General features: G+C 68.6%; 53 protein-coding genes (1 of these 53 only partly in view). 22 read left to right on the top strand and 31 right to left on the bottom strand.

Annotation, left to right across the window (positions count from 1 at the left end; all coding sequences use genetic code 11):
* Together AB6807_RS19595 and AB6807_RS19590 are read right to left on the bottom strand one after the other, a co-directional pair.
* On the bottom strand, window positions 1–36 hold the 5' portion of the coding sequence (locus AB6807_RS19595; RefSeq protein ID WP_116910092.1) for a tRNA-uridine aminocarboxypropyltransferase. It extends 717 nt beyond the left edge of the window; only the first 36 of its 753 coding nucleotides appear in the window; it begins with the start codon at window positions 34–36; its stop codon lies off the left edge, out of view.
* A 64-nt stretch (window positions 37–100) separates the two neighbouring features.
* On the bottom strand, window positions 101–1,102 hold the full coding sequence (locus tag AB6807_RS19590; RefSeq protein ID WP_371085848.1) for a hypothetical protein: 1,002 nt from the start codon (window positions 1,100–1,102) through the stop codon (window positions 101–103).
* A gap of 349 nt (window positions 1,103–1,451) precedes the next feature.
* Between AB6807_RS19590 and AB6807_RS19585 the strand changes: the two genes are divergently transcribed.
* A complete protein-coding gene (locus AB6807_RS19585; RefSeq protein WP_371085847.1) occupies window positions 1,452–2,063 on the top strand; it encodes a TetR/AcrR family transcriptional regulator in 612 nt (203 codons plus the stop codon).
* On the opposite strand, the gene AB6807_RS19580 is transcribed toward AB6807_RS19585, so the two are convergent.
* On the bottom strand, window positions 2,058–2,261 hold the full coding sequence (locus tag AB6807_RS19580) for a hypothetical protein (protein ID WP_371085846.1): 204 nt from the start codon (window positions 2,259–2,261) through the stop codon (window positions 2,058–2,060). The genes AB6807_RS19585 and AB6807_RS19580 overlap by 6 nt on opposite strands.
* 166 nt (window positions 2,262–2,427) lie before the next feature.
* The gene (locus tag AB6807_RS19575) at window positions 2,428–3,285 is read right to left on the bottom strand and encodes a LysR family transcriptional regulator (RefSeq protein WP_371085845.1); all 858 of its coding nucleotides are present in this window, start codon (window positions 3,283–3,285) and stop codon (window positions 2,428–2,430) included.
* Between the two features lie 98 nt (window positions 3,286–3,383).
* On the opposite strand from AB6807_RS19575, the gene AB6807_RS19570 reads away from it, so the two are divergent.
* From AB6807_RS19570 to AB6807_RS19550, 5 genes are all read left to right on the top strand, one after another.
* The gene (locus tag AB6807_RS19570; RefSeq protein WP_371085844.1) at window positions 3,384–4,718 is read left to right on the top strand and encodes an aspartate aminotransferase family protein; all 1,335 of its coding nucleotides are present in this window, start codon (window positions 3,384–3,386) and stop codon (window positions 4,716–4,718) included.
* A gap of 126 nt (window positions 4,719–4,844) precedes the next feature.
* Window positions 4,845–6,074 (top strand): ABC transporter substrate-binding protein, encoded by a 1,230-nt coding sequence (locus AB6807_RS19565; protein WP_116909712.1) that lies wholly within the window; start codon window positions 4,845–4,847, stop codon window positions 6,072–6,074.
* Window positions 6,075–6,171: 97 nt separating this feature from the next.
* On the top strand, window positions 6,172–7,047 hold the full coding sequence (locus AB6807_RS19560) for a branched-chain amino acid ABC transporter permease (RefSeq protein WP_116909713.1): 876 nt from the start codon (window positions 6,172–6,174) through the stop codon (window positions 7,045–7,047).
* Between the two features lie 22 nt (window positions 7,048–7,069).
* Window positions 7,070–9,010 (top strand): ATP-binding cassette domain-containing protein, encoded by a 1,941-nt coding sequence (locus AB6807_RS19555; RefSeq protein WP_371085843.1) that lies wholly within the window; start codon window positions 7,070–7,072, stop codon window positions 9,008–9,010.
* A gap of 46 nt (window positions 9,011–9,056) precedes the next feature.
* The gene (locus AB6807_RS19550) at window positions 9,057–9,785 is read left to right on the top strand and encodes an ABC transporter ATP-binding protein (RefSeq protein ID WP_286514792.1); all 729 of its coding nucleotides are present in this window, start codon (window positions 9,057–9,059) and stop codon (window positions 9,783–9,785) included.
* Between the two features lie 19 nt (window positions 9,786–9,804).
* Here the strand turns inward: AB6807_RS19550 and AB6807_RS19545 are convergent, their stop codons facing one another.
* The 3 genes from AB6807_RS19545 to AB6807_RS19535 all read right to left on the bottom strand — a co-directional run bounded on the left by AB6807_RS19545 (window position 9,805) and on the right by AB6807_RS19535 (window position 11,557).
* On the bottom strand, window positions 9,805–10,173 hold the full coding sequence (locus tag AB6807_RS19545; protein WP_371085842.1) for a DUF3140 domain-containing protein: 369 nt from the start codon (window positions 10,171–10,173) through the stop codon (window positions 9,805–9,807).
* Between the two features lie 4 nt (window positions 10,174–10,177).
* Window positions 10,178–10,402: a DUF2945 domain-containing protein gene (locus tag AB6807_RS19540; RefSeq protein ID WP_286514788.1), complete on the bottom strand. Its 225-nt coding sequence runs from the start codon at window positions 10,400–10,402 to the stop codon at window positions 10,178–10,180.
* Window positions 10,403–10,567: 165 nt separating this feature from the next.
* A complete protein-coding gene (locus tag AB6807_RS19535) occupies window positions 10,568–11,557 on the bottom strand; it encodes a LysR family transcriptional regulator (protein WP_371085841.1) in 990 nt (329 codons plus the stop codon).
* 103 nt (window positions 11,558–11,660) lie between these two features.
* Between AB6807_RS19535 and AB6807_RS19530 the strand changes: the two genes are divergently transcribed.
* A complete protein-coding gene (locus AB6807_RS19530) occupies window positions 11,661–12,509 on the top strand; it encodes an SDR family oxidoreductase (protein ID WP_371085840.1) in 849 nt (282 codons plus the stop codon).
* Window positions 12,510–12,558: 49 nt separating this feature from the next.
* Here AB6807_RS19530 and AB6807_RS19525 read toward each other — a convergent pair whose 3' ends face one another.
* Window positions 12,559–12,906 carry a hypothetical protein gene (locus AB6807_RS19525; protein WP_371085839.1) on the bottom strand — a complete coding sequence of 116 codons (348 nt, stop codon included), beginning with the start codon at window positions 12,904–12,906 and terminating at the stop codon, window positions 12,559–12,561.
* A gap of 494 nt (window positions 12,907–13,400) precedes the next feature.
* On the bottom strand, window positions 13,401–14,369 hold the full coding sequence (locus tag AB6807_RS19520) for a cupin domain-containing protein (protein WP_371085838.1): 969 nt from the start codon (window positions 14,367–14,369) through the stop codon (window positions 13,401–13,403).
* Window positions 14,370–14,465: 96 nt separating this feature from the next.
* Here AB6807_RS19520 and AB6807_RS19515 point away from each other — a divergent pair, with 96 nt between their 5' ends.
* Window positions 14,466–15,242: an SDR family oxidoreductase gene (locus AB6807_RS19515; RefSeq protein WP_371085837.1), complete on the top strand. Its 777-nt coding sequence runs from the start codon at window positions 14,466–14,468 to the stop codon at window positions 15,240–15,242.
* A 43-nt stretch (window positions 15,243–15,285) separates the two neighbouring features.
* On the opposite strand, the gene AB6807_RS19510 is transcribed toward AB6807_RS19515, so the two are convergent.
* The 11 genes from AB6807_RS19510 to AB6807_RS19460 form a co-directional block, all read right to left on the bottom strand.
* A complete protein-coding gene (locus AB6807_RS19510) occupies window positions 15,286–16,497 on the bottom strand; it encodes a DUF1501 domain-containing protein (RefSeq protein ID WP_371085836.1) in 1,212 nt (403 codons plus the stop codon).
* A 173-nt stretch (window positions 16,498–16,670) separates the two neighbouring features.
* The gene (locus AB6807_RS19505) at window positions 16,671–18,260 is read right to left on the bottom strand and encodes a DUF1800 domain-containing protein (protein ID WP_371085835.1); all 1,590 of its coding nucleotides are present in this window, start codon (window positions 18,258–18,260) and stop codon (window positions 16,671–16,673) included.
* Between the two features lie 123 nt (window positions 18,261–18,383).
* Window positions 18,384–19,058, bottom strand: coding sequence for a DsbA family oxidoreductase (locus AB6807_RS19500; RefSeq protein ID WP_371085834.1), 675 nt, complete (start codon window positions 19,056–19,058; stop codon window positions 18,384–18,386).
* 73 nt (window positions 19,059–19,131) lie between these two features.
* Window positions 19,132–20,547: an MFS transporter gene (locus AB6807_RS19495; RefSeq protein ID WP_371085833.1), complete on the bottom strand. Its 1,416-nt coding sequence runs from the start codon at window positions 20,545–20,547 to the stop codon at window positions 19,132–19,134.
* A 52-nt stretch (window positions 20,548–20,599) separates the two neighbouring features.
* The gene (locus AB6807_RS19490; RefSeq protein WP_371085832.1) at window positions 20,600–22,495 is read right to left on the bottom strand and encodes a bifunctional sugar phosphate isomerase/epimerase/4-hydroxyphenylpyruvate dioxygenase family protein; all 1,896 of its coding nucleotides are present in this window, start codon (window positions 22,493–22,495) and stop codon (window positions 20,600–20,602) included.
* Window positions 22,496–22,628: 133 nt separating this feature from the next.
* Complete coding sequence (locus AB6807_RS19485) at window positions 22,629–23,393, bottom strand: alpha/beta fold hydrolase (protein WP_371085831.1); 765 nt, start codon at window positions 23,391–23,393, stop codon at window positions 22,629–22,631.
* On the bottom strand, window positions 23,390–24,643 hold the full coding sequence (locus AB6807_RS19480; protein WP_371085830.1) for a multidrug effflux MFS transporter: 1,254 nt from the start codon (window positions 24,641–24,643) through the stop codon (window positions 23,390–23,392). Before AB6807_RS19480 ends, AB6807_RS19485 begins: the two co-directional genes overlap by 4 nt.
* Window positions 24,640–25,131: a carboxymuconolactone decarboxylase family protein gene (locus tag AB6807_RS19475; RefSeq protein ID WP_371085829.1), complete on the bottom strand. Its 492-nt coding sequence runs from the start codon at window positions 25,129–25,131 to the stop codon at window positions 24,640–24,642. Before AB6807_RS19475 ends, AB6807_RS19480 begins: the two co-directional genes overlap by 4 nt.
* Window positions 25,128–26,342 (bottom strand): 3-carboxy-cis,cis-muconate cycloisomerase, encoded by a 1,215-nt coding sequence (pcaB, locus tag AB6807_RS19470; RefSeq protein ID WP_286514762.1) that lies wholly within the window; start codon window positions 26,340–26,342, stop codon window positions 25,128–25,130. Before pcaB ends, AB6807_RS19475 begins: the two co-directional genes overlap by 4 nt.
* Before the next feature lie 16 nt (window positions 26,343–26,358).
* Window positions 26,359–27,192 carry a shikimate dehydrogenase gene (locus AB6807_RS19465; RefSeq protein ID WP_371085828.1) on the bottom strand — a complete coding sequence of 278 codons (834 nt, stop codon included), beginning with the start codon at window positions 27,190–27,192 and terminating at the stop codon, window positions 26,359–26,361.
* 49 nt (window positions 27,193–27,241) lie between these two features.
* Complete coding sequence (locus AB6807_RS19460; protein ID WP_286514758.1) at window positions 27,242–28,165, bottom strand: shikimate dehydrogenase; 924 nt, start codon at window positions 28,163–28,165, stop codon at window positions 27,242–27,244.
* 199 nt (window positions 28,166–28,364) lie between these two features.
* On the opposite strand from AB6807_RS19460, the gene AB6807_RS19455 reads away from it, so the two are divergent.
* From AB6807_RS19455 to AB6807_RS19430, 6 genes are all read left to right on the top strand, one after another.
* Window positions 28,365–29,204 carry an IclR family transcriptional regulator C-terminal domain-containing protein gene (locus tag AB6807_RS19455; protein WP_371085827.1) on the top strand — a complete coding sequence of 280 codons (840 nt, stop codon included), beginning with the start codon at window positions 28,365–28,367 and terminating at the stop codon, window positions 29,202–29,204.
* A 79-nt stretch (window positions 29,205–29,283) separates the two neighbouring features.
* Window positions 29,284–30,336, top strand: coding sequence for a Bug family tripartite tricarboxylate transporter substrate binding protein (locus AB6807_RS19450; protein ID WP_371085826.1), 1,053 nt, complete (start codon window positions 29,284–29,286; stop codon window positions 30,334–30,336).
* 26 nt (window positions 30,337–30,362) lie between these two features.
* Complete coding sequence (locus AB6807_RS19445) at window positions 30,363–31,028, top strand: response regulator (RefSeq protein WP_116909734.1); 666 nt, start codon at window positions 30,363–30,365, stop codon at window positions 31,026–31,028.
* A 4-nt stretch (window positions 31,029–31,032) separates the two neighbouring features.
* Entirely contained in the window at window positions 31,033–32,559 is a 1,527-nt protein-coding gene (locus tag AB6807_RS19440) for a sensor histidine kinase (RefSeq protein ID WP_371085825.1), read from the top strand.
* Between the two features lie 22 nt (window positions 32,560–32,581).
* A complete protein-coding gene (locus AB6807_RS19435; RefSeq protein WP_371085824.1) occupies window positions 32,582–33,595 on the top strand; it encodes a tripartite tricarboxylate transporter substrate binding protein in 1,014 nt (337 codons plus the stop codon).
* Between the two features lie 100 nt (window positions 33,596–33,695).
* Window positions 33,696–34,109, top strand: coding sequence for a DUF6194 family protein (locus tag AB6807_RS19430; protein WP_371085823.1), 414 nt, complete (start codon window positions 33,696–33,698; stop codon window positions 34,107–34,109).
* A 13-nt stretch (window positions 34,110–34,122) separates the two neighbouring features.
* On the opposite strand, the gene AB6807_RS19425 is transcribed toward AB6807_RS19430, so the two are convergent.
* Window positions 34,123–35,544, bottom strand: a complete 1,422-nt coding sequence (locus tag AB6807_RS19425) for an aldehyde dehydrogenase family protein (RefSeq protein WP_371085822.1) — start codon at window positions 35,542–35,544, stop codon at window positions 34,123–34,125.
* A gap of 138 nt (window positions 35,545–35,682) precedes the next feature.
* On the opposite strand from AB6807_RS19425, the gene AB6807_RS19420 reads away from it, so the two are divergent.
* Window positions 35,683–36,609 (top strand): LysR family transcriptional regulator, encoded by a 927-nt coding sequence (locus tag AB6807_RS19420; RefSeq protein WP_371085821.1) that lies wholly within the window; start codon window positions 35,683–35,685, stop codon window positions 36,607–36,609.
* Between the two features lie 75 nt (window positions 36,610–36,684).
* On the opposite strand, the gene AB6807_RS19415 is transcribed toward AB6807_RS19420, so the two are convergent.
* The 5 genes from AB6807_RS19415 to gcvA all read right to left on the bottom strand — a co-directional run bounded on the left by AB6807_RS19415 (window position 36,685) and on the right by gcvA (window position 41,903).
* The gene (locus AB6807_RS19415) at window positions 36,685–37,839 is read right to left on the bottom strand and encodes an ROK family protein (RefSeq protein WP_371085905.1); all 1,155 of its coding nucleotides are present in this window, start codon (window positions 37,837–37,839) and stop codon (window positions 36,685–36,687) included.
* A 133-nt stretch (window positions 37,840–37,972) separates the two neighbouring features.
* Window positions 37,973–38,770, bottom strand: a complete 798-nt coding sequence (locus AB6807_RS19410; protein ID WP_371085820.1) for an ATP-binding cassette domain-containing protein — start codon at window positions 38,768–38,770, stop codon at window positions 37,973–37,975.
* Window positions 38,770–39,729 (bottom strand): ABC transporter permease, encoded by a 960-nt coding sequence (locus AB6807_RS19405; RefSeq protein WP_116909740.1) that lies wholly within the window; start codon window positions 39,727–39,729, stop codon window positions 38,770–38,772. Before AB6807_RS19405 ends, AB6807_RS19410 begins: the two co-directional genes overlap by 1 nt.
* Window positions 39,730–39,768: 39 nt before the next feature.
* On the bottom strand, window positions 39,769–40,791 hold the full coding sequence (locus tag AB6807_RS19400; RefSeq protein WP_286514734.1) for a sugar ABC transporter substrate-binding protein: 1,023 nt from the start codon (window positions 40,789–40,791) through the stop codon (window positions 39,769–39,771).
* A 206-nt stretch (window positions 40,792–40,997) separates the two neighbouring features.
* A complete protein-coding gene (gene gcvA / locus AB6807_RS19395) occupies window positions 40,998–41,903 on the bottom strand; it encodes a transcriptional regulator GcvA (protein WP_371085819.1) in 906 nt (301 codons plus the stop codon).
* Between the two features lie 113 nt (window positions 41,904–42,016).
* Here gcvA and AB6807_RS19390 point away from each other — a divergent pair, with 113 nt between their 5' ends.
* From AB6807_RS19390 to AB6807_RS19360, 7 genes are all read left to right on the top strand, one after another.
* Window positions 42,017–42,790: an SDR family NAD(P)-dependent oxidoreductase gene (locus AB6807_RS19390; protein WP_371085818.1), complete on the top strand. Its 774-nt coding sequence runs from the start codon at window positions 42,017–42,019 to the stop codon at window positions 42,788–42,790.
* A 240-nt stretch (window positions 42,791–43,030) separates the two neighbouring features.
* Window positions 43,031–44,725: an aspartate-alanine antiporter gene (gene aspT / locus AB6807_RS19385; RefSeq protein ID WP_371085816.1), complete on the top strand. Its 1,695-nt coding sequence runs from the start codon at window positions 43,031–43,033 to the stop codon at window positions 44,723–44,725.
* 36 nt (window positions 44,726–44,761) lie between these two features.
* On the top strand, window positions 44,762–46,450 hold the full coding sequence (gene aspT / locus AB6807_RS19380; RefSeq protein WP_371085814.1) for an aspartate-alanine antiporter: 1,689 nt from the start codon (window positions 44,762–44,764) through the stop codon (window positions 46,448–46,450).
* A gap of 53 nt (window positions 46,451–46,503) precedes the next feature.
* Window positions 46,504–48,159 carry a bifunctional aspartate transaminase/aspartate 4-decarboxylase gene (locus AB6807_RS19375; protein ID WP_371085813.1) on the top strand — a complete coding sequence of 552 codons (1,656 nt, stop codon included), beginning with the start codon at window positions 46,504–46,506 and terminating at the stop codon, window positions 48,157–48,159.
* Between the two features lie 85 nt (window positions 48,160–48,244).
* Window positions 48,245–49,951, top strand: coding sequence for an Hsp70 family protein (locus AB6807_RS19370; protein WP_286514725.1), 1,707 nt, complete (start codon window positions 48,245–48,247; stop codon window positions 49,949–49,951).
* An 18-nt stretch (window positions 49,952–49,969) separates the two neighbouring features.
* Entirely contained in the window at window positions 49,970–51,781 is a 1,812-nt protein-coding gene (locus AB6807_RS19365; protein ID WP_371085812.1) for a TonB family protein, read from the top strand.
* A gap of 107 nt (window positions 51,782–51,888) precedes the next feature.
* Window positions 51,889–52,557 carry a prepilin peptidase gene (locus tag AB6807_RS19360; RefSeq protein WP_371085811.1) on the top strand — a complete coding sequence of 223 codons (669 nt, stop codon included), beginning with the start codon at window positions 51,889–51,891 and terminating at the stop codon, window positions 52,555–52,557.
* A gap of 28 nt (window positions 52,558–52,585) precedes the next feature.
* Here AB6807_RS19360 and AB6807_RS19355 read toward each other — a convergent pair whose 3' ends face one another.
* The 5 genes from AB6807_RS19355 to AB6807_RS19335 all read right to left on the bottom strand — a co-directional run bounded on the left by AB6807_RS19355 (window position 52,586) and on the right by AB6807_RS19335 (window position 55,863).
* Entirely contained in the window at window positions 52,586–53,767 is a 1,182-nt protein-coding gene (locus AB6807_RS19355; RefSeq protein WP_371085810.1) for an MFS transporter, read from the bottom strand.
* A 17-nt stretch (window positions 53,768–53,784) separates the two neighbouring features.
* A complete protein-coding gene (gene aroC, locus AB6807_RS19350; RefSeq protein WP_116909745.1) occupies window positions 53,785–54,900 on the bottom strand; it encodes a chorismate synthase in 1,116 nt (371 codons plus the stop codon).
* Window positions 54,901–54,932: 32 nt separating this feature from the next.
* Window positions 54,933–55,130, bottom strand: coding sequence for a hypothetical protein (locus tag AB6807_RS19345; protein ID WP_116909746.1), 198 nt, complete (start codon window positions 55,128–55,130; stop codon window positions 54,933–54,935).
* Window positions 55,131–55,271: 141 nt separating this feature from the next.
* Entirely contained in the window at window positions 55,272–55,544 is a 273-nt protein-coding gene (locus tag AB6807_RS19340; protein ID WP_116909747.1) for a helix-turn-helix transcriptional regulator, read from the bottom strand.
* A gap of 103 nt (window positions 55,545–55,647) precedes the next feature.
* Window positions 55,648–55,863, bottom strand: a complete 216-nt coding sequence (locus AB6807_RS19335; protein WP_286514713.1) for a molybdopterin-binding protein — start codon at window positions 55,861–55,863, stop codon at window positions 55,648–55,650.
* Window positions 55,864–55,908 lie beyond the last annotated feature (45 nt).

Raw genomic sequence — 55,908 nt, 5'->3', positions numbered from 1 at the left:
GCGCGCGGCGCGAAGAAGAGAAACGGCGTGAGGCATGCGCCGATTCTCGGCGGTGAATGGCGCGTGGCCCGCCATCGGCCACGAGAGCGCCCCGTGCCTCTCAGGCCTGCGATTGCAGGCGCACGACTTCCTGCTTGAGAAACGCGAGAAAGGGCTGTCGAAGCGCCTCCTTCGTGTACGAAGGCAAGGCGATGGGCGGGTTCGCGCCGGTCGCCAGGCTGTCGCCCTTCTCGGAAATCTGCAGGTCGCCGGCATCCACCTGCGCCAACGCGATGCGCAACGGCGACTCCATCAGGTCCTTGCCGTACAGCGCCTTCGACGTCAGCGCGAAGCCGTAGGGGCCGCCGAACAGCGGGAAATCCACCAGCGCGAACCGCAGGGTTTCGTCGGCAGGAATCTGGAACTTGCCAGCCACCTTGCCCAGCTTTTTCGACAGCTTCGGGTTCAGCGGATCGAGCAGCGTCTCGGCCGCGTCGTGGTCGGCCACCAGCCCGGCCAGCGTCCATTCGCGCGACTGCGCCTGCCGCTGGCTGCCGTGCTGCGCGTGGTAGTCCAGCACGGCGCCGATCACCGGCGCCAGCAACACCTCGCACCGCGTCGGCAACACGGATTCGGGGCACTGCGCCAAGGCGGCCCAGTCTTTCCAGGCCTTGTAGTTCGCCAGCAGCGACGACAGGAAGGGCGCGACGTCTTCCGTCCGCGTGGGCAGGGCCTGGCCTCGCGCCGGCGGCGGCGCGGCGGACAGCACTGTGAAGTCGTCCTGCACGTAGATCGCCTGGTCGGTCAGCAGCAATCCTTGCGAGGTGCGCTTGCCGCTGAACCGGTTCATCGCGTGATAGCCGAGAAACAAAAGCGGGATCTCGTCGCCCATCAAGGGCTTGGGCAGGTACATCTGCTCGACCGCCTGCGCGAAGACTTGTGCTGCGTCTGCGTGCTCGGGGTGGTCGACCTGGTCGGGCAAGAAGACAAAGGCGGACAGGTCCGCATTGGATGGCCTCTGCAGCTGCTGCTGAACTTGCGCGCGCAGCGCGGCACCGTGCAGCGCCCGCTCTGGCGGCAGCGTTGCGAGGTGGTCGGGGAAAGACGAAAAGACAAGTGACATGTTTGAACTCCCTCCTGAAAACCGACTGTAGCCTGCCGAGATGACCCGGGCCCAGCAAGAAAGCCACGCCCGAAAACTACGCGCGAAGACCACGCCTTTTGTTTGCAGGGGTGCGTCTTCTGCATGAACAGCAACAGCCTTCACGCACCGTCGCTATGCGGCGAGACGCCGTTCCGCGTTCTCCACGGACAGCGCGATCAGCACCGGAAGGCGCGTCGCCTCGCGTGAATGCATGGCAGTGGAACTCCTTGGCACGGCACGCCCGAACCGTATCGAGCGCAGCCGGCTTTACCGACCAAGCCGCTTGGAAACGGACTGCTTCGGTAGGAGACTGCGATAGACTGCCCGCATGCCCAGGCCGACCAAGAACGAAATAGACGCAGAGATCATCGACCGCGCAGCCGGCCTGTTCGCCAAGCACGGGTTCGAGAACACGTCGCTGCAACAGATCGCGGACGCGGTGCGCTACTCCAAGGCCGGGCTACTGCACCACTACCCCAGCAAGAACGCCATCTACGAGGCCGTCTTCAGCACCTGCCTCGACTCCATGCAGATGATGCTGGCCAGCGTGGAAGGCCTGCCGCCGGGCATGGCGCGCGACAAGGCCGTGGTGGAGTATTCCGTCGACTTCACCTACGACTGGCCGGGGGTGTCCGCCTTTGCCAACCGCGTCGCGGGCAACGAGGAAGACGTGGACCCGCGGCTCACCGAAATGGGCCTCGTCATCTACCGCGCGCTGGGAACCGACCTGGCCAACACCACGCTGGAGCGCATCGTGCGCATCACCAGCGCGCTCTCCGGCCTGGGCATCACGGCCATGCTGGCGGCGCGCATGAACCTGAGGCGCGAATGGCGCGAGGACATCGTCACGTCCGCCATGAACGCGCTGGGCCACACAAGCAAGCGCAAGCCAAAGCCCAGGCCAGCGCCCCAACTCGCACCCAAGCCGGCCGCTTCATGACCGGCCGGGCGAGCCCGTCAGCTTGAACGACATGACGCCGCGCTCCGCGCAGAAGGAAATGCGCAGCTCCGGCAGCAGCGGCGCGACGGCGACGCCCAGCGCGTAGAACCCCCAGCAGATTGCGCAGAGCCCCGCCAGCGCGGCAAGGGCCTTCCAGCGCCCCCTGGCGATCGAGATGGCGGCATGCAATACGTTCAATGAATGGTTCCTTGTGTCGGGCGTACGCGTTGCGTCGGCAACGCCATGCCATCGGCGCCTCTGCGGCGAGGGTGCCGATTATCTACCGATTCGGTCGGTTTGCAACCACCACGGTCTGGAGGATGGACAGCGCTCGACCCGCGCCTGCAGCCGTCAAGGCACCCGCTCAGGCGGCGGGCAGCGACTTTTTCACATGCGCCGCGAACGCCGACGTGAGCGCCGTCGGCGCCTCGCGGTCGAACGCGAGCTTCACCCCCACGCTCGGCAAATCGGGCAGCCCATGGTCCGCGCCCAGCACCTCCAGGTCGTCGGGCACGGCCGTTCGCGTCAGCACGATCACCGCCTGCCCTGAGCGCGCCATGCCCACCAGGCCCGAGAGGCTGCTGCTGGCGTACGCGAGCCTGTAGGCGCGGCCCGCGGCCTCCAGCGCCTGCCGGGGCAGCACATGGTCCAGCGCATCGGGCGAGCCCAGCGCCAGCGGCAGCGGGTCGATGGCCGCGGCGGCGGCGCCACGCTGCGCCACCCACACCAGCGGCTCGCGGCGGATCACGTCGTCGCCCACGGTGGTGCCAGGCACCGACACCAGCGCCAGGTCGACCGCATGCCGCGCCAGCAGCTCGTGCAGGCGCGGCGTGGGCGCGCACATCACCTCCACGTGCACGCCGGGGTGCAGGCTGGCGAAACCTTGCAGCAGGTACGGCAGGAACACGACCGCGTAGTCGTCGGGGCAGCTGAAGCGCAGCACGCCCGACAGCTGCTCGCCGCGCAGCTCGGCCAGCGCATCGTCGTGCTGGCGCAGCAGCTCGCCGGCATGCGCCAGCAGGCGCTCGCCGGTGGCGGTGAGCGTCACGCCGCGGCCGGTGCGGTACAGCAGCGGCTGCCCGACGATGCCTTCGAGCCGCTGCACCTGCATGCTGAGCGCCGAAGGCGTGCGCCCCACGCGGGCCGCGGCCTGGCCCAGCACGCCGGTCTCGGCAATGGCGACGAAGCTGCGCAGCAGGTCGATGTCCAGCGACTGGCTCACGGCATGAATTCCCTTGATGGCTGAGTTCAAAACTATTCGCTTCCCGGCGCGCGCGCCGCTGCGTAATGTGCGTCATTTTGAAGCGACAGGCACACCCCATGAGCAGCAACGACGACCCCCGGTTCTGGCAACACGCCCGACAGCACCTGGTGCGCTACGGCGGCACCTTCGAGCCGCTGATCATCGAGCGCGCGCAAGGCTGCTTCGTGTACGACGCCGACGGCCGCGGCATTCTCGACTTCACCTCGGGCCAGATGAGCGCCCTGCTGGGCCACTCGCACCCCGACATCGTCGAGGTGGTCTCCACGCAGGTGCGCACGCTCGACCACCTGTTCAGCGGCATGCTCTCGCGCCCGGTCGTCGAGCTGGCCACGCAAATCGCGCGCCACGCGCCCGGCGACCTGGAGCGCTGCCTGCTGCTGAGCACCGGCGCGGAGTCGAACGAGGCGGCCATCCGCATGGCCAAGCTGGTCACGGGCCGGCACGAGGTGGTGGCCTTCACGCAGTCGTGGCACGGCATGACCGGCAGCGCCGCCGCCGCCACCTACAGCGCGGGCCGCAAGGGCTACGGCCCCACCGCGGCCGGCTCGCTGGCCATTCCGGCGCCCAACGCCTACCGCCCGCGCTTCACCACGCCCGACGGCGAGCTCGACTGGCGGCGCGAGCTGGACGACGGCTTCGAGCAGGTCGACCGCCAATCGACCGGTGCGCTGGCCGCGTTCATTGCCGAGCCCATTCTCAGCAGCGGCGGCATCCTGGAGCTGCCCGCGGGCTACATGGCCGCGCTGAAGCACAAGTGCGCCGAGCGCGGCATGCTGCTCATCGTCGACGAGGCACAGACCGGCGTGGGCCGCACCGGCCTGATGTTCGCGTGCGAGCGCGACGGCGTGGCGCCCGACATCCTCACGCTGTCGAAGACGCTGGGCGCCGGCCTGCCGCTGGCCGCGATGGTCACCACCGCCGCCATCGAGGAAGAGGCGCATGCGCGCGGCTTTCTTTTCTACACCACGCACGTCTCCGACCCGCTGCCCGCCGCCGTCGGTCTGAAGGTGCTCGAGGTGGTGGAGCGCGACGGGCTGGTCGAGCGCGCGCGCACCGCCGGGGAGCGGCTGGTGCAGGGCCTGCACCGCCTGCAGTCGCGCCATGCCTGCATCGGCGACGTGCGCGGGCGCGGCCTGCTGCTGGGCCTGGAGCTGGTGTCCGACCGCCAGACCCGCGCGCCGGCCTCCGAGCTGGGCGAGGCCATCACGCGGCATTGCATGCGGCTCGGGCTGAGCATGAACATCGTGAAGCTGCCCTCGATGGGCGGTGTCTTTCGCATCGCGCCGCCGCTGACCATCAGCGACGCAGAGATCGACCTGGGCCTGGAGCTGCTCGACAAGGCCATCGAAACAGCCGTGAAGGAGGCGCCGCGCCAGGCCGCGCGCAGCTAGCACCGGCTAGGGTTGTCACTCTCTGGTGCGCCCGGAGGTTATCGACTATGTTTTGAAGGCCTCGCGCTTGCGCGTTGTCGCTTTCGGTCCGACCCAGACTTTCATAACATCGTTGGAGACCTTTTCATGCACTTCCGTTTCAAGCTGCTGGCCGTGGCCAGCGCGCTGTCCCTTTCGGCCGCCGCCTTCGCCGCCGACCCGATCAAGATCGGCGTGGACGGGCCGTACACCGGCGGTTCGTCCTCGATGGGCGTGAGCATGCGCGACGGCGTGCGCCTGGCGGCCGAAGAAATCAACAAGGCCGGCGGCGTGCTGGGCCGGCAGATCCAGCTGGTGGAGCGCGACGACGAGGCCAAGAACGAGCGCGGCGTGCAGATTGCGCAGGAGTTCGTCAACAAGGAAAAGGTGGTGGCCGCCGTCGGCTACATCAACACCGGCGTGGCGCTGGCCTCGCAGCGCTTCTTCCAGGAGGCGAAGATTCCGGTGCTCAACAACGTGGCCACCGGCTCGGTCATCACGCACCAGTTCGACAAGGACCCCGAGAACTACGTGTTTCGCAACGCCGCGCACGACAGCATCCAGGCCCCGATGATCGTGGAAGAAGCCATCGTGCGCCGCGGCTACAAGAAGGTCGCCATCCTGGCCGACTCCACCAACTACGGCCAGCTGGGCCGCGAAGACCTGGAGCGCGCACTGAAGAACAAGGGCATCACGCCCGTGGCGGTCGAGAAGTTCAACATCAAGGACGTCGACATGACGGCCCAGCTGCTGAAGTCGAAAGAAGCCGGCGCCGAGGCCGTGCTCACCTACGGCATCGGCCCCGAGCTGGCGCAGATTGCCAACGGCATGACCAAGCTGGGCTGGAAGGTGCCGATCATCGGCAGCTGGACGCTGGCCATGGCCAACTTCATCGACAACGCCGGCCCGGGCGGCGACGGCGCGCGCATGCCGCAAACCTTCATCCAGGAGCCGACCACGCCCAAGCGCAAGGCCTTCATCGACGCCTTCGTCGCCAAGTTCAAGCCCAAGAACAACCGCATGGATTCGCCCGTGTCGGCGGCGCAGGGCTACGACTCCATCTACCTGCTGGCCGCCGCGATCAAGCAGGCCGGCAGCACCGACGGCCCGAAGATCAAGGCCGCGCTCGAAGACCTGCAGGCGCCCGTCGAAGGCGTGGTGACCACCTACAACAAGCCCTTCACCAAGGCGGACCACGACGCCATCACCGCCAACATTCCGGTGTTCGGCGAGGTGAAGGGCGGGCGCGTGGTGTTCGCCAGCGCCGACGACCAGAAGAGCGCCGGCACCGTGCGCCTGAAGGACGCGGCCGCCAACGACGCGCTGCTGAAGAAGTAGGAACCAGGAACTGCCCCCCGGGCGCCGCCGCGGGAACAGGTCGTGCGGCCTGTTCCCCGGCGGCGAATTTTCAGGTCCCGCTTCCCTGCGAGCCGCCATGCAAATCCTTACCCAACTCGTCTTCAGCGGCATTGCGCTGGGCATGATCTACGCCGTCATCGCGTTCGGCTACCAGCTCACCTTCGCCACGTCGGACACGCTGAACTTCGGCCAGGGCAACGCCCTGATGCTGGGCGCCATGGTCGGCCTCACGCTGGTGAACCTGGGGCTGAACTACTGGCTGATGATTCCGCTGGTGTGCCTGTTCGGCGCCTTCCAGGGCGCGGTGGTGGAACGCATCGCGGTGCGCCCGGCCATCAAGATCAAGTCGGAGTTCGGCTGGATCATGTCGACCATTGCGCTGGGCATCATCTTCACCAACGTGGCGGAGAACGTGTGGGGGCGCGACGACCTGAAGTTTCCTTCTCCGCTGCCCGAGTCGCCGCTGCACTTCCTGGGCGCCAACGTGCTGCCGATGGAAATTCTGGTCGTCATCGGCGCGCTGCTGATGATGCTGGCGGTGGAGCTGTTCAACCGCCGCTCCATCTACGGCAAGGCCGTGGTCGCGACCTTCAACGACCGCGACGCGGCCAAGCTCATGGGCATCAACACCGGGCTGGTCATCACCTTCTCGTATGCGCTGTCGTCGATGACGGCCGCCTTTGCCGGCGTGCTGATCGCGCCGCTCACGCTCACGGGCGCGTCCATGGGCGCGGTGCTGGGGCTGAAGGCCTTCGCGGTCGCCATCATCGGCGGGCTCACCAGCGGCATGGGCATCGTGGTGGGCGGCATCATCCTGGGCATTGCAGAGACCACCACCGGCTTCTACCTGAGCACAGGCTACAAGGACGTGCCCGGCCTGGTGCTGCTGCTGATCGTGCTGGCCGTGCGGCCCTCGGGCCTGTTCGGCAAGGCCGCCATCAAGAAGGTATGAGCATGGCAACGAGCGCGGCGCAATGAACCCCGAAAAAATGAAGACCAGCCACCTCCTCCTGGCCGTCGCGGGCGTGGCCGCGCTGCTGCTGTTCCCCATCGGCATCGACAACCCGTACTACATCCACCTGCTCGAGACCATCATGATCTACGCGATCCTGCTGTTCGGGCTGGACATCGTGGTGGGCTACACCGGACAGGTGTCGCTGGGCCATGCGGGCCTGTTCGGCCTGGGCGCGTACGCGGCCGGCGTGCTGGTGTTCAAGCTGGCGGCGCCGTTCTGGATCACCGTGCCCTTCGCCATCGTGTTCACCGCCGGCTTCGGCGCGCTGCTGGCCCTGCCGGCGCTGCGCGTGTCGGGGCCGTACCTGGCGATGGTGACGCTGGCCTTCGGCACCATCATCCAGATCCTCATCAACGAGATGAGCTTCCTGACCGACGGCCCCATGGGCATCAAGCTGGAGAAGCCTTCGCTGTTCGGCCACAAGCTGGACGACCGCGAGTACTACTGGGTGGTGGCGGTGCTGATGGTGCTGGCGCTGGTGGTGGTGCACCGCATCCTGCGCTCGCACCTGGGCCGGGCCTTCGAGGCGCTGCGCGGCAGCCCGGTGGCCTCCGACTGCATGGGCGTGTCGGTGTACCGCTACAAGGTGTACGCCTTCGTCATCAGCGCGGGCTTCGCCGGGCTCGCGGGCAGCCTGTATGCGTACTCCGAGCAATACATTTCGCCCAACTCGTACAACTTCGAGCTCACGGTGCTGTTCCTGCTGGCGGTGATCATGGGCGGGCGCAAGAGCCGCATCGGCGTGATGCTGGGCGCCACCATCATCGTGCTGCTGCCCAAGCTGCTGGACGACGTGGTGCTGTTCCGCTACGTGTCGGTGGCGCTGGCCGTGCTGGTGCTGGCGGCCGCGGTGGTGGCGGTGAAGCGGCAGCGCGCCACGCCCGCGCAGATGGCCATTCCGGTGCTGGGCAGCATCGCGCTGGCAGGCCTGGCCTTCTGGCTCGACGCCATGACCGACTGGCGGCTGTCGATCTTCGGCGTGATCATGCTGTTCGTCATCTACTACCTGCAGGACGGCATCGTCGGCTTCGTGCGCAAGGCGCTGAACATGCGGCGGCCCGTTGCGGCGGTGCCTACGACGAACCTGGCGGCCGCACCCACCGACGCCGTCTCCGTCGCGGCCCATGCGGGGGGCAGCGACGAGGTGCTGGAGGCCACCGGCGTGCTCATGCAGTTCGGCGGGCTGAAGGCGCTGAACAACGTCGACCTGCGCATCAGGCGCGGCACCATCCACGGCCTGATCGGCCCCAACGGTTCCGGCAAGAGCACGATGATGAACGTGCTCACCGGCATCTACGTGCCCACGGCCGGCGCCATCTCGTTCGGCGGCCGTTCGCTGGTGGGGCGCACCTCGGCCGACATTGCGCTGTCGGGCATTGCGCGCACCTTCCAGAACGTGCAGCTCTTCGGCGAGATGACCGCGCTGCAGAACGTGCAGGTCGGCCTGCACCACAGCTTTGCCAGCAACCTGCTCGACGTGGCGGTGCACACGCCGCGCTACCGGCGCGAAAGCATCGCGGCCGTGCAGCGCGCATTGGGCCTGCTGAAGTTCGTCGGCCTCGAAAGCTTCGCCACCGAGGAGGCGCGCAACCTGCCCTACGGCAAGCAGCGCCTGCTGGAGATTGCGCGCGCGCTGGCGCTCGACCCGCAGCTGCTGCTGCTCGACGAGCCGGCCGCCGGGCTCACCGCGCCCGACATCAAGGAGCTGATCGCCATCATCCGCAAGATCCGCGAGCACGGCGTGACCGTGATCCTCATCGAGCACCACATGGACGTGGTGATGAGCATGTGCGACACCGTCTCGGTGCTCGACTTCGGCCAGAAGATCGCCGAGGGCGAGCCGGCCCGCGTGCAGGCCGACGAGAAGGTGATCGAGGCCTACCTGGGAGGCACGGCATGACCCGGGCCCAAACCGCGCGCGCAGGTGAACAGGCAGGGAGCGCCTCATGCTGACCATCCAGAATCTTTTCGCGGGCTACGGCAAGGTGCAGGTGCTGCACGGCATTTCCATCGAGGTGCCCCGGGGCAAGGTGGTGACGCTCATCGGCTCCAACGGCGCGGGCAAGACCACGACCATGCGCGCCGTGTCCGGAATGATCGCGCCCACCGCCGGCGAGATCACGCTGAACGGCAAGCGCATCGACGGCCTGGAGTCGTACCACATCGCCAAGCAGGGCCTGGCGCATTCGCCCGAGGGCCGGCGCGTGTTCGCGACCATGAGCGTGACCGACAACCTGACGCTGGGCGCCTTTCCGCGCCTGACCGGCAGCCGGCCGCGCGGCGACGTGGCGGGCGACCTGGAGCGCGCGCTGGAACTCTTTCCGCGCCTGAAGGAGCGGCGCACCCAGCTGGCCGGAACGCTCTCGGGCGGCGAGCAGCAGATGCTGGCCATGGCGCGCGCCGTGATGCTGAACCCCGAGGTGGTGCTGCTCGACGAACCGTCGATGGGGCTGGCACCCATCCTCGTGGCCGAGGTGTTCCGCATCATCGAACGGCTGAAGAGCGAGGGCGTGACGATGCTGCTGGTGGAGCAGTTCGCCGCCGCCGCGCTGGGCGTGGCCGACTACGGCTACGTCCTGGAAAACGGGCGCATCTCGCTGCACGGGCCGGCGGACAAGCTGCGCAACGACCCGGCGGTGAAGGCGGCGTACCTGGGCGGGGGCGGCGGGCACTAAGCAAGCGCCCGCGCAGCCTTTATGACTTTCGCGTCGGGTCGTGCCCCCAGTTCATCAGCGAGTAGCGCCACGGCGTTTCACTGACATCGCCTTCGGGGCGCTGCGCCAGGTGCCGGTGCACATAGCCGACCACCTTGCGCATGTGCGCGATGTCGCCGGGCGTCAGGTCGTCGCGCCGCTTGCCCAGCAGGCGAACGATGCGCCTGCCGGAGCGATGGCCGACCGACTCTCCGCCAGTTTTGCCCTTGAAGCCGACCTCGCGAGACTCCGGTTTCGCCAGCCAGTGTTCGAGCTGCGCGGGGGTCATGTTCACGGCGGCTTCAAAGTCGTGAAGCACTTCCTTCACGTGCGTCGCATCGGGGTGGGGAGCGGTGGTCTTCGTTGCCATCGCTTCAGCTCTTTCCCGGTGAATGGCGCTTCAACGCATCGGCCTTGTGGATGGCGGTCTTGCCCGTCTTGTCGCTCTTCACCTCGTACTGCGGCTCGGCCTCGGAGGCCTTTGCCACGTGGCCCTTGACGTGCGCGGTCTTGGTCACCTTGCGCACGACCTTGCCCGTGGTTTCACCTTGCGACGTTTGCCACTCGACGGCGTCGCCTGCTTTCGGCTTGGTTTGCATCGCGGCTCCAGGGTTTCAAAGGTTGAACAGGCGCTTCTGGAGCGCGACAACGTCAACCTATCCGCGTCGCGGCGGTGCGATGTAGGTGAACGCCGCTTGTGAACGGCGGCGTTTTCCATGCGCCCTGCCAAGCCCGTTCATTCAAGCCCGTTCACCCAAGCCCGTTCAACGCGCGTTGCGCCCCACGACCTCCCGCACCACCGCCAGGAACGCCCGCAGCCCCGCCGGCACATGCCTGTGCCCCGGGTAGTACACGCACTGCCCCGGAAAGGCCGGCGACCAGTCCTTCAGCACCTCGACCAACCGACCGTCCGCGATGTACGGCGCGGCCTCGTACTCGCTGGTCCAGGCGATGCCCGCGCCGTCGAGCGCGGCCGCGATCATCAGGTGGTGGTTGTCCAGCGTGAGCGGGCCTTCAGCGTCGATGGACACGCGCTTGCCGTTCTTAGCGAAGTCCCACTTGTAGAGGCCACCGCTGGCGAAGCGCGTGCGAATGCAGCTGTGCGTGGCCAGGTCCGCGGGCGTGCGCGGCTTCTTGTGCCCCGCGAAGTACGCGGGCGAGGCCACCGTGGCGAAGCGCAGCGGCGGCGTGCAGGGCACGGCGATCATGTCTTCGGGCACGCTGTCGGCGGCGCGAATGCCCGCGTCGAAGCCCTGCGCCACGATGTCGACGAAGCGCCCCTCGGTGACGATGTCGACCCGCATGTCGGGGTAGCGCCGCATGAACTCCAGCACGATGGGCCCCAGCACCATGTGCGCCGCCGCTTCCGATGCATTGAGCCGCAGCGTGCCGGTGGGCGTGTCGCGAAACTCGTTGGTCGCCTCCATGGCCGCGGATATTTCGCGCAGCGCGGGCTGCACGCGCGCCAGGAACCGCTCGCCCGCCTCCGACAGCGCCACGCTGCGCGTGGTGCGGTTGAACAGGCGCACGCCCATGCGCTGCTCCAGCGCCGCGATGGCATGGCTCAGCGCCGAGGGCGACAGGCCCAGCTCCGCCGCCGCGCGGCGAAAGCTGCGGTGCGTGGCCACGGCCACCACGGCGTTCAGTTCGAGCAGGCCGGCCTTGTCGGCGGTCCTGGCGGTCTTGGCTGTCTTGGCTGTCTTCGTGGCCTTTGTCGCTTTGACGAGCTCAACAGCCTTGGGTGTCTTGGTCATTGTTCTGTTTCCTGCATCTCTTCATGCGAGATTGGGTGGATTGTTTCATCAGTCCATGCGCCTTAACTTCGATGCTCGACCACCAGAAAGGGCTTCTTTCACCATGACCGCTTCCACCCTCCCCGCCAACCAGACCGTGCTCATCACGGGCGCCTCCACCGGCTTCGGCCAATCCGCCGCGCAGCTGTTCGCCCGCCGCGGCTGGAACGTGATCGCCACCATGCGCGAGCCGGCCGCAGGCGGGGCGCTCGCGGCGCTGCCCAACGTGCTCGTCACCCGCCTCGACGTGCAGGACCTTGCCAGCATCGACGCGGCCATTGCCGCCGGCATCGCGCGCTTCGGGCGCATCGACGCTCTGGTCAACAACGCGGGCTTCGGCCTGTTCGGTGTGTTCGAGGGCGTTTCGCGCGAGAAGGTGCAGCAGCAGTTCGACGTGAACGTGTTCGGCGTGATGGACGTCACCCGCGCCCTGTTGCCGCACCTGCGTGCGAACGGCGCGGGCACCATCGTCAACGTGAGCTCGGGCGCGGGCGTGTTCGGGCTGCCGATGATCTCGCTCTACACCGCGAGCAAGTTCGCGCTCGAAGGCTTCTCCGAATCGCTGTCGTACGAGCTGCGCTCGCAGGGCATCGCGGTGAAGATCGTGGAGCCCGGCGGCGTGCTCGAAACCGGCTTCGGCCACCGCTCGGCGTCGGAGGCTTCGCAGGCCGCGGCGCCCGCCGGCTACGACGCTTTCGTGAGCGGCGCGCTGAAGGTGTTCGACGGCATGCGCTCGGCGCGCCTGGCCACGTCGGACGACGTGGCCCAGGTGATTTTCGAGGCCGCGAGCGACGGCACCGACCGCCTGCGCTACGTGGCGACGAAGGACATCGAGCCGCTGGTGAAGGCGCGGCGCGAGACGTCTGAAGACGCGTACATCGCGCTGATGCGCTCGACTTTCACGAACGCTTGAACGCTTGAACGCTTGAACGCTTGAACGCGTTCTGCATCATCGACGCACGCTAACCGGTCAGCGCCTCGCACTGTGCTTCGATCTGCCCGTGCAGCAGGTTCAGCGATGCGGCAAGAAGCCGCCAAAGCGATTCGCGCTGGGGTGCGTCGAGCAGCGGTGCCGGGTCGGCGTTCGACACGGCGGCGTCGCGCCGGTCTTCGTCCCAGCCGAGCAGTTGCACCAGCGTCTGCGCGCCCTGCACCACGTCGCGTGCGTCGTTGAGAAAGGCAGCGCGGTGCCGCTGGGCGGCATCGACCTTGTCGACCTGCACCCATTCGAAAGGCTTGAACTGGGCGGTCGCGCGAAAAGGTGAAGAGGGGCGACCGTCATCGGTGCCCGTGTTTGAAGCAGTGGCCATAGGGCCTCCCAAGGATGTCGATTTGCAACAACCGACGCACCCAACGCCAATCGGGGGCGGCAGCTCGAACGGGTTGGCGTACCGGGACATCCTTGCGGAAACCGGCAGGGCGCGAGCCCTCCCGTCCGAGCCGCCTAAAAAGCAGCACGAACGAAAAAGCCGCATCCCTGTGCGGTAACTGCGGCTTTCGTCGCAGGATGTCTACGGGACGCCAATCCCGACCTCGCTCATTACGAGGCAGGCGCAATGTACGCGCTCTCTGGAGGGACAGTCAAGTCAGGCGTCCATCGCGCAGTCACCTTGATCGCGGGCTGCGCCTCGCACGCGACAGGCGCATCCGCCGTCGAAGGTGGCGGCAGCTCGAACGGATTAACAGACCGGGACATCCTTGCGAACACCGGCAGGGCGCGAGCCCTCCCGTTCGAGCCGCCTGAGAAGGCAGCGTAACCCACAAAGCCGCATCGCCTGCGCCGTGACTGAGGCTTTGGCCTCACTCAAGCCTCGGCCGGTGCAGCCTGCAGGCCTTCGCTCTCGCTGCGCGCATAGCGCCCGGGCGGCATGCCCACGTGCCGCGTGAACGCCACGCCGAAGGTGCTGACCGAGCTGTAGCCCGTGCGCTCGGCAATGTCGGCGATGGGCAGCTCGCGCTGCCGCAGCATGCGCTTCGCCAGCGCCATGCGCCAGGCGAGCAGGTACTCCATCGGCGCCATGCCGACGGCGCGGCTGAAGCGCTCGAAGAAGGCCGAGCGCGACATCGCGGCCTCGCGCGCCAGTTGCACGACGCTCCACGGCTGCGCCGGCCGCTCGTGCATGCGTCGCAGCGCCAGCGCGAGCCGCGGGTCGGCCAGCCCGCGCACGAGGCCCGGCGATGCGGAGGTGCTGGCCGTGGAGCGCAGCGCCTCTATCAGCAGCACCTCGAGCAGGCGGGCCATCACGATGTCGCGCGCAGGCCGCTGCGCACGCGACTCGTCGCCCACCAGTTGCACCAGCGTCGACAGCCTGCGCTCGTCGCGCACATGCACCCACTGCGGCAGCAGCGGCACCAGCAATGCGGCATCGGCCGAGCCGAACTCGCAGGTGCCGACCAGCATGCGCACGTCGACCGCGCCCTGCGGATCGCCGACGCGCGCGCCGCCGGGCATCGCGACGACCGGCGTTGGCACGGCCTCGCCCTCGCGCGGCGGTTCGCGCCCGAGGCTGCAGGTGGCAAAGCTGCGCGCGGCGGGAATGAGCACGAAGTCGCCTTCGGCGAGCGTGAGGGTGTCGCTCTGCGTGCCCGTACCGTTGGTGCTTCCGGTGGGGCTGTCGATGCGCATGTGGCATCCGCCTTCGAGCATCACGAAGTAGAACGGCCGGCTCACCTCAGCGCGGCGCACGGCCCACGGGGCCGAGGCGACGACCAGTTTCGAGAACGGCGCGCCTGGCTGCAACAGCGAGACAACTTCTGCAAGGGGGTCGGTCATGCTGGACGATCTCGACAAGAATTCGGACTTTGAAGTGTAGTTAGTCCTGAAGCCGGCACGTATCGTCCGGGCATCGTCAACGCAAAGGAGTTTCTGATGACTGCCGCTTCCCACACTGTTTCCACCGTGTTGATCACGGGTTGCTCGTCCGGCTTCGGCCTCGAGACGGCACGGCTTTTTCTCGACAAGGGCTGGCACGTGGTCGCGACCATGCGCACGCCGAACAAAGACCTGCTGCCGCGCTCGGAGCGGCTTCGCGTGCTGCCGCTGGACGTGACCGACCCCGAGAGCATCCGCCGCTGCGTGGAGGCGGCCGGGCCCATCGACGCGCTGGTCAACAACGCCGGCGTGGGCCTGCTGGCGCCACTCGAAGGCACGGCGCTGGCCGGCGCGCGCGAGGTGTTCGAGACCAACACGCTGGGCACCATCGCCATGACGCAGGCGGTGCTGCCGCAGTTTCGGCAACGGCGCGCGGGCGTGGTGGTGAACGTGACGTCGAGCGTTACGCTGAAGTCGCTGCCGCTGCTGTCGGTTTACACGGCCAGCAAGGCGGCGGTGAACGCGTTCACGGAATCGCTCGCGCTGGAGCTGGCGCCGTTCGACGTGCGCGCACGGCTGGTGCTGCCCGGCCGCGCGCCCGGCACCGCCTTCGGCGCCAACGCCGGTCGCCTGAGCAGCGGCGAGGTGCCCGACTCCTATGAAGACTTCAAGCAGCGCGTGTTCGCCGCGGTGCGGAGCATGGACACGCCGGTGACGCATGCGCAGGACGTGGCGCTGGCGGTGTGGCAGGCGGTGACCGACCCGGCGGCGCCGATGCGCATTCCCGCGGGGGCGGATGCGGTCGAGCTCGCGGGCACGTTGACGGGCGCCTGAATGCCGCTGCGCGCGCTGGGCGTGCGGCGTCTTCGGGCAGCGCTCAGACCAGTTGCAGGTCCTTGGGCGCCACGCCGTCGAACACCCGCGCCAGCTGCGCGGGCGACAGCCCGTACATGCGCTGGAACAGCCCGCCGAACACCGCGCGGTATTCGTTGAGCACCGGGTAGTCGCGGTTCTGGAACAGCGTGGCCTGCGTGAGCGCCTGCTGCTCGCCCACGACGCGTCCGCCTGCCTGCGCGGACAGGCCCCCGCCCAGCACCCAGTACACCGAGCCGTGGCCGTGGTCGGTGCCGCGGTTGCCGTTCTCGCGAAAGGTGCGGCCGAACTCGCTGATGACGACCACCACCGTCTGGCGCCACGCGTCGTCGCCCATCTCCTGCGCGAAGCCGGCCACGCCGCGGCCCAGTTCCTCGAAGCGGTTGGCCAGGTAGCCCGTGGCCGCGCCCTGGCCCACGTGCGTGTCCCAGCCGCCGACATCGACAAAGCCCAGGTCGTAGCGCTCGCGCATCAGCAGGGCCATGCGGCGCGCCACCAGCTCGAAGCCCTTGGCGGTCATGGCGTTGCGGCTGGCGGCGTCCATCTCGGCCTGCACGGCGCGCATGACTTCGTCGCGCACCTGGAAGCCTTCGGCCACCGGCTGGGCCAGCGAGGTGTTGCGGTACATGGCCGCGATGACCTGGCTCTGCCGCGCGTCGATGCCCGAGCGCGCGTTGCCCGCAAGCGCCATGTTGGCGGCCTTGGCGGTGCCGCGCAGCGAGATGGGCAGCTGGTCGGTGAAGGCGATGGGCGACACGTCGGTCACGGGGCCTGCGCCGAGCACGCCGGCCAGCCGGTTGAGAAAGCCCGAGCGGTAGTCGCGGCGCTTGTCGAGCGCCTGGCCGAGCTCGATGGAGTCTTGCGTTTCGAAGTGGCTGCGCGTGAGGTCGTCGGTGCCGGCGAAGGCGATGAACGAGGCCTGCTTCTGTTGAAAGAGCGGCATCACGCTCTGCGCGAGCGCGGGGTGCAGGCCCCAGTTGCTGTCGAGCGGCAGCGCGCCGTTCGGCTGGCCGGGGCGCGCGATGGCGATGTTGGGGCGCGAGGCGTAGTAGAAGTCGCTGCCGGTGGGCACGAGCAGGCTGCTGCAGTCGTAAGCGCCGCGAAGGAACACGACGAGCAGCTTGGCGCCTTCGGCCGAGGGCGCGGCCATGAGCTGGCCGGCCGCGCCTGCGAACGGGGCGGCGCCGATGAGTTTCAAGAGGTCTCGACGTTGCATGACGATGTGTCCTTTTTTCTTTGCCTTGTCTTGTCTTGCTCCTTCCCCCTTTGGGGGAAGGTTGGGATGGGGGCACGACGGCGCTTGCAACCGCCGCAGCGCTTCATCGAGCGCCGCCTGCCCCCACCCCTGCCCTCCCCCAAAGGGGGAGGGAGAAAAACCGAAAACCAAACTCAGCGGCGCATCAACTCCGGCGACGCCAGCAAGAACGTATTCCACTCCTGCGGATTCTTCGCCTGCGCCAGCGCCTCGCGCGTGTCCGCGCTCAGCCCGACCTGCATCGTCCGCACCGCGCGCGATTCGGCCAGTTGCGGAAACGCCGGCCTCTCCAGCGGCCCCTTGTCGTCCGCGCGAAACAGCACCGCGCCGTTCGCGCCGATGGCCCGTGCGATCTCGAAGCGCGTGTTCATCTGCCCCGCGCTCGCCCACGCCGCTTCGTTCAGCGGATACCCGTCGGGCGTCTCGTGCCCGTACAGCGGCTCGCCCATGCGGTTGATCCAGCCCAGCATCGGGTTCACGTTCAACGCCACGCGGTCGTCGTACGCCAGCCGCACCCCTGCCAGCACGTAGTGCACCGGGTCGCGAAACTTGCGCCCCAGCGAGGCCGAGAACTCGGGTGACTCGAACAGCGCCTTCAGCGTGACGGCGATGTCGCCGTCGCTGCCCGCGAAGGCCGCGGCCATGCGATCGACCAGCGCCTGCGGCGGATCGTCCGACACGAAGTACACCGCCAGCTTGCGCGAGATGAAGCGCGCGGTCGCTGGCGCGCGCGCCAGCCGGTCGAGCGCCTCGTCGGCCTCGGCCAGGCCGTGGCCTTGAATGGGCTGCCCCAGCAGCGTCTTCGCGCCGTAGTCATGCCGGTTCGGGTTGAACTCGAACAGCCCCTTGCGCACATAGTCCGCCCGCAACGCGGGCCGCACGTTCGGCGGCGGTGCATCCAGCGGCTGCAGGCTCACGCCCACGCCGGTGAGCACGCGCGCCAGCTCCTGCACGTCGGCCTGCGAGTAGCCGCTGCCCACGCCCAGCGTGTGCAGCTCCATCAGCTCGCGCGCGTAGTTCTCGTTGATGCGGTTGGCCGCGTTCTGCGCGTTGTCCAGGTAGCGCAGCATGGCTGGGTGGTGCAGCGTGGCGCCGAGCAGGTCGCGGAACCTGCCGAGCGCGTGCGGGCGAATGGCGTTCTCCTCGTAGTCGCCCACCATCGCGCGGATGTTGTCCTTGCGCAGGTTGACGTTGAAGTGGTTCATCCAGAACCACGTCATCTGCTCCTGCAGCTGGTTGGGCGAGTACAGCGCGCGCAGCACAAAGCGCGTCTGCGCCTCGCGTGCGAGGGTGTTCAGCTGCTGCTGGTAGGCCTGGCGCGCGGCCTTCTTCTGGTCTTCGTCGGGCAGCGCGTCGGCGGCCTTGCGCTGCGCCTCGAGCTCGGTCACGAGCTGGTCGAGCGGCGTGCGCGAGATGGCCATGGCGTCGATCTGCGCCTGCGCCGCGGGCGGCAGCGGCGCGGGGCGTGGGTTGAGCTGGTCGCGCATCCACAGCGGAAGGCCGCGCTGCGCGAGCTGTGCGTCGCTGCTCGCGTTGGCGCCCCAGCTCACGCGGTCGAGCCAGCGCAGGCGGGTGGCTTCGTTCACCGGGGCGGAGGGCAGCGACACCGACACCAGTGCGCGCCGGTCGCCCGGCATGCTGCCGCAGGCGGCGAGCAGGGCCAGCACGCATGCGCCGAGCGCCATCGACGCACGGCGCATGGTGGCGTGGCCTTTCTTCTTCATCTTCGCGACTCCTGAGGGTGACAGCATTTCGAGGATGCCACTTCAACCGACGAAGCCGCGTACGCGTTGACGCTCTTTACCTTCGTAACGCCGCGCAAAGACGCCGCGCCGGCGTCCGCGAAGTCAGGCTACCGACAGGCTCGCCGGCGCAGCGCCGGCAATCTGGCGCAGCGCGCGTTCGAACACTTCCACGGGCTGGCCGCCGGAGATGAGTTGCTGGTCGTTGATGATGATCGCGGGCACCGAGTGGATGCCGGCGTCGGTGTACATGCGCTCGCGCTCTCGGGTCTCCTGCGCGAACTCGTCGCTGTTCAGGATCTCGCGGGCCCGCGTGGCGTCGAGCCCCGCTTCGGTGGCCGCGCGCACCAGCACCTCGGTGTCCGAAGGGTTCTGGCTGTCGGTGAAGTAGGCCTTCAGCAGCAGCTTCTTCAGCGCGGCCTGCTTGGCCGGGCCTTCGAGCTCGGCCCAGTGCAGCAGCCGGTGCGCGTTGAAGGTGTTGTAGATGCGGGGGCGGCCTTCGGCGCTGAACTCGAAGCCGACGGCAGCGCCGCGCTGGCGGATCATTTCGCGCGACTGGGCCTGCTGCTCGCGCGTGGAGCCGTATTTTTCGTTGAGGTGCTCGAAGGTGTCCTGGCCTTCGGGCGGCATCTGCGGGTTCAGCTCGAAGGGCTGGAAGTGCAGCTCCGCGGTGACGTCGGGCGCCACCTTGCGGATGGCCGCCTCGAGGGAGCTGAGGCCTACCGCGCACCAGGGGCAGGACACGTCGGAGACGAAATCGATCTTGAGGTGGGAAGTCATGGCGCCATTCTTCACGGCGCCACAACCCTTGGTGCGGGCAAGGTTTTCAACCCCGCGCCGCACCGTTTCGAGCTCAGGCGCGCGCAGCGCTCTTGGCCAGCCGTGCGTCCGACAGCGTCTGCTCGCGCAGGCGGTCGTACTCCTGCTTGTCCACCGGCACCGCGTCGGGCTTGCCCAGGTCCTTCATGTGGATGCGGTAGGTCTCGCGGGCACTCATGGCGGCCAGCGCGGCCAGGATGGTCACCGCGAAGGTGATGGCGCCCACGGTGAGCCACACGTTGGTGGAGCCCGGAGGCGCCACGGCGGCGAACAGGGCCGGCAGCAGCGCGGTCACGGTGGTGCCCACGTTCTGCGAGATGGCCATGGCCGACACGCGGTTGCGGGTGCGGAACAGCTCCGGGTAGAAGCTCGGGAAGGTCGCGTTGTAGCCCTGGTACACGATGCCCCACATCAGCAGCGACATGCACACGGCCAGCGGCACGTTCTTGATGCTGATGGCGTACAGGTACGCGAACGACAGCAGCCCCGAGGCCAGCGCGCCGACGATGATGGGCGGGCGGCGGCCGATGCGGTCCGACAGGTTGCCCACGTAGGGAATGACGATCACGGCCAGGATGTTGCCGAGCACCGGAATCCACAGGTACACGTCTTTCTGGAAGCCGATGCCGTAGGCGGCCTGCACGGCATAGGCCGCGCCGAACACCGTGGCCACCACCGGAATGACGTTCATCAGCGCCATGCACACCACGCGCAGCATGTCGGCCCAGCTGTCGGTAAAGGCCTGGATGATGGGCGCCTTGGCCACTTCGCCCTTCTGGTCGACTTCGGCGAAGGCCGGGGTCTCGTCGACTTCGCGGCGAATGATGTAGCCCGCCACGATCACCAGGAAGCTCAGCAGGAACGGAATGCGCCAGCCCCACGAGTTGAAGGCTTCTTCAGGCATGTAGTGCGCCAGCGGCAGGAACACGGCGGCCGCCAGGATCTGGCCGGCCTGCACGCCCTGCAGCGTGAAGCTGGCGAAGAAGCCCCGCCGCCCGAAGGGGGCGTGCTCGAAAATCATCGAGCTCGCGCCCGAGATCTCGCCGGCCACGGCGAAGCCCTGGATCAGGCGCAGCAGCACCAGCAGCGCGGGTGCCAGCAGGCCGACCTGGTCGTAGGTCGGCAGCAGGCCCACGGCCACGGTCGAGAAACCCATCAGGAACATGCACAGCACCAGCACCTGCTTGCGCCCGTGCGTGTCGCCCCAGTGGCCGAGCACGAAGGCGCCGATGGGGCGTGCGACGTAGCCCACGCCGTAGGTCGCGAGCGACGCGATGATGGCGGTCTTGGGGTCGCCCTTGGGAAAGAAGATCTGCGGAAAGATCAGCGCCGCGGCGGTCGCGTAGATGAAGAAGTCGTAGTACTCCAGCGCCGAGCCGATCCAGCCGCTTGCCGCGGCCTTCTTCGACTGGTGCCTGCCTTGCGGCTCATGGGCTGTGGTGTTGGCCATGTGTGGTCTCCAGTGTTGTTGACAGGTAAGTAATCAGAAAAAACCCAACGAATCAATCCTGCGCCTGGGAAGCCATGCGCGCCGGTGCATTGAGGGCACCGTACGCGTCGTAGCTGCCCACGCGTTGTGCGACCTCGAAAAACAGTCCGCCCTCGAAACTCTCGGTATAGATGTGCAGGTAGTCCCCGGCCGCCGAGCGGTCGAACAGCACGCCCGCCTCGCGCATGCGCGCCAGCAGTTCGGGTGCGAGGTCGATGCGCGTGGCCAGGTCGTCGTAGTAGTTGTCCGAAATGGGCACGAAGCGCGTGCCGTTGGCGCGCAGCCGCGCGGCCGTGTCGAAGATGTCGGCGCAGCCCAGCGCAATGTGGTGCACCGCGCCGCCGCCGGTCACGCTGAGCGTGCGCGCGGTGCGGGTGCGCTGGCTGAGCGACACGTTCAGCACCAGGCGCAGGCTGCGCTCGGCGTTGGCCACGCCGCGGCTGCGAATGAGCCCGAAGGGGTCGGCCAGTTCCAGGCTCTCGCCGGCCTCCAGCCCGAGCACGGCGCGCGTGAACAGCACCCACGTGTCGAGCTGGTCGAGCGCCAGGCCCAGGGCCACGTGGTCGATGCGCTGCAGGCCGGCGTCGTTTCCTTCATGTCCTGCTTCGGGGCCCGCATCGTCGAGTACGAAGTCGGCCTCGTACAGCCCGTTGGCGCCCAGCGCCTCGGGCACGAAGTGAAGCAGGTTGCCGCCCGGCGCCACGATGGCCGGCACGCGCAGCTCGTTGGGGCCGACCGGGCTGTCGTGCCGCTGCGAGCGCATGGCGGTGGCCCGGCCCATGGCCGCGAGCGGGTCGTCGCAGCGCACGCCCAGCGCGCACACCGAGGTGCCGTGCGCCTCGAAGCGCTGCCGCGCGAAGGAGTCGGGCTGGGCGTTCACGATGAGGTTGATCTCGCCCTGGCGGTACAGCGTCACCGCCTTGGAGCGGTGCTTGCCGATGCGGCGAAAGCCCAGCTGCTTCACCTGCGTTTCCAGCGCCGGGGCCGAGGCCTCGTCGGCCGCGAACTCGATGAACGACAGGCCCGACAGCGCCGGCACCGGCGGCGGGTTGAACAGCTCCACGCGCTGCGGTTGCACCGGCGGGGTGGCGGCCATGCGCTGGCGCGCCTCGCTCTCTAGGTACAGCAGCGAGCGCATCGCGTCCACCGCGGTGCGGCGGTTGGGCGTCTCGCGGAAGATGTCGTTGAAGATCTCCAGCGACAGCGGCCCGGTGTAGCCCGCGCGCAGCACCTGCTCGAAGAAGCCGACGACGTCGAAGTCGCCCTGCCCCGGAAACGAGCGGTGGTGGCGCGCCCACTGCAGCACGTCCATGGCCAGCAGCGGCGCGTCGGCCATCTGCAGAAAGAAGATCTTCTCGCCCGGAATGTGGGCGATGCCCGCGGGGTCGTCCTTCAGCGACAGCGTGTGGAAGCTGTCGAGGATCAGCCCCAGGTGCGGGTGGTCGGCCTGCTGCACGATGTTCCAGGCCTGGCCATACAGCGAGGTGTGGCGGCCCCAGGCCAGCGCCTCGAAACCCACGCGCAGGTTGCGGCGCGCGGCGCGCTCGGCCAGCTCGTGCAGCTGCGCGGCGGCCAGCGCCGGGTCGTTCACCGACAGCGGCGATGTGTTGGAGCAGCACAGCACCAGCGGCGCGCCCATGGCCTCCATCAGGTCGAACTTGCGTTCGGCGCGCTCCAGGCTGCGGCGGAACTGCGCCTCGGGCATGCCTTCGAAGTCGCGAAACGGCTGGTACAGGTCGATGCTCAGGCCCAGGTCCGCGGTGATGCGGCGCAGGTCGGCGGCGGTGCCCTTGAAGTTGATGAAGTCGGCCTCGAACAGCTCAATGCCGTCGAAACCGGCGGCCGCGACGGCTTCGAGCTTCTGGCGGAGGGTGCCGCTGAGCGACACGGTGGCAATGGAGCGATGCATGGGGTGGACTTTAGAAACACCCGGCCCGCCCCACAATCTATTCAGCGCCCTCTTGATCGATGATCGATCAAATACGTCCGTTAATCGAACGAAATACGGGATACACCTAGGTCTGGCGACCCCGCAAAGCGCCTCAAAGGCTGCGCCAGAAGTCGATCAGCAGCTGCGTGAACTCCACCGGGCGCTCGACCGCGCTCACGTGCGCGGCGTCGATGGTGGCCAGCCGCGCACCCGGAATGGCCGCGGCCATGGCCTCGGACATGGCCAGCGGCGTGGCCTCGTCCTGCAGCCCGCCGATGACCAGCGTGGGCACGGTGAAGCGGTGGTTGCTCTCGCGAAAGTCGATGGCGGCCACGGCGTTGCAGGCGGCGATGTAGCCCTGCGCGTCGGTGCGCACCAGCGTGTCGTGCAGCGCCTTGGCGGCGGCCGCGCCCTCGGGCGTGCCCACGAAGGCCGGCGTGAGCCAGCGCGACACCGCGCCGGGCGCGATGGCGGCCACGCCCTTGGCGTTGACCGTGTCTTCGCGCGCGCGCCAGGGGGCCTGGTCGGGGTAGTAGGCGGCCGAGTTGGCGATGACCACCGTCTTCAGCAGCTCGGGGTGGCGCACGGCCAGCGCCTGCGCGGTCATGCCGCCCATCGACAGGCCGACGAAGTGCACGGGCTCGCCGCCGGTCTCGCGCTGGATGAGCTCGGCCGCGTCCTGCGCCAGCGTCTCGATGCGCAGCGGGCCGGGCACCAGCTCGCTGGCGCCGTGGTTGCGGTGGTCGTAGCGCAGCACGGTGTGGGCGCGCGCCAGTTGGGCGGCCACGGCGTCCCACATGTGCAGGTCGCAACCGAGCGCATGGCTGAGCACGACGAACGGGCCGCTGCCCTCGCGAACGACATTCAAGCGGGTCATGGTGTGGGTTCCTTTGTCGGGTGTGCAGGAGTTGGGGAAGGTTGGTGGTGCTGCAGGCGCGGCAGCCAGAAGAACGCGATGGCCATCAGCACGCAGCCCGCCAGCAGCATGGGCAGCACCATCGGCCAGGCGCCGTTGGAGTAGCGGGTGTCGACGAACAGCGCGGCGATCTGCCCCACGCAGAACGCGACCATCATCATGCCGAAGCCCGACCACGACACGGCCCGCCCCGCCAGGTGCGGCAGGTCGCCCACGGCGCCGGCCTGGCCGCAGGGCTGGTGGATGCCGTGGCCCAGGCAGTACACCGCGTGGCCCACCAGCAGCGGCACCGCGCTCAGCGGCAGCAGCAGGCAGCCCAGCGCCTGGATGACCGGGCCCGCCAGGCTCAGCGAGGCGCCCAGGCGCACCGTGCGCACCGGCCCGTAGCGGCGCAGCAGCGTGCGGCACATGGTGGTGCTGAAGATGTAGACCAGCGAGCCGCCAGCCGGGATCCACCCGTACCACGCGGGCGACCAGCCCAGGTAGCCGATGTAGACCATGGGCGACAGCAGCAGAAAGCAGAACAGCCCGCCGTAGGTGGTGGCCGCCACCGAGGCCCAGGCGCGGAACGAGCGGCTCGCGAACACGGCGCGGGCACTTCCGCGGGGCGCGGAAGATTGGCCTTCGCCCGGTGCGAATGGCTGCCGCGTTTCTCCGAAGGAGCGCCAGCACAGCGCGAACAGCACCGACGCATACACCGCCATCGCCACCATCACCCAGCGCCAGCCCGCGCCCTGCACCAGCCACGCGCCCAGCAGCGGCGCGGCCAGCCCGACCACGCCCAGCCCGGTAAGGCCGCGCGCCATCACGTGCGGGCCTTCGTGCGCGGGGTACAGGTCGCGCACCGCGGCGCGCGAACACACCAGGATGGCCGCCATCGAAAAGCCCTGCAGCGTGCGCCAGCCGGCCAGCAACGCCACGCTGCCCGCGAAAGCGCCGCCCAGCGCGGCCAGCACATAGCACCCGAGCCCCGCCAGCAGCACCGGCCGGCGCCCGAAGCGGTCGGCCAGCGGGCCGCACAGCAGCTGCGCGAAGCCGAAGGCCAGCACGAACAGCGTGAGGCTGGTGCTGGCCGAGCCGAGCTCCCTGGCAATGGCCGGGAGCGCGGGAAGGTAACTGTCGGTGGCCACCGGCTGCGCGGCGAGCAGCAGCGGCAGCAGCAAGGTGAAGCTGACGTCGAACCGGCCCTTGCGGGCGACCGGCGCGCTCACTTGCTCGCGGGTTGGGCTGCCGGGGCCGAAGCCGGGGCCAGCAGCCCCTTCTCGCGCAGGATGTTCGTGGCAATGCCGAAGGCATGGTTGGCCACGGGCACGCCGCAGTAGATGGCGGCCATCATGATCACTTCCTTGATGTCGTCGGGCGTCAGGCGCGACTCGCTCGGCCCGTCGAGCGCGGCGCGCACGTGCATCGCGAATTCTTCGTACGCGTGGATGCCCAGCATCATCGACAGCACCATGTAGCGGCGCGTCTTGTCGCCCAGCGCGGGGCGGCCCCAGATATCGTTCCACGCGTGGCGCGTGATGAGCTCCTGGAACTCGGCGTTGAACTCGTTGCGGTTGGCCAGCGACTTGTCGACCCAGGCGTCGCCCAGCACGCGGCGGCGGTTGAGCAGGCCGGACTCGTAGCCCTCTGCAGGCACCACAGAGGCGGTTGGCACTGAGGAAGCCGTCGGTTCGGCGGGAAATTCGGGGGCGGTCATTGCGAGAGTTCCTTGTGTTCGGTGAGCCGGGCCTGCAGCGCCTTCACTTCGGCGAGCGCGGTCTGGCCGGCATGGAGGGCGAGCGCGGGGTCGAACCATTCGTCGGCCGCGTCGCGTGGGAGTTCGGCGCGCAGCCGGTCGATGTTGGCGCGCATGCGCGCGGCGTCCACCTGCAGGCCGGGCAATGCGCCGGCCATGGCGCGCACGCTGCCGTGGGCGGACATGAGCAGTTGCGGCCATTCGCCCAGCTCGGCCTGCCATGCGCCGAGCGCGCGTTCGTGCTGCTGCGGCATCGCGCCCAGCAAGGCGGCCACGCGCTGCGGTGCGCGGTGCGCGGCGGCAATGGCCACCATCGAGGCCACCGGGTTTCGCTTGTGCGGCATGGCCGACGAGCCGCCGCGGCCGGGCTCGCTGGGCTCCGTCACCTCGGCCACTTCGTACTGGCCGAGCAGCGAGATGTCGACCGCGATCTTGCCGAGGCTGCCCGTCATCAGGCCCAGCTCGCAACCCAGCGCGACCCATTCGTCGCGCTGCGTGTGCCAGGTGGCGCCGGGGTCGCCCAGGCCCAGTTCCTTGGCCATGCGCTTGCGCACCGCCGGGCCCTGCCCCTTCATCTGCGCCAGCGTGCCGACGGCGCCGCCCAGCTGCAGCTGCAGCGCGTGCCGCGCGGCCTCGCGCAGGCGGATGCGGCTGCGCACCAGCGGCGCGGCCCAGCCCGCGCACTTGAAGCCAAAGCTGGTCACCGAGGCCGGCTGCATCAGCGTGCGCGCGAGCATCGGCGTGTCGGCGTGCGACGTGGCCAGGCGCAGCAAGGCGTCGGCGGCCTTGGCCAGGTCGGTTTCCACCAGCGCCACCGCCTCGCGCGTGACCAGCGCCATGGCGCTGTCGATCACGTCCTGGCTGGTGCTGCCGAAATGCACGAAGGGCGCGGCGTCGGCGTTGAACAGGCCCACGGCCTCGCGCAGCGCCTTCACCAGCGGAATGGCCACGCTGCCCGCGCGCCCGCTCTCGCGCACGATCTTCGCCACGTCGAACAGCTCGACCTTGCAGCTGCTGACGATGGAGTGCGCCGCGCTCTCGGGAATCAACCCCTCGGCGGCCTGCGCGCGCGCCAGCGCGGCCTCGAAGCGCAGCATGGCGTCGACGAAGGCGCGGTCGCTGAAGGCGCCCAGCGTTTCGGATGTGGAGAGGAAGCCTTCGAAAATACTCATGCGGTGACCTGGTCTTTCAATATTTCAATTGGGCCACGGCGCGCAATTCCTCCGGGGACGCTGTGCCGAATCCGAAGAATTCGAGGTACGCCGGAATCATCTCGAACAGCATGTCGGTGCCCACCTGCACCTGGCAGCCCTTGGCCTTGGCCGCGAGCAGCAGCGGCGTGAACTCGGTCTTCATCACCACCTCCCCGACGAAGGTGCCCGCATCGATGCGGTCCACGTCGAAGGGCAGCGGGTCGGTGTCCTTCATGCCCAGCGGCGTGGCGTTGACCACCACGTCGTAGCCGGCCGGGTCCTTCGAGCCCGTGCTCACCTTCATCTGCGGATAGTTGTCGCGCAGCCGCGCGGCCAGCGCGTTGGCCGAGGCCTCGCTCATGTCGAACAGCATCAGCTCGGCGGCGCCGACCGCGGCAATCGACGCCGCAATGGCCGAGCCCACGCCGCCCGTGCCCGACACCAGCACGCGCGTGCCCTTGAACAGGCGCCCCTTGCGCTCCACGCCGCGCACGAAGCCCGCGCCGTCGAACTGGTCGCCCAGCAGCGTGCCGTCGGGCCGCTTCAGGATGGCGTTGCACGCGCCGGCCACGCGCGCGGTGGGCGTCACCTCGTCGACCAGCTGCATGGTGGTCACCTTGTGCGGCATGGTCACCAGCGCGCCGCGCAGGTTGCTGAACTTGAAGATCTGCGGCAGCGAGGCCGCGTAGTCCTCGGGCTTCACGCCCATGGGCACCACCACCGCGTCGATGCCGTGCTTGTCGAACCAGGGGTTGTAGATCATCGGGGCCTTGAAGGCCTCGGTCGGAAAGCCCAGGTGGGCGATGAGGGTGGTCTTGCCGGAAATCATGTCGTTCGTTTCTCTGGAACTTTGCTGAAGCGTTTGAACAGGTGGGCGCTCAGGCCACGCTGGGCGAGTGGTAGCGCAGCGGCTGCGCAATCTCGGCGTGCATGGCCGGCGGGTAGACGATCTCGCGCAGGAAGTTGGCGTCGGCCTGCAGCGCGGTGGCCGCATCGAGGTGGCCGAAGTAGCGCAGGTAGTGCGGCATCTGCTGGATGAGCATCTCGAAGCCCGCCTGCGCATTGAGCCCGCGCGCCCGTGCCGCGCGCACCAGCGGCGTGGGCTGGTTGCGCAGCAGGATGTCGAACAGCGCCGCGTGGCCGTCCATGCGCGTCACGTCCACCGGCAGCGCGTCGCCCTCGACGAGGCCCAGCGGCGTGGCGTTGATGACCAGGTCGTAGCCCTCGGGCGCGTTGCTTTCCACCGCGACCACGGTCGCGTCGAAAAAGGCGTTCAGCTTGGCGGCCACGCCGGCGGCCTTGCCGGCGGCCGTGTCGAAGAAGGCGATGTGCTCCGCGCCGTTCACCGTGCCGCCCTCGGCCAGCGCCACGCCGATGGCCGCGGCGCTCACGCCCGCGCCCAGGATCAGCACGCGCTTGCCGCGAAAGGGAATGTTGCAGTGGTCGAGCGCGCCGATCAGGCCTTCGCCGTCGAACAGGTCGCCCTCGAGCTGGTCGCCCTCGGTGCGGCGCACCACGTTCACCGAGCCGGCCACGCGCCCGAACAGGCCGCAGCCGTCGAGCAGGTCGACCACCAGCGGCTTGTGCGGCGGCGCGATGACCATGCCGCGCACGTTGCGCGCCAGGAAGGCCGACTTGAAGAACACCGCGAAGTCGCGCACCGGCACCTGCATGGGCAGCAGCACCGCGTCGATGTCGTAGCGCTCGAAGGCGGCGTTGAACATGCGTGGCAGCCGCACGTTGCGAACCGGGTCGCCCGGAATCAGGTACGCCTGGGTGCTGCCGCGGATGGAATGGCTCATGTGCTTGCTTCCGTTCGTCAATCGCTCTTTTCGAGGCCGGATGCCGAGCTTTATAGTCGCTCCGCCCACTTCTTGCAGGCTTACGTCCGGTCAAACGTGCGATTATCGAACTACGAAAATCGATGATCGTTCAAATCAAGGGTTTCCATGGGGTCTACCAGAGCACCGGGAGCCCCCTACCGAAGGCACACTTCCGCCCATGACGAAGGACAAGAACAGCACGGCCACCAGCCTGCGCGGCAGCCTGGACGGCGACCCCGACAACGGCTCGGCCCCGCCGGAGGGCCTGGACAAGCGCGACTGGATCGCCGGGCTGGAGCGCGGCGTGAGCATCATCGAGGCTTTCGACGACGCCAACCCGCGCCTGACCGCCAGCCAGGCCGGCCAGCGCACGAACATGACGCGCACCGCTGCGCGGCGCTACCTGCTCACCTTGCAGCACATGGGCTATGTGGCGAGCGACGGCAAGCTCTTCTGGCTCACGCCGCGCGTGCTGCGCCTGGGCCAGTCGTACCTGGAATCGGCCCGGTTGCCGCGCGTGGTGCAGCCCTTTCTGCAGCGCGTGGCCGCCGGCACCAACGAATTCGCGTACCTGAGCGTGATGGACGGCGACGAGGTCGTCTACATCGCGCGCAACGGCCCCAACCGCAGCATGAGCACCGGCTACGTGCTGGGCGCGCGCGTGCCTGCGCAGGTGACGGCCTCGGGCATGCTGATGCTCGCGCTGCGCAGCGACGCCGAGCTGAACCAGTGGCTGGCCACCAAGACCCTGACCGTGTTCACCTCGCACACCATCGCCAGCATGGAGCGCATGCGGCTGGAGTTGGCGCGCATCCGGGCGCAGGGCTGGGCGCTGTCGGAACAGCAGCTCGACCTGAACTCGCGCGGCATCGCGGCGCCCCTGCGCGACCGCCACGGCACGCTGGTGGGGGCGCTGAACATCACGATGCCGATGGGACACGAGAGCTCGGAAGACGCGGTGGCGCGGGTGCTGCCGGTGCTGAGGGAAACGGCGCAGGCGATGCGCAACCTGATCTGAGGCCGCTGACAGCATTCCGACAGCATCCCCCGGGCACCATCCGCACTTTCAATCCAAAAGCGCTGGAGACACAAGCCCCATGTCCGATTCGTCCAATACGTCCAATCTGCTCGACCTGCCCGACCTGCCCGACCTGTTCCAGACCAATAGCGCGCTGAACCGCCGCCACTGGCTGCAAGCCGGCGGCGCCCTCGCCCTCGGCGGCCTGCTCCCTTCGCTGGCCCGCGCCGAAGACGCCTGGCCGAGCAAGTCCATCCGCTTCGTCGTGCCCTTCGCCCCTGGTGGCAGTTCGGAAATCGTCGCGCGATCCACCGCCGCCGAACTCTCGCGCACGCTGGGCCAGAGCGTGTTCGTCGACAACAAGCCCGGCGCGGCCGGCAACATCGCCATGAGCGAGGTGGCGCGCGCCACCGACCAGCACACCATCATCCTGGGCCACATCGGGACGCTGGCAGTCAACCCGTACATCTTCGCCAAGCTGCCCTACGACGCCAACAAGGACTTCAAGCCCGTGAGCCTGCTGGCCAAGGTGCCCAGCCTGTACGTGGTGCACCCCGACGTGCCCGCGAAGAACCTGAAGGAGTTCATCGCCTACGCCAAGTCGAAGCCCGGCAAGCTCAGCTACGGCTCGGCCGGCAACGGCAGCGCGGGCCACCTGGCCTTCGAGTACCTGAAGATGACGGCCGACGTGTTCATGCTGCACGTGCCCTACCGCGGCACCGGCCCGATGGTGACCGACCTGCTCTCGGGCCGGCTCGACGCCTCGGCCATCGGCGCGGCGGCGATCATTCCGTTCATCAAGGCGGGCAAGTTGCGCTGCATCGCGACCGGCTCGGCCAAGCGCCTGGCGCAGTTGCCCGACGTGCCCACCGTGGCCGAGCAGGGCTTCCCCGGCTTCGAGATGACGCAGTGGTACGGCATGCTGACGCCGGCCAACATCGCGCCGGCCAACCTGGCCAAGCTCTCGGCCGAGACGATGAAGGCCGTGAAGTCGCCCGACTCGATGCAGCGCCTGACCGCCGACGCGGCCGAGGCCGTGGGCGGCACGCCGGAGCAGTTCGCGCAGTTCATCGCGGCCGAACAAACCCGCTGGCAGAAAGTAATCGCAAGGGCAAACATCAAGCCGGATTGATTGCGCCAGGCCCTAGCATCGGCGCCATGCGCATCCTGCTGGCCGAAGACGAACACACCCTGGGCACCTGGCTCTGCAAGGCGCTGGAGCACGCGGGCATCCAGGTCGAATGGGTGGACGACGGGCGGCTGGCCGACCGGGCGCTGCAGCAGCGCGACCACGACGCGCTGGTGCTCGACCTGGGCCTGCCCGGCATGGACGGCCACACCGTGCTGCAGCGCCTGCGCGAGCGCGACCAGCGGCTGCCGGCGCTGATCCTCACGGCGCGCGATTCGCTGAGCGAGCGCGTGGCCTCGTTGAACGCGGGCGCCGACGACTTTCTCGCCAAGCCCTTTGCACTGGCCGAGCTCGAGGCGCGCCTGCATGCGCTGGTGCGCCGCGCGCGCGGCGTGGAGCACCCGCGCCTGGCGTGCGGGCCGCTGGTGTACGACGGCGCGCGCCGCCACTTCACGCTGAACGGCGAGGCGCTGGCCCTGTCGCCGCGCGAGCTGGCCGTGCTGCGCGTGCTGGTGCAGCGCAGCGGAGAGCCGCTGTCGAAGCAGCAGATATTGGAGCGCGTGTTTTCCGACGACGAAGAGGTGCACCCCGAGGCGGTCGAAGTGTTCGTCTACCGGCTGCGCAAGCGGCTGGACGGCAGCGGCGTGCGCATCGTGACGCTGCGCGGGCTGGGCTATGTGCTGGAAGCAGGCTGAGCGAATGGGTGAACAGGTGAACGCACCGCTTCGATGGCACCAGCGGCTGGGGCGCTTGCGGGGGTTGCAAGGCTTGCAGCGCGCCAGCCTGTGGCAGCGCCTGGCCCTGCTGCTGTTCCCTGCCCTGCTCGTCGTGACCGGCCTCGAACTGTGGATGACGCGGCACGACGCGCTGGCCGCCGCCAACGCGGCCTACGACCGCTCGCTGCTGGGCGCGCTGAAGTCCATCGACGCCAACATCTCGACCGCCTCGGGCGGGCTGTCGGTGGAGCTGCCGTACACGATGTTCGAGTTCTTCGAGCTCACGGCCAGCGGGCAGGTGTTCTTCCGGGTGTCGACCTCCGACGGGCTGGTGGAGCTGGGCAGCGCCGACCTGCCCGCGCCGCCCACCGAACTGGCGATGGGCGTGCCGGCCTTCTACGACGCCACCTACTTCGGCGAGGCCGTGCGGCTCGCGGCCTACCGGCGCGACCTCGACCGCGCGCCGGCCGGCAGCACCGGGCGCAGCGTGCTCATCCAGGTGGGCGAAAGCACGCGCTCGCGGCAGGAGTTCAGCGCGCGCTTCGTGCGCAGCGCGGCGCTGCGCGACGGGCTGGTGCTGGCCATGCTGCTGTGCGGCACGGCCATTGCGCTGGCGGCAGCGCTGCGCCCGCTGTCGCGGCTGGCGCGCGAGGTGCAGGCCCGCACCAGCGACGACCTGACACGCATCGCCGACCACGACCTGCCCGCCGAGGTGCGCCCGCTGGTGGCGGCGGTCAACCAGCAGATGTCGCGCACGCAGGCGCTGGTCACGCAGCAGCGCCAGTTTCTGGACGATGCCTCGCACCAGTTGCGCACCCACCTGACCACCTTGCAGATGCAGGCCGACTACGCGCGCCGCGAGCAAGACCCGGCGCAGGTGCGGGTGGCGCTCGATGCGCTGGGCACCGAAATCGGCCGCGCCACGCGCAGCGCGCAGCAACTGCTGGCGCTGGGCCGCAGCGACACCGTGGCGGTGGAGCCCGCGGCCTTCGACATGGCCGCGTTGCTGCGCGAGGTGGCGCTCGACCTGCTGCCGCTGGCGCGCGCCAAACAGATCGACCTGGGTATCGACTTGGGCACAGACCTGGGCACCCGTTCGCCGACGCCCGAGTTCGTCGCCGTCGCCGACCGCGGCCTGCTGCGCGAGGCGTTGGCCAACCTCGTGGCCAACGCCATCGCCTACACGCCGGCCGAGGGCACGGTCACGCTCTTCGCGGCGGGCGATGCCGCGGGCTGGAGCCTGAACGTGGAGGACGACGGGCCCGGCCTGGGCGACGAGGAGCGCGCCGCGCTGGGCCAGCGCTTCCGACGCGGCGCGCGCGCGGGCAAGGGCGGCTTCGGGCTCGGGCTGGCCATTGCGCGCTCCATCGCGCAGCGCCACCAGGGCGAACTGCGGCTCGAGGCGCGCGAGTCCGGGCGGGGGCTGCATGCGATCATCTGGTGGCCGCGCGCCCCCGTGCCAGCACAGGCCCCGGCCCAAGCCCCGGTCCAGGCGCCGGCCGCCACTTGAAGCGCCGAACCCACGCTCCCTCATGCCCTTGCAGACCACCCGCCGCCACGCATTGCGCACGCTCCCGGCGCTGCTGCTGCCGCTGTTCGCCCCTCGCGCAATGGCGGCGGGCGACCCTTCCGAAGACGCCGCCGATTGCGTGATTCCCGCCAAGGCCGGCGGCGGTTTCGCGCTCACTTGCGCGCTCGCGCGCGACGCGCTGCAGGCGGTGCGCCCCGCGCGCCCGCCGCTGGGCCAGCGTTATCTGCCGGGCGGCATCGGCGCCGTCGCGTTCGACCGCATCGCCACCGGCAAGCTCGGCGGCCCCGGAACGCTGGTGGCGTTTTCGAGCGGCTCGCTGCTCAACCTGGCGCAAGGCCGCTTCGGCCCGCACGCGCCTTCGGCCGTGCGCTGGATCGCCACGCTGGGCACCGACTACGGCGTGATCGCCGTGCACCGCGACTCGCCCTACAAGCGCCTGCAAGACCTGGTGGCCGCGCTGCGGCAAGACCCATCGCGCATCGCCTTCGGCGCGGGCGGCACCGTCGGCAGCCAGGACTGGGTGAAGGCCGCGCTGCTGGTGCGCGCCGCCGGGCGCGACCACAAGGCGATGCGCTTCGTGTCTTTCGAAGGCGGCGGCGACGCGCTGGGGGCGCTGCAGGGCAAGCACGTCGATGCCTTCCCCGGCGATGCGGCCGAGGCGCTGCAGGCCATGGCCGGCGGCGCGGCGGTGCGGCTGCTCGCGGTGCTGTCGGCGCAGCGCCTGGGCGGCGCGCTCACCGGCGTGCCGACCGCGCGCGAGCAGGGCATCGACCTGGTGTGGCCGACCGTGCGCGGCCTGTACCTGAGCGCCGACGTGCCCGAGCCGGCCGTGCGCGCGTGGGTGCAAGCCTTTCGCGAGGCCGGCGCCGCGCCCGGCTTTGCCGCGCTGCGCGAGCAGCACGGGCTGTACCCGTTCGCGCTCACAGGTGCCGCGCTCGACGACTATGTGCAGGCGCAGATCAAGGGCTACCAGCAGCTGGCCGACGAGCTGGGGCTGCGGCGCTGGAAGCCCTGAGCACCCGGCGACCGCCGCCGACGGCATGCGGGCATCATGCGCATCCGACCGTCGACGTTCGACGCTCGACAGCGCCTTGCCCGCCACTTCCTTTCACCGCATGACCGAAGACACCCTCACCCAATACCTGATCGACATGCTGGCCGGCGGCCACTTCGAGATGGCCGACGACAACACCTTCTTCTTTCACGACGACGGCAACGAGTTTCCGTTCGCGACCATCGTTACCAAGGACAGCGCGTCCGACAAGGCCTCGCAGCTCGATCGAGGCGGGCTGTACCGCCTGAACATCGGCGTGAGCAAGGCCAGCTTCCAAGGGCTGTTCGGCGATGCGCAGGAGCCCGTCGACCACACCGCGCTCGACACGCTGATGCCGCACCCGGTGTACGCGAGGATGCATTGGCTGAGCGTGATCAACCCGAGCGCGAAGACCTTCGATCGGGTGAAGCCGCTGCTTGCCGAGGCGCACGATCTGGCCATCGAGTTGGCAACCGAGCGGAACAGTGGCAGGTAACGCCCGCCGAAACTCAGCGCGCCTCGGCGATGGTCTTCGGCTCCATGAAAGCCTCCATGCCGAACACGCCGAACTCCCTGCCGACGCCCGACTGCTTCACGCCGCCGAAGGGCGCGAGCAACTCGGGCGCGATGCGGTTCACCAGCACCGTGCCGGCCTGCAGCTGCTGCGCCACGCGGTGGGCGCGCGCCGGCTGCGACGAGAACACATAGGCCTGCAGGCCGTAGGCCGAATCGTTGGCAATGCCGATGGCGTCGTCCTCGCCGTCATAGGCGATCACCGACAGCACCGGCCCGAAGATTTCTTCGCGGGCGATGTCCATGTCGTTGCGCACGCCGGTGAACACCGTGGGCCGCACGAACCATCCGCGCTCCAGCCCCGCGGGCCGGCCTTCGCCACCCGCGAGCAGCGTGGCGCCCTGCGCCAGCCCGCGGCGAATGAAGCCCTGGACGCGCTCGTACTGCGCCCGGCTCGCCAGCGGCCCGATGGCCGTGGCCGCATCGCGCGGATCGCCCACGCGCAGGCCCGCGACGATGGCACCCAGCCGCTCGGCCACCTCGTTCATGCGCGAGCGCGGCACCAGCAGGCGCGTGCCCGCCACGCAGGCCTGGCCGTTGTTCATGAAGGCCGCGTTCACGGCCATGGGCAGCGCCACGGCCAGGTCGGCGTCGTCGAGCACCACGCTGGCCGACTTGCCGGTGAGCGCTAGGCTCACGCGCTTCATGGTGTCGATGCCCGCGCGGGCAATGGCCTTGCCCGTGGCCGTGGAGCCGGTGAACGACAGCTTGGCGATGCCGGGGCTGGTGCTGATCTCGTCGCCCACGTCGTTGCCGCGGCCGAGCAGGATGTTGAAGAGGCCCGCCGGCAGGCCCGCGCCGTGCAAGGCCTCGGCGACCACCTGCGACTGGATCGGGCTCAGCTCGCTCGGCTTGATGACCGAGGCGCAGCCCGCCGCAATGGCCGAAGCCAGCTTGCTGCACACCGTGCCGGCCGTGCTGTTCCACGGCGCGATGAGGCCCGCGACGCCCACCGGCTCCATGACCACCGTGGCCTCGCCGATGCGGCGCGTGAACTCGTAGGACTGCAGCGTCTTCGCCGCGCCCGCGAAGCACTGCGAGGCGTACTGGCTCACCCACTGCGCACGCGACAGCGGCCCGCCGTATTCCTCGATGGTCACGTCGCGAATGTCGTCGGTGCGTGCCAGCACCGCTTGCGAAAGCTGCTCGAGCATCTCGATGCGCTCGGCCTTGCCGGTGCGGCGCAAGGCCTGCTGCGCGCGGTTGGCGGCCGCAATGGCGCGCCTCGCGTCGTCGCGGTTGGCCAGCGTTGCCGTGCCGATGACCTGCTCCGTCGCCGGATTGACCGTTTCGACCACCTCGCTGCCCTGCACGGGGACGAAGGCGCCGTCGATGTATGCCTTGTCGATGTTCCACATGGTGTTGCCTTGCCTTTCGCGGGTCGTGACCCTGGGTGAATCGCTTGCTAAATCGCTTGATGGAAACGAAGTCTAGGCAGCACCCATTGCGCTGGGAATATGATGAAACATGGATGTTTCATCACGAAAATCAGCACAATGCACAAGAGCGGACTGACCGAACTCGAGGTGGTGCTGGCGGTGGCGCGGCGCCGGGGCTTCGCGGCCGCGGCGGTCGAGCTCGACATGTCGGCCACGGCCGTGAGCAACGCCGTGGCCAACCTGGAGGCCCGGCTCGGCGCGCGGCTGTTCCACCGCACCACGCGCAGCGTCTCGCTCACCGAGGCGGGCCAGCAGTTCGTGGCGCAGGTGGGCCCGGCGGTCACGCGCATCCACGACGCCATGGCGGCGGTGACCGACAGCAAGGCCGCGCCGGGCGGCACCCTGCGCATCAACAGTTCGCTGGGCGCCGCGCTGATGGTGTTCGAGCCGCTGATGCTCGAGTTTCTGCGCCGCTGCCCTGGCATGACGATCGACATCGTCACCGAGGGGCGCCTGGTCGACGTGGTCGGCGAAGGTTTCGACGCGGGCCTGCGCGTGAGCTCGCTGGTGCCGCGCGACATGATCCGCGTGCCCATCACCGAGGACGTGCCGATGGCCGTGGTGGGCTCGCCCGGCTACTTCGAACGGCACCCGGCGCCGAAGAAGCCAGCCGACCTGGCGCAGCACGCGTGCATTCGCGCGCGCCTGCCCGGCGGCACGCCTTCGCCGTGGGAGTTCACGAGCAAGGGAAAGGGGAAGGGAAAAAGCAAGGCGCTGAGCATGGAAGTGCCCGGCCCGCTGGTGCTCGACGCGCCCCTGCTGATGCTGCAGGCCGCGCGCCAAGGCATCGGCCTGGCGCAACTGGCGCAGTGGTACGTGGCGGACGACCTGGTCAGCGGCCGGCTGGTGCGCGTGCTCGACGCGTGGACGGCGCCCGCGCCGGGGCTGTGCCTGTACTACGCCGGCCACCGCCATGTGCCGGCGGGGCTGCGTGCGCTGATCGACCTGATCCATGAACTGCGCGGCGCCGGCAGGGCCGGTTGAAAGCCGCTTCGGCGCGGGGAGCGAAGACTCCCCCGGGCCGATTGCCGTCCGGCTTCAGTCCGCCTTCAGTCGATTTCAGTCCGCTTTCAAGAACACCTCATGCCCCGGCGCGAAGTTCGCGTGCAGCGGCAGCATCGCCCCGCCCAGCGCGCAGGCCTGCGCCCCCACGCCGCCCGCGTGCAACTGCGGCGGCCACAGGCCTTCCCAGTTGCACTGCGCCAACGCCGCGCGGGTCTGCGCCAGCAAGGCTTGCAGCAATGCGCGCGACATCGAACCGTCCATCACCACGTCCGCCAGGTCGAGCACCGCGGTGCTGCTGACGATGGCGTGCGCCAGCGCCAGCGACGCGGTGCCCAGCCACGCTTGCGTCGCCGCGGCAAAGGGCGGCTGCAACGCGCGCTCGTCATAGGCCGCGGTGGGGTCCAGCCCCTCGCCGTGCAGGCGCTGCTCCAGCTCCCACAGCGAGGCCTCGGCCATCACCTGCGGCGGCAGCGCGCCGCCGACACGCGCGGGCTGCATCGGCAACGAGGCCAGCGCGCCGGCGTTGCCATGCGCCCCCGTGTGCAGGTGCGAGTTGATGACCAGCCCGCCACCCACGAAGGTGTCCACGAAGATGTACAGGAAGCTCTTCAGGTCGTGCCCGCGCCCGCTCACCAGCTCGGCCACGCAGGCGGCCACGGTGTCGCGCGCGAAGCTCACCGGCACGTCGGTGCGCGCGCGCACCTCGGCGGCCAGGTCCATCTGGTTCCACAGGTCGGCCTGCGCCTTCGACAAGCCCAGCGTGCGGTGCCAGCCGCCGAGCTGGAACGGCGCGGCCAGACCCGCGCCCACGTTGCGCACGGCCAGCGCGCCGAGCCCGTCGCGCAGCCGGTGAATGTGCTGCGCAATGGCGGGCAGCAGTTCGTCGACGTCGGGAAAGTCGTAGCTGATGGCGTGGCGCTCGCGCACCTGCGAGGTGAAGTCGATCAGCAGCCACTCGGCGCCGCGCCGCCCCACCTTGATGCCGATGGCGAAGGCGCCGTCGGGGTTCAGCGCCAGCGGCACCGACGGCTGGCCGATGCGCCCGCGCACGCGGCTCTGCTTGACGATGAGGCCGTCTTCTTCGAGCCGCGCGGTGATGAGCCCGATGGTCTGCGCGCTCAGCCCGGTGAGCCGCGCGAGGTCGGCCTTGGGCAGGCTGGTGTGCACGCGAAGCGCCTGCAGCACGGTGCGTTCGTTGAACTGGCGCATGCCGACCTGGTTGGAGCCGCGCGGCCGCAACAGGTCCGGGGCACGCTCGGGAACGGGCTCAGGAGCGCGCTCGGGAACGGGGTCCGGCGAGCGGTCCGCCACGGCATCGGCCGTGCGCGCGGTGGCGTCCGCATCAGGCATGCGCCTCCGCGGGCAACTGGTCGGCGGTCATGGCGCCGGTCATCACGGCGACGGTGTCGCTCATGCTGATCTTCTTGGGGTCGAGCACGGCCGCGCGCTTGCCCAGCCGCGCCACGTGGATGCGGTCGGCCACCTCGAACACGTGCGGCATGTTGTGGCTGATGAGCACCACGGGCAGGCCGCGGTCGCGCACGCGGCGAATCAGCTCCAGCACCATGTTGCCCTCCTTCACGCCGAGCGCGGCGGTGGGCTCGTCCATGATGACCACGTGCCGCGCGAAGGCCGCGCTGCGCGCCACGGCCACGCACTGGCGCTGGCCGCCCGAGAGCGTTTCGACCGCCTGCGTCATCGACTGGATGCCCACCTTCAGGTCGGCCATGCGCGCGGTGCTCTCCACCAGCATCTTCTTCTTGTCGAGCATGCGCAGCACGTTGCCCAGGAAGCCGCGGCGGCGCAGCTCGCGCCCGAGAAACAGGTTTTCGTAGATGGTCATGGCCGGGGCCACGGCCAGGTCCTGGTACACCGTCTCGATGCCCGCGCGGCGCGCGTCCAGCGGGTTGCGGAACTGCACCGGCTTGCCGTCGAGCAGGATCTGCCCTTCGTCGGGCACCACCGCGCCCGACAGCGCCTTGATGAGCGACGACTTGCCCGCGCCGTTGTCGCCGATGACCGCAAGGATCTCGCCCTCGCGCAGCTCGAAGTCGACGCCGTCGAGCGCGGTGACCTGGCCGTAGCGCTTCACCAGGCCCTTGGCCTGCATGACGATCTTGGGGTTGGTGACGGTGTTCATCAGCGGGCTCCCTTGCGCGAGAGCTGGTCGGCGGCCACCGCAAGAATCACGAGCACGCCCGTGACCAGCACCTGGTAGATCGACGACACGCCCATCAGCGTGAGCCCGTTGCGGAACACGCCCACGATGAGCACGCCGATGAGCGAGCCCAGCACGATGCCGCGCCCGCCGAACAGGCTGGTGCCGCCGAGCACCACCGCGGTGATGGCATCGAGGTTTTCCGTCTGCCCCGCGTTGGGGTCGCCCACGCCGGTGCGCGCCACCGACAGCAGCGCGGCAATGCCGTACAGCACGCCCGCGGCCACGTACACGCCCAGCAGCACGCGCTGCGTGGGAATGCCCACCAGCCGCGTCGCTTCGGCGTTGTTGCCCACCGCATAGATGTGCCGGCCCGCGGCCGTCTCGCGCAACACGAACCACGCGAGCGCATACAGCGCCACCATCAGCACCGAGCCCCAGGCCACCTCGGCGCTGCCGATCGTGAAGGTCAGCCCCAGGCCGGTGAGACCGCCGGGCAGGTCGGTGATGGTCTGCGACGACGAATACAGCTGCGTGATCGCGAAGGCGATGTTCAGCGTGCCCAGCGTCACGATGAAAGGCGGCAGCTTGATGCGCGTGACCAGCAGGCCGTTGAGCAGGCCGAACAGCGTGGTCACGCCGATGCCGCACAGGATGGCCAGCGGCGCGGGCATGCCGAGCTCGGTGGCGAACTTGCTCATGATGATTCCGCCCAGCGCCATCACCATGCCGCACGACAGGTCGATGCCCGCCGTGAGGATGATCAGCGTCTGGCCGATGGCGATCACGCCCACCACCATCACCTGCTGCAGGATCAGCGACAGGTTGCCGCCCGTGAGGAAGCGGTCGGACTGCGTCGCGAAGAAGATGCAGGCGCCCAGCAGGGCCAGCCACGGCCCCAGGGCACCCCACGGGATGTGGTGCGTTGCGGATTTCGCCATCGAATGTGCCTCCCTTGGTTCAGCTGAAGGGCCGGGTGCCTACTTCTTGCCCCAGCACAGCTCGGCACCGGTCTTGGTGTCCTTGCTGTCCACGCCCGCCACGCTCTTGCCCGCGATGAGGGTCACGCCGGTGTCGACATAGCCCGAGGCCTTCTTGCCCGTCTTGGCGAACTCCACGCCCGCGGCCACGCCCATGGCGGCCATCTTCAGCGGGTACTGCTGCGAGGTGGCGGCGATGATGCCGGCGTTGGTGTCCTTGATGCCCTGGCAGCCGCCGTCCACCGAGACGATGAGCACGCCCTTCTCCTTGCCCGCGCGCTTCAGCGCGTTGTAGGCACCGGCCGCGGCGGGTTCGTTGATGGTGTAGACCAGGTTCACGTCGGGCGCCTTCTGCAGGCAGTTTTCCATCACCGTCTGCGCCTTGGCCTGGTCGCCGTAGCTGTCGGCCATGCAGACGATTTCGGGCGCCTTCGACAGCTCGTTCGACTTCGCCTCGTTGGCCGGCAGGCCGAAGCCCTTCATGAAGCCGTTGTGGCGCTGCGCGCCCACCGGGTGGCCCGGCAGCAGGTCGAGCGCGACGATCTTCGCGGGCTTGCCCGCCATGGCGGCCTTGGCGTACTCGCCGATCAGCACGCCGGCCGTGTAGTTGTTGGTGGCGAAGAGCGCGTCGGTCGCGTCCGGCGGATCGGCCGGGCTGTCGAGCGCGATCACCATCACGCCCTTGTCGCGCGCCTTCTTGATGGCCGGCACGATCGCCTTGGCGTCGCTAGGTGTGATGAGGATGGTCTTGGCCCCGGCCGCGATCATGTTTTCCATCGCGGTGATCTGGCCCGCGTTGTCGCCGTCGGCCTTGCCTGCGCCCGAGAGCAGCTTGGCGCCGAGCTTCTTGGCTTCTTCCTGCGCGCCTTCCTTCATCTTCACGAAGAAGGGGTTGGTCTCGGTCTTGGTGACCAGGCCGATGACGGGCTGGTCGGCGGCGAAGGCGGGCATGAACGCGGTCGATGCGGCCGACGCGGCGAGGGACATGGCCGCCATGGCCAGGATGGAGCGGGTGCTGTGCATGGTCTTGTCTCCTTGGGCGGGCGGCGATGCGCCCTGCGGTCTTTTTGGAACCGGATCGCTCGGGCCTTCCGGGGTATCGAAGGCTCGGTGTCCGGGCGCAGGGGGACTATCGAGCAGGCGGCAGACTAAATCAAGATGATTTAGTTATCGAAAACCCGGAGGTCGATCCGACGCGCGGAGGCGTCCGGCGGGCCGGTCGCGATCGGTCACGCGGTGCCGGGCGCTTCCTGGAGCAACCAGTCGCGAAACGCGGCGATCTGCGGCATGTCCTGCGTCTCGGGCCGGTACACCGCGTAGTACGCCAGCGCGGCCATCACGTTCTTCTCGCCGAACGGACGCAGCAGCCGCCCCGCCGCGAGATCGTCGCGCACCATCACGCTGCGCGCCAATGCCACGCCCATGCCGTCGATGGCGGCCTGCAGCACCGCGGCCGAGTTGTTGATGCGCAGGCCATGCGTTGTCGGCGCGCTCCCCTGCCCGGCCGCATCGAGCCAGTGGCGCCAGGTCGGAAAGCCCGAGCGCGCGGGCATCGACAGGTCATGGATCAACGTGAAGCGCGACAGGTCCGCAGGCTTTCGCAGGCCTTGCAGCGCGGGCGAGCAAACCGGAAACACCTGCTCGTCCATCAGCTTGACCGCCGCGAGGCCGGGCCATGTGCCCGCGCCGTAGCGCACGCCGATGTCGATGCGGTCGGCCAGGAAGTCCATCGGCCGAAGGTTGGTGTCCAGCAGCAGGTCGGTGTCGGGATGCAGGCTCTGAAAGCGATCGATGCGGGGCAGCAGCCACTTTGCCGCGAAGGCGGGGCTGATCGTCACGGTCAGCGTGCGCCGAGGAGAAGCTTCCTTGAGGCGCGCGAGGCCGAGGTTGAGCCGGTCGAAGCCCTCGCGGATGTCGGGCAGCGCGCGCCGCGCCGCGTCGGTGGCCATGAGCCGCGCCGCGCCACTGCTCGCGCGGGTGAACAGCGGTGCGCCCAGCCACGACTCCAGGCTGCGCACCAATTGGCCGACGGCGGCGGGCGTGACGCTGAGCTCTTCAGCCGCGCCGGAAAAGCTCTGGTGGCGCGCAGCGGCTTCGAACGCCCGGAGCGCATTGAGATAGGCAGGGGTGGTCATGGCCGATAAAGAAATTCTTCTCGCTGCCAGAAGATCTTCTCAGTTGCCGGTCCTTACGGCAAGGCGAAAAATCGGTCCCATCGCAACCGATTTACTCAGCAAGGACATCTCCCATGAATAGTTTTTCTTCCAAGGTCGCCATCGTGACGGGCGGAAGCTCTGGCATTGGCAAGGAAGCCGCGCGGCAACTCGTGGCGCAAGGCGCATCGGTCGTCATCGGCGGGCGCGACGCCGCCAAGCTCGCCAAGGCAGCGGCCGAGATCGATGCAAGCGGCCAGCACGTGCGCACGGTCGCCGGCGACATCGCAGAGCCAGCAACAGCGCAGGAACTGGTCGACGCGGCGGTGCAGGCCTTCGGCGGCCTCGACATCCTCGTCAACAACGCCGGCGTGTTCCGTCCCAAGCCGTTTCTGGAAGTCGACGCCGCCGAGTACGACTGGTTCCTGGACACCATCCTGAAGGGCAAGTTCTTCATGGCGCAGGCCGCGGCACGCGCCATGCAAAAGCGCGGCAGCGGTGCCATCGTGCAGACCGGCTCGCTATGGGCGATTCAGGCCATCGGCGCCACGCCGTCGGCGGCGTATTCGGCTGCCAATGCCGGGGTGCATGCGCTCACCCGCAACCTGGCGATCGAACTCGCGCCGCTGAAGATCCGCATCAACACGGTGGCGCCGGCAGTGGTCGAGACCCCGGTCTACAACACCTTCATGAGCGACGACCAGGTGCGCGAGACCTTGCCGGGCTTCAACGCCTTTCACCCGCTGGGCCGCAACGGGCAGCCTGCCGACGTGGCGAAGGCGATCCTGTTCTTCGCTTCGAACCAGGCCGAATGGATCACGGGCACGGTGCTTCCGGTGGACGGCGGCGTGACCGCGGGCCGCATTTGATGTCACCGCAAAACTTAAAACAAATTTCCTAATTCGAATTGCGGCAATAGGAACATCGTTCGCAAATTGCGCCTCACGCCTTCCTTCCGTCGCATGTTTTCACAATGATTTTTAAATGTTGGTTTATCGTAAGAAACAATTCCAATAACTGCTAATTCCACGGTTTAGAAAAAAGTTCTCTCTAATTACAGAGCGCGCAATAGCCAAAAAAATCAAAAATCTGAGGAAGAGGAATGGCACGTGACGGGTGAATGGGCAGCGGCGGTGCTGCAGCGCCAGCCTGAAATCGCTTTGTTCCTGGTGCTGGCCGTCGGCTACTCGGTCGGCCAGATTCGTTTCGGCCCGGTGCAGCTCGGCGGCATCTGCGGCACGCTGATTGCCGCGCTGTGCGTGGGCCAGCTCGGCATCCGGCTGGACGACAGCGTGAAGAACGTGTTCTTCATGCTGTTCATCTTCGCGCTCGGCTATGCGGGCGGCCCGCAGTTCTTTGCCAACCTCGACGCCAAGGGCCTGCGCCTGGGCCTGCTGTGCCTGGTCGAGGTGGTGGTGGTGCTGGCGCTGGTGCTCGCGGCCACGCTGTTCCTGTCGCTCGACCAGGGCACGGCCGCCGGGCTGATGGCGGGCGCAGCCACCGAGTCGGCCGTGGTGGGCACGGCGACCGACGCCATTTCCAAGCTGGCGCTGCCGGCCGCGGACATCCAGCAGCTGCAGGCCAACGTGGTCACGGCCTACTCCATCACGTACGTGTTCGGGCTGATCGCCATCGTGATCGTCACCAGCCAGGTGTTTCCGCTGCTGCTGCGCGTGGACCTGCGCGCCGAGGCCGACAAACTGTGGAAGACGATGGGCGGCGGCGGTGAAGAACCCGACGCGGCCACCGCCACGCCCGAGATGGTCGGGCGCGTGTTCCTGGTGACCGTGGGGCGCGGGCGCACCGTGGGCGAGCTCGCGGCCATCTTCGGCGGGCACGCCAGCATCGAGCGTGTGATGCGGCGCGGCCAGAGCCTGTCGGTGGCGCCCACGCTGCGGCTGCAGGCCTTCGACGAGGTGCTGGCCATCGGGCGGCGCAGCATGCTGGTGAACGTGGCCGAGTTGCTGGGCCGCGAGTTCGCGAACACCACGGCCTTCGACACCGTGGTGGAGACCACCGAGGTGGTGGTCAACCGCCGCGAGTGGTACGGCCGCCAGCTGCATGAGCTGGGCGCGCCGCTGCCGGCCGGCGTGCAGATCGTGGGCCTTCAGCGCGACGGCAACGCGATGCCGCTGCTGCACGACGTGGCCCTGCAGCGCGGCGACGTGCTCAAGCTGTACGGCCCGGTGCTCGACGTGTCGCGCGCGCTGCCGCTCATCGGCGACCGCGTGGTGGCTTCCACGCACAGCAACATCAGCTACGCGGCGGCGGGCATCCTGCTGGGCGTGTTCATCGGCGGCTTCAGCCTGAAGCTGGGCGGCATTCCGTTCTCGCTGGGCACGGGCGGCGGCGCGCTGGTCACGGGGCTGCTCTTCGGCTGGTACCAGTCGAAGAACCCGCACCGCCTGAGCGTGCCGCCCGAGGCGCTGGCGCTCATGAAGGACCTGGGCCTGGCGACGTTCATTGCTTGCGTGGGCCTGGCGTCGGGGCCGCAGGCGCTGTCGCTCATCAAGAAGTTCGGCATTGCGCTGCCGCTGGTGGGCGTGGCCATTGCGGTGGTGCCGGCGAGCATCTCGCTGTTCGTGGGGCACCGGCTGCTCAAGCTCGAGGCGCCCGTGCTGCTGGGCGCCATCGCGGGGCAGCAGTGCAGCACGCCCGCGCTCAGCGCGGTGCAGAACGCGGCGGGCAACGCCACGCCGCTGCTGGGCTACACGATCACCTATGCCATCTCGAACGTGGTGCTGCCGCTGATGGGGCCGCTCATCGTCGCGTTGGCCGGGTTGGTGGCGCACCACGCGAACTAGTTTTTTATCGATCTGCAACCTGAAAGGACTCAACCCATGGAATGGCTGCACGAACTCTTCAAGAAATCGCCGGAGATGGCGCTCTTCCTGTCGCTGGCGGTGGGCTACTGGATCGGCAAGATCAAGTTCGGCAAGTTCCAGCTCGGCGGCGTGGCCGGCTCGTTGCTGGTGGCCGTGCTGGTGAGCCAGGTCGGCGTGCAGGTGGACGCCGGCGTGAAGGCGGTGCTGTTCGCCCTGTTCATCTACGCGGTGGGCTTCGAGAGCGGGCCGCAGTTCTTCAGCTCGCTCGGCAAGCAGTCGGTGAAGGAAATCATCCTTGCCGCAGTGATGGCCGTCACCGGCCTGGCGACGGTGGTGGTCATGGCCAAGCTGTGCGGGCTCGACAAGGGCCTGGCCGCGGGCGTGGCGGCGGGCGGGCTCACGCAGTCGGCCATCATCGGCACGGCGGGCGACGCCATCGGCAAGCTGGGGCTGGAGGCGGCCGAGACGGCACGCTTGCAGGCCAACGTGGCCATCGGCTATGCGGTGACCTATGTGTTCGGCTCGTTCGGCGCCATCATCGTGTGCGTGAACATCCTGCCCAAGTTCATGGGCCGCACCATCCGCGACGACGCCATCGCGGCCGAGACCGCCATGCAGGCCGGCGTGAAGGTGCTGGGGCCCGACCAGGAAGAAGCGGCGCCCTCGCTGGTGGGACGCATCTATGAACTCACGGGCGATCCGAAGCGCACCGTGGCCGACATCGAGAACGCCAACCCGGCCACCACCATCACCCTCGAGCGCGTGAAGCGCGAGGGCAAGTTCATCGAGGTGAGCCCCGAGCTGCTGCTGCGCCAGGGCGACATCGTGCTGGCCGTGGGCCGGCGCGATGCCGTGGTGGCCAGCGCGCCGCTGCTGGGCAAGGAGGTGTACGCGGTCGACGGCATGGAACTCACCATGCAGAAGCGCGAGATCGTGCTGACCAACAAGGACTTCGACCGCAAGACCGTGGAGCAGATTCGCCAGGCCACCGCCGGCGGCGTGCGCCACGGCATCTTCGTGGTGCAACTCAGCCGCATGGGCCAGGTGCTGCCCATGAAGCCCGACACCGTGGTGCAGGCCGGCGACCTGGTGTCGATCTTCGGCGCCGAGCAGGACGTGAAGCGCGTGGCCGCCGTCATCGGCGACGTGATCGTGCCCAGCGCCAAGACCGACTTCGTCTACCTGGGCGCGGGCCTGGTGGTGGGCCTGCTGGTCGGCCTGCTGAGTGTGAAGATCGGCAGCATTCCGCTCACCCTGGGCGCGGGCGGCGGCGCGCTGCTGTCGGGCCTGCTGTTCGGCTGGTACCGCGCCAAGAAGCAGACCTTCGGCGCGCTGCCGACCAGCGCCGTGCAGCTGCTCAAGGACCTGGGGCTGGCGGGCTTCGTGGTGGTGGTGGGCCTGTCTTCGGGCCTGCAGGCGGTGCAGACCATCAAGCAGCTGGGGTTGACCATCTTCGGCGTGGGCGTGGTCGTGACCATCGTGCCGATGCTGCTCACCATGCTGTTCGGGCGCTATGTGCTGCGCTACACCAACACGGCCATCTTCGCGGGCGCGCTCAGCGGCTCGCGCAGCGCCAACCCGGCCTTCGGCGAGGTGCTGGACAAGGCCGAGAACTCCATGCCCACCGTGCCCTTCGCCATCACCTATGCGCTGGCGAACGTGTTCCTCACGCTGCTGGGGCCGCTGATCGTGGCGCTGGTCTGAGCACATCAAAAGCACTTTCGCACTCTCGATTTTTTCTTTTAAAGGAGCGTTCCATGGATTTCAGCGACGTGAAGAAACTCGGCGGCCTGAGCCCCTTCGAACTCAAGGACGCACTCATCCAGGTGGCCCGGCAAAGCGACCGCCTCATGCTCAACGCCGGGCGCGGCAACCCCAACTTCCTGGCGACCACGCCGCGGCACGGCTTCTTCCAGTTCGGGCTGTTCGCCATGACCGAGAGCGAGCGCTCGTACATCTACATGGAGGGCGTGGGCGGCTTCCCGCAGCGCGAGGGCATCGAGGCGCGCTTCGAGATCTTCACCAAGGCCAACCAGGGCCAGCCCGGCGTGCGCTTCATCGAGGCCGCCGTGTCCTACGTGCGCGACCAGCTCGGCCTGTCGGCGGGCGACTTCATCTACGAGATGTGCGAGGCCATACTGGGCTGCAACTACCCGGTGCCCGACCGCATGCTGCGCCTGAGCGAGATCATCGTGGGCCAGTACATCCACCAGGAAATGATCGGCACCCACCCCTTCGTGGGCAAGTTCGACATGTACGCGGTCGAGGGCGGCACCGCCGCCATGACGTACCTGTTCAACAGCCTGCGCGAGAACCACCTGCTGCAGCCCGGCGACACCATTGCGCTGGGCATGCCCATCTTCACGCCGTACATCGAGATCCCGCACCTGAACGACTACCAGCTGATCGAGGCGCTGATCGACGCGCCGCCCGAGAACAACTGGCAGTTCACCAGGAAGGAGCTGCAGAAGCTGCTCGACCCGAAGGTGAAGGCCTTCTTCCTATGCAACCCGAGCAACCCGCCGTCGGTGAAGATCAGCGACGAGGTGCTGGGCTACATCGCCGACATCGTGAAGCAGCGGCCCGACCTCATCATCCTCACGGACGACGTGTACGGCACCTTCGCGGACAACTTTCTCTCGCTGTTCGCGGTCTGCCCGCAGAACACCATCCTGGTGTATTCGTTCTCGAAGTACTTCGGCGCCACCGGCTGGCGCATGGGTGTGGTGGCCACGCACGAGGACAACATCCTCGACCGGCAGATCGCCGCGCTGCCCGAGGCCAAGCGCAAGGAACTCGACGCGCGCTACAGCTCCATCACCACCGAGCCGCGCAAGCTGAAGTTCATCGACCGGCTGGTGGCCGACAGCCGCACCGTGGCGCTGAACCACACCGCGGGCCTGTCGACGCCGGTGCAGGCGCAGATGGTGATGTTCTCGCTGTTCTGCCTGATGGACGAGCCCGAGAGCTACAAGAAATCGATGAAGCGCATCGTCGCGCGCCGCAAGGAGGCCCTGTACCGCGAGCTCGGCCTGCCCCTGCCGGCCGACCCGAACTCGGTGAGCTACTACCACCTGCTCGACCTGCACGACATTGCCACGCAGATGCACGGCGAGCGCTTCGGGCAATGGATATTGACGAAGCTGGAGCCCAACGAGGCGCTCTTCCGCATCGCCGAGGAGACCAGCATCGTGCTGCTGCCGGGGCGGGGCTTCGGGGGCAAGCAGGCGTCGGGGCGGGTGTCGCTGGCGAACCTCAATGAATACGACTACGCGAACATCGGAAGGTCGTTGCGAGGGTTGGCTTCGGAGTACTTTGCGATCTTCGAGAAGGAAAACGGGGGCGGCAAGGGAGGCAAGGGCGCCAAGGCCAAAACCACTGTCGTGAAACCCGCGAAGCGCGAAAAAAAGTAGCGCGCGCAAGGCCCGGCGCTGCCGCTGGGCCCTCGTCCTTCGCATACGATCCTGCCCCATAAAGAGGGACCTCAAAGGGGTGAGCATGATCGTAGGTATCGACCTGGGCACGACCAACAGCCTGGTGGCCGTGTGGCGGGACGGAAAGTCCGTACTCGTTCCCAATGGACTGGGGGAGCATCTGACGCCCTCGTGCGTCAGCATCGACGAAGACGACACGGTGCTCGTGGGCAAGGCCGCGAGGGAGCGGTTGCAGACCCACCCCGGGCGCACCGCCGCCGTCTTCAAGCGCTACATGGGCAGCAACAAGACGGTGCGCCTGGGCAAGCGCGAGTTCAGGCCCGAGGAACTCTCGGCGCTGGTGCTGCGCTCGCTGAAGGCCGACGCCGAGGCCATGCTGGGCGAGCCTGTTCATGAAGCCGTCATCACCGTGCCGGCCTACTTCTCGGACGCGCAGCGCAAGGCCACGCGCGCGGCGGGCGAACTCGCGGGGCTGAAGGTGGAGAGGCTGCTGAACGAGCCTACCGCCGCGGCACTGGCCTACGGCATGCACAACATGGGCGCCGAAACGCGCTTCCTGGTGTTCGACCTGGGCGGGGGCACCTTCGACGTGTCGATCCTCGAGATGTTCGACGGCGTGATGGAAGTGCGCGCATCGGCGGGGGACAACTTTCTCGGCGGGGAAGACTTCGTCGAGTCGCTCATCACCCTCTTCTTCGAGCGCAACGCGCTGCCCGCGAGCCTGCGCAACGACGCGCATTTCATGCAGCGGCTGGCTGCGCAGACCGAGGCGGCGAAGCAGGCGCTGAGCCTGCACCCCGGCGCCGAGATCGTCGTCGCGCACGAGGCCGTCCAGCACCGGCTCGCGCTCGACGAAGCCCTGCTCGAGGAAGCCTGCGCACCGCTGCTCAAGCGCCTGCGCGCGCCGGTGGAGCGCGCACTGCGCGACGCCAACCTGCGCGCGGCGGAACTGGACGCGGTGGTGCTCGCGGGCGGTGCCACCCGCATGCCGGTGGTGCGGCGATTGGCCACCACGATGTTCGGTCGCTTTCCGTCCATCGACTTCAACCCCGACGAAGTCGTCGCGCTGGGCGCGGCCGTGCAGGCAGGCCTCAAGGCGAAGGACGCGGCGCTGAAGGAAGTGGTGATGACCGACGTCGCGCCGTACTCGCTCGGCGTCGCGGTGAGCCACCGGCTGGGCAGCAACGCGTCGTCGCATGGGCACTTCGACCCCATCATCGAGCGCAACAGCACGGTTCCGGTCAGTCGCTCGAAGACATACATTCCCGGCGCCGACGGTCAAGCGGCCATCCAGCTCCAGGTGTTCCAGGGCGAGTCGCGCATGGTGCGCGACAACGTGCACCTGGGCAACCTCGAGGTGCCGTTGCCGCCCGGGCCCATTCAGGAGTCGGTGGTCGAGGTGCGCTTCACCTACGACGTCAACGGCCTGCTGCAGGTAGAGGCGACAGTGCAGAAGACGCAGCAGACCTTCGGCCTGCTGATCGAGGGCAACCCCGGGCTGCTGAGCGACGCGGAGATCAAGCAGCGGCTGCAGGCACTGGGCGAACTCAAGATCCATCCGCGCGACCGCATCGAAAACCGCACGCTGCTCGCGCGCGGCGAGCGCGTCTACCAACAGCTGCGCGGCGAACTGCGCGAATGGCTGGGCGTCTGCATCACGGAGTTCGAACGCGTGCTGGCCACGCAGGACAAGCGGCTCATCGCACCGGCGCACCGCCGGTTCCAGGAGCAGCTGGACCACATCGAGCGCGACAGCCATCTGGCGGACTGACCGAAAGCGACGGCGCCGATGAACGATGTACCGGGCTTCCTGCTCGCGTTGGGCCTGCGTCCCGACGCCGACGAGCGCGCCGTTCGGCGGGCCTACGCCTCCGAACTGAAGAAGATCGACCAGGAAACCGAAGCGGCCGCCTTCCAGCGGCTGCGCGAAACCTACGAAGCCGCGCTGGCCTGGGCGCGCCACAGGCCGCCGGCCGATGCATCCGGGGCTGCACCTGCACCTGCACCTGCCTTGCAGGAGCTGCCGCAGCCACAGGAAGTTCAGGAAAGGCCCGCCGAGCAAGACGCACCGTCGGAGCCCGCCGCGCAGGTCGACCGTGCCGATGCGGCGACGCAGCCCCCAACCGAAGCACCCCGACCCGTCTCGCCCCACGAAAACGCACACGCGGCGATCGTGGCGTTCGCCGACCGCCTCACCGAGCGTCCGCCCCTGTCGATCGACGACGCTGCGATGCTGCTTGGTGCCGCGCTGGAAGATGAACGCCTGCTCGACATGGACGCCCGCTTCCTCTTCGAAGCCAACGTCGCGCACATCCTGGCCAGCGGCTGGCAGGCGGGGCACGAGCACCTGTTCGAGGCGGCCGCGGAGGTTTTCGAATGGCGCAAGGACTCCGCCCGGCTGCAGCGGCTGGGCAAGGCGGGCCACGTGGTCGACGCCGCCATCGTCGAGCAACACGCCCATGCCGACCTGCCACCCGCGCACCGGGAACCGCAGCTGAAGTACCTCGACCTGCTGCGCAAACGCGCCAACCCCGGCGAGGAAGCCGTGGCGCTGGGCCTCGACCATGTGCTGCAAGCGGCGGGGCTCTTTCCCAACTGGGTGCGGTTGACGTCGAAGACCGACAACATCGCGGCGTGGCGGCAGATCGATGCCAGGGCGGCGAGTTCAACATTCCGCCTGAGCCCTCGTGGCGCCGCGTCTGCGACCGCCGCGCCGCGCACGCCGTTGAAGCCCTCCCAGCTGGTGGCCTGGTTCGTGATCTTCTGCGTGGGCCTGCTGCTCTTTGTGCTGCTGCAGTCATATCTCAAGTGGCAGGGCGGGAGGATGCCGGTCTCGGAGCCGCTCGTTTCGCAGACGGCCCGGCCGCCGGCCACGCTCATCCCGACGTCGCCCACATCACCAACCTTCGCACCGGCTGCGCCAACGGCTTCACCCGTGCCACCCGCGCCACCGCCCCGCGCCAGCATCGCGACGTCCGACGTACCCACGGCCGAATACAGCGTGGCACCGCGCCCGGTGTACCCGGCGTTGTCGAAGCGGCTGGGTGAACAAGGAAGGGTCCTCGTGAAGGTGCTGCCCGACAGCGACGGCACCGTCCGGGGAATTCGCGTTGCACAGAGTTCGGGCTACGAGCGGCTGGACGCTGCGGCTGTCGACGCGGTCAAGGCCGCGCGGCTCGTCATTCCCCGTGAGAAGACCGGCAAGACCGGTGCTGTCTGGTACCTGGCGCCGATCAACTTCGTGCTGAGCGAAGGTACCGCGTCCTTCAAGCCCGAGCCATCGGCGGCACAGGCATCGGCCCCTCGCGCGATGGCGCAGCCACCTACCGCGCAAGCCAGTTGGGGCGACCGGATTGCCGCCAAGGTGCGCTCCCATATCGTCTTCACGGCGAACGTGGCAGGCAACCCGGTGGTCGAGTACACGGTCGACCTCGCACCCGATGGCGCCATCACCGGCGCTCGCCTGTCCAAGTCGAGCGGCATGCCCGAATGGGATCAGGCGGCGTTGCGCGGCATTCTCAAGACCGACTACCTGCCGTTGCCCGATCAGGGCAAGGTGCCTCCCCACATGGTGTTGGCCTTGCGCCCGAAAAACCAATGATCGCCCTCGCTCCCACTTTTACGAGCTGGCGCCCGCTGCGGCGAACATCGCTGCGCATCCTCGTCGGAGATTGAATTTTGTCCCTGCCATTGAACATCGGACCCCTCGTGGCCTACGCCCTCGGCGGCGGCGCACTCGCAGCCTTTGCGCTGTTGCCATGGATCCGGCGCATTCCGCTCGACATGCACAGAGCGTGGGCCAGCGAGCACCAGAACTACCAGCCCTTTCTGCGCGACACGTCGGAACTCGACATCTCGAAGGCAAGCAAGTTCGCCATCGTCGTCGGTGCGGCGTTGGCATGTGTCGGCCTCGCGTTTGCGCGGGGCGCGTCGCTCGACACCGCGATGCTGTGCGTGCTGCTGCTCGGATGGATCCTGCTGACTGCGATAAACGTTCGACATGAACTGCTTCCGGACCGGATCGTGCTCGCGTTACTGTGGCTGGGGCTGCTCTATCGCGCGTCCACGGGGTCGGCTTCCGACAACGTGCTCGGCGCTGTGTCGGGGTACCTCGCGCCATGGCTGGTGACAGTGGCAGTGCGCTCGAACACCGGCCGCGACATCGTGGGCTATGGTGACCTCAAGGCCTTTGCAGTGGCCGGCGCCTGGTTCGGCTGGGCCGCGCTGCCCACGATCTATGCGGCGTTCGTCGTGGCATCGCTGTTGATGGCGATCGTGTTCGCACTGCGCGGCGCGCATCACAAGCGCTCCGTGCCGACTGGCCCGGCACACATGCTGGCGGCGGTGGTCGCGATGCTGGGTTATCGGCTTTTCTGAGGAGGCCGTGCCGGCGCGGTAGCGCCGATCAGCCCTGCCTGGGCCGCTCCATCGGCTCCAGCCTCACCACCCGCCACGCGCACAAGCTCCCCGCCACCGCCAGCAACGCCGCCGCGGCGAACATCGTCCGGTACCCGAACTCTTGCGCCACGGCCCCGCCCAGCAGCACGCCCAGCACGCCGCCGAAGCCGTAGCCGATCACCGTGAACAGCGCCTGCCCGCGCCCGCGCAAATGGCCCGGGAAGCGGCGCGACACCACGGCGATGCAGGTGGTGTGGTGCGCCGCGAAGCTCAGCGCGTGCAGCCACTGCGCGACGATGAGCGCGGCAATCCAGCCGCCCAGCCCGGCGGTGAGCCCCAGCCGCGCGACGGCCGCGATGCCGCACACCAGCATCCAGCGCGGCATCGGCATCAGGCCGATGAGCCGGCCCTGCAGGAAGAACCACACGATTTCCGCCACCACCGACAGCGCCCACAGCAGGCCGATGGTGCTCTTGCTGTAGCCGATGGAGTCGAGGTACAGCGAGAAGAACGCGTACACCGAGAAGTGCGACATCACCTGGAAGAACAGCGCCGCGAAAAACCACCGCACCGCCGGGTTGCGCAGCACCGGGCCGATGGGCTCCTTGACGCTGCCGTGCGCGGCGGGCGGCTCGCGCACGTCGGGCAGCTTCAGGGTGGCGAGCAGCACGATGGCCAGCGTGCCCGCGGCCCACGCGGGAAAGTGCTTCATGCCGAAGCGCTCGAACCACTCGCCCGCGACGAACACGGTGAGCAGGAAGCCGGCCGAGCCGCACAGGCGAATGCGCCCGTAGCGGCCCCAGTCGCCGGCCACCAGCTGGGCCATGGCCGCCTCGGTGAGCGACATCATCGAGCTGGTGTGGGTGAACATGACCAGCAGCACCAGCGCCAGCCACCACGCGCCGCCGTGCCACCACAGGCCGAAGGAGCTCGCCAGCGCCACGGCGGCGCTGAAGCGCAGCAGCTTCACGCGCTGGCCGGTGTGGTCGCTGAGGGCGCCCCAGGCGTAGGGCGCGAACACCCGGGTGATCGATTGCACCGACGCCAGCAGGCTGATGGTGAAGATCGGCAGCCCCAGCTCCTTGAGCCACAGCGGCAGGTAGGGGTTGAAGAAACCGATGTGCGCGAAATAGCTGGCCGACAGGCCTGCAAACGCCAGCAGGTGGCCCCGCCCGGCGGCAGCGGCCACTGTCGGCGGCGCGGACACTACAGGAAGGACGCCTGGGGCGACGTGGCTTCGCTGCGCTCGGCGGCGGCCTGGTGCACGTCGCCGCACTGCGCGCGGTTGCGCAGCACATGCTCCATGACCACCAGCGCCAGCATGGCCTCGGCGATGGGCGTGGCGCGAATGCCCACACACGGGTCGTGGCGGCCCTTGGTGACCACCTCGACGGGGTTGTTGTTCACGTCGATGGACTGGCGCGGGCTGATGATCGAGCTGGTCGGCTTGATGGCGATGCTCACCTCGAGGTCTTGCCCCGAGCTGATGCCGCCCAAAATGCCGCCGGCGTTGTTGGTGGCGAAGCCGGTGGGCGTGATGGAGTCGCCGTGCGTGGTGCCGCGCTGGGTGACGCTGTCGAACCCGGCGCCGATTTCCACCGCCTTCACCGCGTTGATGCCCATCATGGCGTAGGCGATCTCGGCGTCGAGCTTGTCGAACAGCGGCTCGCCCAGGCCCACGGGCACGTTGGTGGCGGTAACGCGCAGGCGCGCGCCGCACGAGTCGCCGGCCTTGCGCAGGCGGTCCATGTAGTCTTCCAGCGCGCTCACGTCGGCGATGGGGGCGAAGAAGGGGTTGTTGGGAACATGCTCCCAGCTCTCGAAGGGAATGGCGATTTCGCCGACCTGCGTCATGCAGCCGCGAAACACCATGCCGTGCTTTTCGGCCAGCCACTTCTTGGCGACCGCGCCGGCCGCGACCATGGGCGCGGTGAGCCGCGCCGAAGAGCGCCCGCCGCCGCGCGGATCGCGAATGCCGTATTTCTTCCAGTAGGTGAAGTCGGCGTGGCCGGGGCGGAACTGCTGGGCGATCTGCCCGTAGTCCTTGCTGCGCTGGTCGGTGTTCTGGATCAGCAGCGCAATGGGGGTGCCGGTGGTCTTGCCCTCGTACACGCCGGACAGGATCTGCACCGCGTCGGGTTCGTTGCGCTGGGTGACGTGGCGGCTGGTGCCGGGACGGCGACGGTCGAGGTCGCCCTGGATGTCGGCCTCGCTCAGTGCCATGCCCGGGGGGCAGCCGTCGATGACGCAGCCGATGGCCGGGCCGTGCGACTCGCCGAAATTGGTGACCGCGAAGAGTGTTCCGAAGGTGTTGCCGCTCATGGCGGGGATTATCCCTACAAAGCGCGGCCCCCTCAGCCCGCCGTGCTTTCCGGGGTGTTTTCCAGCCGCTTGGTGAGCACGCCCAGCTGCAGCTCGATGGAGAACAGCCGCTCGTTCAGCACCGCGGTCTGCAGCCGGATGGCCTCGATGATGGCCCGGGTCTGCGGGTCGGGGGCGTTCTCGCAGAGTTCGGCCAGGTCATGCAGCTTCTTGCGCAGTTCGTTGCTCATGGGAGGCTCCGGTGAAACGCGACGTGGGAACCCAGTATGGGGTTTCACGGGCGCCGCGGCAATGCGCAGCCATGGGGGTTTTCAGGGGGACGGACGAATCTTGGTCGCCAGCCGCATCCGGCCGGCGAATGCGCATCCGCCCTATCGGCTGAACGACGTCAGGTCGATGCGCCGTATCACCCGCTGCTGCTCGATCTGCTCGCAGCGAAGGAACACGCCCGTCACGCTCAGCCCGAGCGCCTGCGCGAGCTTGTGCACCGTGGCGAGCGAGGCGATCACCTTCGCCCTTTCGATTTCTCCGAGGTAGGAGCGGTTCAGGTCCGACAGCGCGGCCAGTTGCTCCTGCGACAGGTCGCGCTCGGTGCGCAGCTGGCGCAGCGCCAGGCCGAAGCTCTCCACAAGCGTGCCGCTCATGGGTGCCCCGCGCGGGCGAAGGGGCCGGAGAACACGCAGACCGAGGAGACCAAGGAGCGCAACAGCAAAAAGAACCGTGCCCGGTTGCCGGCTTGCATGTGCCTCAGAGCTTGGCGATCGACACTTCGGTCGCCTTGACCAGCGCGATCACGTCGGAGCCCACCTTCAGCTGCAGCTCGTCGACGGAGCGCGTGGTGATCGCGGAAGACACGATGCCCCACGCGGTTTCCACGTCGACCTCCGACAGCACGTCACCGCGGTGGATGGCGTGCACCTTGCCCTTGAACTGGTTGCGAACGTTGATGGCTTGGATGGTCATGCGGGGCCCGGGTGTGTGACTGGATGAGGCCCGGATTCTTGCGCC

The organism is Variovorax sp. RCC_210, assembly GCF_041355175.1.
GTDB lineage: Bacteria > Pseudomonadota > Gammaproteobacteria > Burkholderiales > Burkholderiaceae_C > Variovorax.
This window is presented reverse-complemented; position numbering and strand designations above follow the sequence as displayed.

Bases quoted from the DNA above. Each gene is read 5' to 3' on its own strand.
- AB6807_RS19590 (WP_371085848.1), bottom strand. From the start codon at position 1,102: ATGTCACTTGTCTTTTCGTCTTTCCCCGACCACCTCGCAACGCTGCCG.
- AB6807_RS19585 (WP_371085847.1), top strand. From the start codon at position 1,452: ATGCCCAGGCCGACCAAGAACGAAATAGACGCAGAGATCATCGACCGC.
- AB6807_RS19570 (WP_371085844.1), top strand. From the start codon at position 3,384: ATGAGCAGCAACGACGACCCCCGGTTCTGGCAACACGCCCGACAGCAC.
- AB6807_RS19565 (WP_116909712.1), top strand. From the start codon at position 4,845: ATGCACTTCCGTTTCAAGCTGCTGGCCGTGGCCAGCGCGCTGTCCCTT.
- AB6807_RS19560 (WP_116909713.1), top strand. From the start codon at position 6,172: ATGCAAATCCTTACCCAACTCGTCTTCAGCGGCATTGCGCTGGGCATG.
- AB6807_RS19555 (WP_371085843.1), top strand. From the start codon at position 7,070: ATGAACCCCGAAAAAATGAAGACCAGCCACCTCCTCCTGGCCGTCGCG.
- AB6807_RS19550 (WP_286514792.1), top strand. From the start codon at position 9,057: ATGCTGACCATCCAGAATCTTTTCGCGGGCTACGGCAAGGTGCAGGTG.
- AB6807_RS19545 (WP_371085842.1), bottom strand. From the start codon at position 10,173: ATGGCAACGAAGACCACCGCTCCCCACCCCGATGCGACGCACGTGAAG.
- AB6807_RS19540 (WP_286514788.1), bottom strand. From the start codon at position 10,402: ATGCAAACCAAGCCGAAAGCAGGCGACGCCGTCGAGTGGCAAACGTCG.
- AB6807_RS19535 (WP_371085841.1), bottom strand. From the start codon at position 11,557: ATGACCAAGACACCCAAGGCTGTTGAGCTCGTCAAAGCGACAAAGGCC.
- AB6807_RS19530 (WP_371085840.1), top strand. From the start codon at position 11,661: ATGACCGCTTCCACCCTCCCCGCCAACCAGACCGTGCTCATCACGGGC.
- AB6807_RS19525 (WP_371085839.1), bottom strand. From the start codon at position 12,906: ATGGCCACTGCTTCAAACACGGGCACCGATGACGGTCGCCCCTCTTCA.
- AB6807_RS19520 (WP_371085838.1), bottom strand. From the start codon at position 14,369: ATGACCGACCCCCTTGCAGAAGTTGTCTCGCTGTTGCAGCCAGGCGCG.
- AB6807_RS19515 (WP_371085837.1), top strand. From the start codon at position 14,466: ATGACTGCCGCTTCCCACACTGTTTCCACCGTGTTGATCACGGGTTGC.
- AB6807_RS19510 (WP_371085836.1), bottom strand. From the start codon at position 16,497: ATGCAACGTCGAGACCTCTTGAAACTCATCGGCGCCGCCCCGTTCGCA.
- AB6807_RS19505 (WP_371085835.1), bottom strand. From the start codon at position 18,260: ATGAAGAAGAAAGGCCACGCCACCATGCGCCGTGCGTCGATGGCGCTC.
- AB6807_RS19500 (WP_371085834.1), bottom strand. From the start codon at position 19,058: ATGACTTCCCACCTCAAGATCGATTTCGTCTCCGACGTGTCCTGCCCC.
- AB6807_RS19495 (WP_371085833.1), bottom strand. From the start codon at position 20,547: ATGGCCAACACCACAGCCCATGAGCCGCAAGGCAGGCACCAGTCGAAG.
- AB6807_RS19490 (WP_371085832.1), bottom strand. From the start codon at position 22,495: ATGCATCGCTCCATTGCCACCGTGTCGCTCAGCGGCACCCTCCGCCAG.
- AB6807_RS19485 (WP_371085831.1), bottom strand. From the start codon at position 23,393: ATGACCCGCTTGAATGTCGTTCGCGAGGGCAGCGGCCCGTTCGTCGTG.
- AB6807_RS19475 (WP_371085829.1), bottom strand. From the start codon at position 25,131: ATGACCGCCCCCGAATTTCCCGCCGAACCGACGGCTTCCTCAGTGCCA.
- pcaB (WP_286514762.1), bottom strand. From the start codon at position 26,342: ATGAGTATTTTCGAAGGCTTCCTCTCCACATCCGAAACGCTGGGCGCC.
- AB6807_RS19465 (WP_371085828.1), bottom strand. From the start codon at position 27,192: ATGATTTCCGGCAAGACCACCCTCATCGCCCACCTGGGCTTTCCGACC.
- AB6807_RS19460 (WP_286514758.1), bottom strand. From the start codon at position 28,165: ATGAGCCATTCCATCCGCGGCAGCACCCAGGCGTACCTGATTCCGGGC.
- AB6807_RS19455 (WP_371085827.1), top strand. From the start codon at position 28,365: ATGACGAAGGACAAGAACAGCACGGCCACCAGCCTGCGCGGCAGCCTG.
- AB6807_RS19450 (WP_371085826.1), top strand. From the start codon at position 29,284: ATGTCCGATTCGTCCAATACGTCCAATCTGCTCGACCTGCCCGACCTG.
- AB6807_RS19445 (WP_116909734.1), top strand. From the start codon at position 30,363: ATGCGCATCCTGCTGGCCGAAGACGAACACACCCTGGGCACCTGGCTC.
- AB6807_RS19440 (WP_371085825.1), top strand. From the start codon at position 31,033: ATGGGTGAACAGGTGAACGCACCGCTTCGATGGCACCAGCGGCTGGGG.
- AB6807_RS19435 (WP_371085824.1), top strand. From the start codon at position 32,582: ATGCCCTTGCAGACCACCCGCCGCCACGCATTGCGCACGCTCCCGGCG.
- AB6807_RS19430 (WP_371085823.1), top strand. From the start codon at position 33,696: ATGACCGAAGACACCCTCACCCAATACCTGATCGACATGCTGGCCGGC.
- AB6807_RS19425 (WP_371085822.1), bottom strand. From the start codon at position 35,544: ATGTGGAACATCGACAAGGCATACATCGACGGCGCCTTCGTCCCCGTG.
- AB6807_RS19420 (WP_371085821.1), top strand. From the start codon at position 35,683: ATGCACAAGAGCGGACTGACCGAACTCGAGGTGGTGCTGGCGGTGGCG.
- AB6807_RS19415 (WP_371085905.1), bottom strand. From the start codon at position 37,839: ATGCGCCAGTTCAACGAACGCACCGTGCTGCAGGCGCTTCGCGTGCAC.
- AB6807_RS19410 (WP_371085820.1), bottom strand. From the start codon at position 38,770: ATGAACACCGTCACCAACCCCAAGATCGTCATGCAGGCCAAGGGCCTG.
- AB6807_RS19405 (WP_116909740.1), bottom strand. From the start codon at position 39,729: ATGGCGAAATCCGCAACGCACCACATCCCGTGGGGTGCCCTGGGGCCG.
- AB6807_RS19400 (WP_286514734.1), bottom strand. From the start codon at position 40,791: ATGCACAGCACCCGCTCCATCCTGGCCATGGCGGCCATGTCCCTCGCC.
- gcvA (WP_371085819.1), bottom strand. From the start codon at position 41,903: ATGACCACCCCTGCCTATCTCAATGCGCTCCGGGCGTTCGAAGCCGCT.
- AB6807_RS19390 (WP_371085818.1), top strand. From the start codon at position 42,017: ATGAATAGTTTTTCTTCCAAGGTCGCCATCGTGACGGGCGGAAGCTCT.
- aspT (WP_371085814.1), top strand. From the start codon at position 44,762: ATGGAATGGCTGCACGAACTCTTCAAGAAATCGCCGGAGATGGCGCTC.
- AB6807_RS19375 (WP_371085813.1), top strand. From the start codon at position 46,504: ATGGATTTCAGCGACGTGAAGAAACTCGGCGGCCTGAGCCCCTTCGAA.
- AB6807_RS19370 (WP_286514725.1), top strand. From the start codon at position 48,245: ATGATCGTAGGTATCGACCTGGGCACGACCAACAGCCTGGTGGCCGTG.
- AB6807_RS19365 (WP_371085812.1), top strand. From the start codon at position 49,970: ATGAACGATGTACCGGGCTTCCTGCTCGCGTTGGGCCTGCGTCCCGAC.
- aroC (WP_116909745.1), bottom strand. From the start codon at position 54,900: ATGAGCGGCAACACCTTCGGAACACTCTTCGCGGTCACCAATTTCGGC.
- AB6807_RS19345 (WP_116909746.1), bottom strand. From the start codon at position 55,130: ATGAGCAACGAACTGCGCAAGAAGCTGCATGACCTGGCCGAACTCTGC.
- AB6807_RS19340 (WP_116909747.1), bottom strand. From the start codon at position 55,544: ATGAGCGGCACGCTTGTGGAGAGCTTCGGCCTGGCGCTGCGCCAGCTG.
- AB6807_RS19335 (WP_286514713.1), bottom strand. From the start codon at position 55,863: ATGACCATCCAAGCCATCAACGTTCGCAACCAGTTCAAGGGCAAGGTG.